Origin of the sequence: Anaeromyxobacter sp. Fw109-5, assembly GCF_000017505.1 — a bacterium.
Classification (GTDB): Bacteria; Myxococcota; Myxococcia; order Myxococcales; family Anaeromyxobacteraceae; genus Anaeromyxobacter.
Window position 1 is genome coordinate 5036998 of sequence record NC_009675.1, and the last position, 54364, is coordinate 5091361.

Annotated in this window: 61 protein-coding genes (2 of these 61 running past the window's edge); 13 read left to right on the forward strand and 48 right to left on the reverse strand. The window is 73.5% G+C overall.

Annotated features, from left to right (window positions below):
• The 5 genes in view from ANAE109_RS22055 to lepB are tightly spaced (at most 14 nt apart) and all read left to right on the forward strand, a layout consistent with a single transcriptional unit that may run on beyond the window.
• Positions 1-38 carry the end of an efflux RND transporter periplasmic adaptor subunit gene (locus tag ANAE109_RS22055; protein WP_012099117.1) on the forward strand. Its footprint begins 1363 nt before the window's first position, so 38 of the gene's 1401 nt are visible here — the last part of the coding sequence; its start codon lies beyond the left edge, outside the window; it ends in the stop codon at positions 36-38.
• A 3-nt stretch (positions 39-41) separates the two neighbouring features.
• Complete coding sequence (locus ANAE109_RS22060) at positions 42-770, forward strand: ABC transporter ATP-binding protein (protein ID WP_012099118.1); 729 nt, start codon at positions 42-44, stop codon at positions 768-770.
• Complete coding sequence (locus ANAE109_RS22065) at positions 767-2029, forward strand: ABC transporter permease (RefSeq protein ID WP_012099119.1); 1263 nt, start codon at positions 767-769, stop codon at positions 2027-2029. Before ANAE109_RS22060 ends, ANAE109_RS22065 begins: the two co-directional genes overlap by 4 nt.
• On the forward strand, positions 2026-3255 hold the full coding sequence (locus ANAE109_RS22070) for an ABC transporter permease (RefSeq protein WP_012099120.1): 1230 nt from the start codon (positions 2026-2028) through the stop codon (positions 3253-3255). Before ANAE109_RS22065 ends, ANAE109_RS22070 begins: the two co-directional genes overlap by 4 nt.
• A gap of 14 nt (positions 3256-3269) precedes the next feature.
• Positions 3270-3959 carry a signal peptidase I gene (lepB, locus tag ANAE109_RS22075; RefSeq protein WP_012099121.1) on the forward strand — a complete coding sequence of 230 codons (690 nt, stop codon included), beginning with the start codon at positions 3270-3272 and terminating at the stop codon, positions 3957-3959.
• Between the two features lie 257 nt (positions 3960-4216).
• On the opposite strand, the gene ANAE109_RS22080 is transcribed toward lepB, so the two are convergent.
• Both ANAE109_RS22080 and ANAE109_RS22085 read right to left on the reverse strand, forming a co-directional pair.
• Complete coding sequence (locus ANAE109_RS22080; protein ID WP_012099122.1) at positions 4217-4651, reverse strand: carboxymuconolactone decarboxylase family protein; 435 nt, start codon at positions 4649-4651, stop codon at positions 4217-4219.
• Positions 4652-4921: 270 nt separating this feature from the next.
• Positions 4922-6481 carry an ATP-dependent DNA ligase gene (locus ANAE109_RS22085; RefSeq protein WP_012099123.1) on the reverse strand — a complete coding sequence of 520 codons (1560 nt, stop codon included), beginning with the start codon at positions 6479-6481 and terminating at the stop codon, positions 4922-4924.
• A gap of 108 nt (positions 6482-6589) precedes the next feature.
• On the opposite strand from ANAE109_RS22085, the gene ANAE109_RS22090 reads away from it, so the two are divergent.
• Positions 6590-7459, forward strand: coding sequence for a Sir2 family NAD-dependent protein deacetylase (locus tag ANAE109_RS22090; RefSeq protein ID WP_012099124.1), 870 nt, complete (start codon positions 6590-6592; stop codon positions 7457-7459).
• Positions 7460-7488: 29 nt separating this feature from the next.
• Here ANAE109_RS22090 and ANAE109_RS22095 read toward each other — a convergent pair whose 3' ends face one another.
• The 18 genes from ANAE109_RS22095 to ANAE109_RS22180 form a co-directional block, all read right to left on the reverse strand.
• Entirely contained in the window at positions 7489-7821 is a 333-nt protein-coding gene (locus ANAE109_RS22095) for a SaoD/DsrE family protein (protein WP_012099125.1), read from the reverse strand.
• Positions 7818-8204 (reverse strand): iron-sulfur cluster assembly scaffold protein, encoded by a 387-nt coding sequence (locus ANAE109_RS22100; protein ID WP_234945210.1) that lies wholly within the window; start codon positions 8202-8204, stop codon positions 7818-7820. The genes ANAE109_RS22095 and ANAE109_RS22100 overlap by 4 nt, the downstream gene beginning before the upstream one ends.
• 47 nt (positions 8205-8251) lie before the next feature.
• A complete protein-coding gene (locus tag ANAE109_RS22105; RefSeq protein ID WP_012099128.1) occupies positions 8252-8713 on the reverse strand; it encodes a hydrogenase maturation protease in 462 nt (153 codons plus the stop codon).
• Between the two features lie 3 nt (positions 8714-8716).
• The gene (locus tag ANAE109_RS22110) at positions 8717-10213 is read right to left on the reverse strand and encodes a Ni/Fe hydrogenase subunit alpha (protein ID WP_012099129.1); all 1497 of its coding nucleotides are present in this window, start codon (positions 10211-10213) and stop codon (positions 8717-8719) included.
• Positions 10210-11676 carry a hydrogenase iron-sulfur subunit gene (locus tag ANAE109_RS22115; RefSeq protein ID WP_012099130.1) on the reverse strand — a complete coding sequence of 489 codons (1467 nt, stop codon included), beginning with the start codon at positions 11674-11676 and terminating at the stop codon, positions 10210-10212. Before ANAE109_RS22115 ends, ANAE109_RS22110 begins: the two co-directional genes overlap by 4 nt.
• A gap of 3 nt (positions 11677-11679) precedes the next feature.
• Positions 11680-13629: an FAD-dependent oxidoreductase gene (locus ANAE109_RS22120; RefSeq protein WP_012099131.1), complete on the reverse strand. Its 1950-nt coding sequence runs from the start codon at positions 13627-13629 to the stop codon at positions 11680-11682.
• A 17-nt stretch (positions 13630-13646) separates the two neighbouring features.
• Entirely contained in the window at positions 13647-13874 is a 228-nt protein-coding gene (locus tag ANAE109_RS24495; RefSeq protein WP_234945211.1) for a sulfurtransferase TusA family protein, read from the reverse strand.
• A 172-nt stretch (positions 13875-14046) separates the two neighbouring features.
• Positions 14047-14505, reverse strand: coding sequence for a PTS sugar transporter subunit IIA (locus ANAE109_RS22130; RefSeq protein WP_012099133.1), 459 nt, complete (start codon positions 14503-14505; stop codon positions 14047-14049).
• A 168-nt stretch (positions 14506-14673) separates the two neighbouring features.
• Positions 14674-15231 carry a ribosome hibernation-promoting factor, HPF/YfiA family gene (gene hpf, locus ANAE109_RS22135; protein WP_012099134.1) on the reverse strand — a complete coding sequence of 186 codons (558 nt, stop codon included), beginning with the start codon at positions 15229-15231 and terminating at the stop codon, positions 14674-14676.
• 204 nt (positions 15232-15435) lie between these two features.
• Positions 15436-16941 (reverse strand): RNA polymerase factor sigma-54, encoded by a 1506-nt coding sequence (gene rpoN, locus ANAE109_RS22140; RefSeq protein WP_012099135.1) that lies wholly within the window; start codon positions 16939-16941, stop codon positions 15436-15438.
• Positions 16938-17693 carry an LPS export ABC transporter ATP-binding protein gene (lptB, locus tag ANAE109_RS22145; protein ID WP_012099136.1) on the reverse strand — a complete coding sequence of 252 codons (756 nt, stop codon included), beginning with the start codon at positions 17691-17693 and terminating at the stop codon, positions 16938-16940. The genes rpoN and lptB overlap by 4 nt, the downstream gene beginning before the upstream one ends.
• The gene (locus tag ANAE109_RS22150) at positions 17690-18250 is read right to left on the reverse strand and encodes an LptA/OstA family protein (protein WP_012099137.1); all 561 of its coding nucleotides are present in this window, start codon (positions 18248-18250) and stop codon (positions 17690-17692) included. The genes lptB and ANAE109_RS22150 overlap by 4 nt, the downstream gene beginning before the upstream one ends.
• Entirely contained in the window at positions 18247-18756 is a 510-nt protein-coding gene (locus ANAE109_RS22155) for a hypothetical protein (RefSeq protein WP_085938853.1), read from the reverse strand. The genes ANAE109_RS22150 and ANAE109_RS22155 overlap by 4 nt, the downstream gene beginning before the upstream one ends.
• A 450-nt stretch (positions 18757-19206) precedes the next feature.
• Positions 19207-19710, reverse strand: coding sequence for an HAD family hydrolase (locus ANAE109_RS22160; RefSeq protein ID WP_012099139.1), 504 nt, complete (start codon positions 19708-19710; stop codon positions 19207-19209).
• A complete protein-coding gene (kdsA, locus tag ANAE109_RS22165; protein ID WP_041448626.1) occupies positions 19707-20537 on the reverse strand; it encodes a 3-deoxy-8-phosphooctulonate synthase in 831 nt (276 codons plus the stop codon). The genes ANAE109_RS22160 and kdsA overlap by 4 nt, the downstream gene beginning before the upstream one ends.
• A 2-nt stretch (positions 20538-20539) precedes the next feature.
• Positions 20540-22207 (reverse strand): CTP synthase, encoded by a 1668-nt coding sequence (locus tag ANAE109_RS22170; protein ID WP_012099141.1) that lies wholly within the window; start codon positions 22205-22207, stop codon positions 20540-20542.
• A gap of 16 nt (positions 22208-22223) precedes the next feature.
• Complete coding sequence (kdsB, locus tag ANAE109_RS22175; protein ID WP_012099142.1) at positions 22224-22958, reverse strand: 3-deoxy-manno-octulosonate cytidylyltransferase; 735 nt, start codon at positions 22956-22958, stop codon at positions 22224-22226.
• A 137-nt stretch (positions 22959-23095) separates the two neighbouring features.
• Positions 23096-23734 carry an outer membrane beta-barrel protein gene (locus ANAE109_RS22180; RefSeq protein WP_012099143.1) on the reverse strand — a complete coding sequence of 213 codons (639 nt, stop codon included), beginning with the start codon at positions 23732-23734 and terminating at the stop codon, positions 23096-23098.
• A 164-nt stretch (positions 23735-23898) separates the two neighbouring features.
• Here ANAE109_RS22180 and ANAE109_RS22185 point away from each other — a divergent pair, with 164 nt between their 5' ends.
• Together ANAE109_RS22185 and ANAE109_RS22190 are read left to right on the forward strand one after the other, a co-directional pair.
• Positions 23899-24864 (forward strand): RluA family pseudouridine synthase, encoded by a 966-nt coding sequence (locus ANAE109_RS22185; RefSeq protein WP_041448627.1) that lies wholly within the window; start codon positions 23899-23901, stop codon positions 24862-24864.
• Complete coding sequence (locus ANAE109_RS22190; protein WP_012099145.1) at positions 24861-25223, forward strand: hypothetical protein; 363 nt, start codon at positions 24861-24863, stop codon at positions 25221-25223. The genes ANAE109_RS22185 and ANAE109_RS22190 overlap by 4 nt, the downstream gene beginning before the upstream one ends.
• A gap of 720 nt (positions 25224-25943) precedes the next feature.
• On the opposite strand, the gene ANAE109_RS22195 is transcribed toward ANAE109_RS22190, so the two are convergent.
• The 6 genes from ANAE109_RS22195 to rplU all read right to left on the reverse strand — a co-directional run bounded on the left by ANAE109_RS22195 (position 25944) and on the right by rplU (position 30370).
• Complete coding sequence (locus ANAE109_RS22195) at positions 25944-27137, reverse strand: PLP-dependent aminotransferase family protein (RefSeq protein WP_012099146.1); 1194 nt, start codon at positions 27135-27137, stop codon at positions 25944-25946.
• A 49-nt stretch (positions 27138-27186) separates the two neighbouring features.
• Positions 27187-27789, reverse strand: a complete 603-nt coding sequence (locus ANAE109_RS22200) for a 1-acyl-sn-glycerol-3-phosphate acyltransferase (RefSeq protein ID WP_012099147.1) — start codon at positions 27787-27789, stop codon at positions 27187-27189.
• Between the two features lie 62 nt (positions 27790-27851).
• A complete protein-coding gene (locus tag ANAE109_RS22205) occupies positions 27852-28571 on the reverse strand; it encodes an RNA methyltransferase (RefSeq protein WP_012099148.1) in 720 nt (239 codons plus the stop codon).
• The gene (gene obgE, locus ANAE109_RS22210; protein WP_012099149.1) at positions 28568-29629 is read right to left on the reverse strand and encodes a GTPase ObgE; all 1062 of its coding nucleotides are present in this window, start codon (positions 29627-29629) and stop codon (positions 28568-28570) included. The genes ANAE109_RS22205 and obgE overlap by 4 nt, the downstream gene beginning before the upstream one ends.
• Before the next feature lie 145 nt (positions 29630-29774).
• Positions 29775-30032: a 50S ribosomal protein L27 gene (gene rpmA, locus ANAE109_RS22215; RefSeq protein WP_012099150.1), complete on the reverse strand. Its 258-nt coding sequence runs from the start codon at positions 30030-30032 to the stop codon at positions 29775-29777.
• A 32-nt stretch (positions 30033-30064) separates the two neighbouring features.
• Positions 30065-30370: a 50S ribosomal protein L21 gene (gene rplU / locus ANAE109_RS22220; protein WP_041448628.1), complete on the reverse strand. Its 306-nt coding sequence runs from the start codon at positions 30368-30370 to the stop codon at positions 30065-30067.
• A gap of 211 nt (positions 30371-30581) precedes the next feature.
• Between rplU and ANAE109_RS22225 the strand changes: the two genes are divergently transcribed.
• The gene (locus ANAE109_RS22225; protein WP_012099152.1) at positions 30582-31064 is read left to right on the forward strand and encodes a hypothetical protein; all 483 of its coding nucleotides are present in this window, start codon (positions 30582-30584) and stop codon (positions 31062-31064) included.
• 51 nt (positions 31065-31115) lie between these two features.
• Positions 31116-31997 (forward strand): MBL fold metallo-hydrolase, encoded by an 882-nt coding sequence (locus ANAE109_RS22230; RefSeq protein ID WP_012099153.1) that lies wholly within the window; start codon positions 31116-31118, stop codon positions 31995-31997.
• A gap of 39 nt (positions 31998-32036) precedes the next feature.
• On the opposite strand, the gene ANAE109_RS22235 is transcribed toward ANAE109_RS22230, so the two are convergent.
• The 11 genes from ANAE109_RS22235 to ANAE109_RS25650 all read right to left on the reverse strand — a co-directional run bounded on the left by ANAE109_RS22235 (position 32037) and on the right by ANAE109_RS25650 (position 41024).
• Positions 32037-32594 (reverse strand): DUF2846 domain-containing protein, encoded by a 558-nt coding sequence (locus tag ANAE109_RS22235; RefSeq protein ID WP_012099154.1) that lies wholly within the window; start codon positions 32592-32594, stop codon positions 32037-32039.
• A 193-nt stretch (positions 32595-32787) separates the two neighbouring features.
• Positions 32788-33252, reverse strand: a complete 465-nt coding sequence (locus ANAE109_RS22240) for a YkvA family protein (protein WP_012099155.1) — start codon at positions 33250-33252, stop codon at positions 32788-32790.
• 55 nt (positions 33253-33307) lie between these two features.
• On the reverse strand, positions 33308-34207 hold the full coding sequence (locus ANAE109_RS22245) for a potassium transporter (protein WP_012099156.1): 900 nt from the start codon (positions 34205-34207) through the stop codon (positions 33308-33310).
• Positions 34208-34260: 53 nt separating this feature from the next.
• Entirely contained in the window at positions 34261-35274 is a 1014-nt protein-coding gene (gene mtnA, locus ANAE109_RS22250; RefSeq protein ID WP_012099157.1) for an S-methyl-5-thioribose-1-phosphate isomerase, read from the reverse strand.
• Positions 35271-35486, reverse strand: a complete 216-nt coding sequence (locus ANAE109_RS22255) for a hypothetical protein (RefSeq protein WP_012099158.1) — start codon at positions 35484-35486, stop codon at positions 35271-35273. The genes mtnA and ANAE109_RS22255 overlap by 4 nt, the downstream gene beginning before the upstream one ends.
• 80 nt (positions 35487-35566) lie before the next feature.
• Positions 35567-37018 (reverse strand): Asp-tRNA(Asn)/Glu-tRNA(Gln) amidotransferase subunit GatB, encoded by a 1452-nt coding sequence (gene gatB / locus ANAE109_RS22260; RefSeq protein ID WP_012099159.1) that lies wholly within the window; start codon positions 37016-37018, stop codon positions 35567-35569.
• 2 nt (positions 37019-37020) lie between these two features.
• Positions 37021-37455 carry a hypothetical protein gene (locus ANAE109_RS22265; protein ID WP_012099160.1) on the reverse strand — a complete coding sequence of 145 codons (435 nt, stop codon included), beginning with the start codon at positions 37453-37455 and terminating at the stop codon, positions 37021-37023.
• Between the two features lie 16 nt (positions 37456-37471).
• Positions 37472-38944 carry an Asp-tRNA(Asn)/Glu-tRNA(Gln) amidotransferase subunit GatA gene (gene gatA / locus ANAE109_RS22270; RefSeq protein ID WP_012099161.1) on the reverse strand — a complete coding sequence of 491 codons (1473 nt, stop codon included), beginning with the start codon at positions 38942-38944 and terminating at the stop codon, positions 37472-37474.
• Positions 38941-39228, reverse strand: coding sequence for an Asp-tRNA(Asn)/Glu-tRNA(Gln) amidotransferase subunit GatC (gene gatC / locus ANAE109_RS22275; protein ID WP_012099162.1), 288 nt, complete (start codon positions 39226-39228; stop codon positions 38941-38943). The genes gatA and gatC overlap by 4 nt, the downstream gene beginning before the upstream one ends.
• 9 nt (positions 39229-39237) lie before the next feature.
• Positions 39238-39579: a zf-TFIIB domain-containing protein gene (locus ANAE109_RS22280; protein WP_012099163.1), complete on the reverse strand. Its 342-nt coding sequence runs from the start codon at positions 39577-39579 to the stop codon at positions 39238-39240.
• A 5-nt stretch (positions 39580-39584) separates the two neighbouring features.
• On the reverse strand, positions 39585-41024 hold the full coding sequence (locus ANAE109_RS25650) for a zinc-ribbon domain-containing protein (RefSeq protein WP_012099164.1): 1440 nt from the start codon (positions 41022-41024) through the stop codon (positions 39585-39587).
• A 192-nt stretch (positions 41025-41216) separates the two neighbouring features.
• Between ANAE109_RS25650 and ANAE109_RS22290 the strand changes: the two genes are divergently transcribed.
• A complete protein-coding gene (locus tag ANAE109_RS22290; RefSeq protein ID WP_041449578.1) occupies positions 41217-43991 on the forward strand; it encodes a DNA translocase FtsK in 2775 nt (924 codons plus the stop codon).
• Between the two features lie 88 nt (positions 43992-44079).
• Here the strand turns inward: ANAE109_RS22290 and plsY are convergent, their stop codons facing one another.
• The 7 genes from plsY to ANAE109_RS22325 form a co-directional block, all read right to left on the reverse strand.
• Positions 44080-44691 (reverse strand): glycerol-3-phosphate 1-O-acyltransferase PlsY, encoded by a 612-nt coding sequence (gene plsY, locus ANAE109_RS22295; RefSeq protein WP_012099166.1) that lies wholly within the window; start codon positions 44689-44691, stop codon positions 44080-44082.
• On the reverse strand, positions 44688-45101 hold the full coding sequence (locus tag ANAE109_RS22300) for a DUF2752 domain-containing protein (protein WP_012099167.1): 414 nt from the start codon (positions 45099-45101) through the stop codon (positions 44688-44690). The genes plsY and ANAE109_RS22300 overlap by 4 nt, the downstream gene beginning before the upstream one ends.
• Positions 45098-46237: a YIP1 family protein gene (locus tag ANAE109_RS22305; RefSeq protein ID WP_012099168.1), complete on the reverse strand. Its 1140-nt coding sequence runs from the start codon at positions 46235-46237 to the stop codon at positions 45098-45100. The genes ANAE109_RS22300 and ANAE109_RS22305 overlap by 4 nt, the downstream gene beginning before the upstream one ends.
• 119 nt (positions 46238-46356) lie before the next feature.
• Positions 46357-46659: an NADH-quinone oxidoreductase subunit NuoK gene (nuoK, locus tag ANAE109_RS22310; RefSeq protein WP_012099169.1), complete on the reverse strand. Its 303-nt coding sequence runs from the start codon at positions 46657-46659 to the stop codon at positions 46357-46359.
• A 3-nt stretch (positions 46660-46662) separates the two neighbouring features.
• Positions 46663-47175: an NADH-quinone oxidoreductase subunit J gene (locus ANAE109_RS22315; protein ID WP_012099170.1), complete on the reverse strand. Its 513-nt coding sequence runs from the start codon at positions 47173-47175 to the stop codon at positions 46663-46665.
• Positions 47176-47178: 3 nt separating this feature from the next.
• Positions 47179-48504 (reverse strand): NADH-quinone oxidoreductase subunit NuoF, encoded by a 1326-nt coding sequence (nuoF, locus tag ANAE109_RS22320; RefSeq protein WP_012099171.1) that lies wholly within the window; start codon positions 48502-48504, stop codon positions 47179-47181.
• Positions 48501-49016, reverse strand: coding sequence for an NAD(P)H-dependent oxidoreductase subunit E (locus ANAE109_RS22325; protein ID WP_041448629.1), 516 nt, complete (start codon positions 49014-49016; stop codon positions 48501-48503). Before ANAE109_RS22325 ends, nuoF begins: the two co-directional genes overlap by 4 nt.
• A gap of 97 nt (positions 49017-49113) precedes the next feature.
• Here ANAE109_RS22325 and ANAE109_RS22330 point away from each other — a divergent pair, with 97 nt between their 5' ends.
• Positions 49114-49860: a TIGR02266 family protein gene (locus tag ANAE109_RS22330; RefSeq protein WP_012099173.1), complete on the forward strand. Its 747-nt coding sequence runs from the start codon at positions 49114-49116 to the stop codon at positions 49858-49860.
• A gap of 53 nt (positions 49861-49913) precedes the next feature.
• On the opposite strand, the gene ANAE109_RS22335 is transcribed toward ANAE109_RS22330, so the two are convergent.
• From ANAE109_RS22335 to purF, 4 genes are all read right to left on the reverse strand, one after another.
• Complete coding sequence (locus ANAE109_RS22335) at positions 49914-50351, reverse strand: GNAT family N-acetyltransferase (RefSeq protein WP_012099174.1); 438 nt, start codon at positions 50349-50351, stop codon at positions 49914-49916.
• 158 nt (positions 50352-50509) lie between these two features.
• On the reverse strand, positions 50510-50797 hold the full coding sequence (locus ANAE109_RS22340; RefSeq protein ID WP_041448630.1) for an HU family DNA-binding protein: 288 nt from the start codon (positions 50795-50797) through the stop codon (positions 50510-50512).
• A 158-nt stretch (positions 50798-50955) separates the two neighbouring features.
• Positions 50956-52089 carry a hypothetical protein gene (locus ANAE109_RS22345; protein WP_012099176.1) on the reverse strand — a complete coding sequence of 378 codons (1134 nt, stop codon included), beginning with the start codon at positions 52087-52089 and terminating at the stop codon, positions 50956-50958.
• Between the two features lie 117 nt (positions 52090-52206).
• Complete coding sequence (gene purF, locus ANAE109_RS22350; protein ID WP_012099177.1) at positions 52207-53661, reverse strand: amidophosphoribosyltransferase; 1455 nt, start codon at positions 53659-53661, stop codon at positions 52207-52209.
• A 192-nt stretch (positions 53662-53853) separates the two neighbouring features.
• On the opposite strand from purF, the gene ANAE109_RS22355 reads away from it, so the two are divergent.
• On the forward strand, positions 53854-54364 hold the start of the coding sequence (locus ANAE109_RS22355) for a neutral/alkaline non-lysosomal ceramidase N-terminal domain-containing protein (RefSeq protein ID WP_012099178.1). Its footprint extends 698 nt past the window's final position; only the first 511 of its 1209 coding nucleotides appear in the window; the start codon lies at positions 53854-53856; the stop codon falls past the right edge of the window.

Consider the following 54364-nt stretch of genomic DNA (forward strand, 5'->3'; position numbering starts at 1 on the left):
CGCCGGGCGGCAAGGGCGCGAAGGGCCGGAAGGGCTAGGCCGTGGACGACGCGCTCATCCTCGTCGAGGACCTGTGCCGCCACTACGAGGTGGGCGGCGAGACCGTCCGCGCCCTCGACGGCGTCTCCTTCGCCATCCGGCGCGGCGAGTGGGTGGCCATCGTCGGCCAGTCGGGCTCGGGCAAGTCGACGCTCATGAACCTGCTCGGCTGCCTGGACACGCCCACCTCCGGCAGCTACCGCCTGAACGGCGCGAACGTGCAGCGCCTGCAGGACGACCAGCTCGCCGACCTGCGCAACGAGGAGATCGGCTTCGTCTTCCAGACGTTCCAGCTCCTCCCGCGCGCGACCGCCCTCGCCAACGTGGAGCTCCCCCTCGTCTACCGCGGCGTCTCCCGCCGCGAGCGGCGCGCGCGCGCCGAGGCGGCGCTCGCCTCGGTGGGGCTCACGAACCGCATGCACCACCGGCCGAACGAGCTCTCCGGCGGTCAGCGCCAGCGCGTCGCCATCGCGCGCGCGCTCGTCGGCGAGCCGTCCATCCTCCTCGCCGACGAGCCCACCGGCAACCTCGACTCCGCCACCGGCGAGGAGATCATCCGGCTCTTCGACGAGCTCAACCGGCGCGGCCACACCATCATCCTCGTCACGCACGAGCCGCGCCTCGCCGCGCGCTGCCCGCGCGCCATCCGGCTCACCGACGGGCGCATCGTGGGCGACGGCCCCGGCGCGGAGGTCGCCGCCATCGGCGCGGCGCGGGTGGTGCACGGATGAGGAGCTTCCGGCGCGGGCTCGTCCGGGCGAGCTCCGAGATCGTGGAGGGCGTGCGCATCGCCCTCGGGAACCTCGTCGGCGCGCGCCTGCGCAGCTTCCTCACCACGCTCGGCATGGTCATCGGCGTGATGACGGTCATCGCCATCGTCGCGATCATCCAGGGCCTGAACGCCTCGTTCGAGTCGCAGATCTCGACCCTCGGCGCGGGCACCGTGTACGTCTCGAAGTTCGGCTGGTTCGTGCAGGGGCGCGACGAGTGGTGGGAGATGCGCAACCGCAAGGACCTCGGCAAGCGCGAGCTCGAGGCCATCCAGCGCGAGGCGGTGCACGCCTCGGCCGTCGCCCCCATGGCCATGACGCGCGGGCCGGTCACCCGCGCCGAGAAGGAGGTCTCGGGCGTCCAGATCATCGGCACGAACGCCCAGTACCTCGACACCGGCGCGGGCTCCATCGCCGCCGGCCGCTTCCTCGGCGAGGTCGACGTGGACCTGTCGCGCAACGCGGTGGTGCTCGGCGCGGAGGTGCTCGACCGCCTCTTCCCGGCGAGCGCGCCGGAGGCCGCCCTCGGCAAGAAGGTGATGGTGAACGGGATCCCCTTCACCGTCATCGGCACGGTCGGGCGTCGCGGGCAGCTGCTCGGCATGAACATGGACGCGAACGTCATCGTCCCGTACACGACGTTCCTGCGGGACCTCGGCGCGAAGCGCTCCCTCAACATCGCGGTCGCCGCCGCCCCCGAGGACCTCCCCGCCCTCGAGGACGAGCTGGTCGGCGTCCTGCGCCGCGTCCGCCAGGTCCCGCCCGACAAGAAGGACGACTTCGCCCTCAACCGGCAGGAGCAGTTCCTCAAGATCTACCGGCAGCTCACCGGCGCGCTCTACGGCGTCGCGATCGGCGTCGGCATGATCACCCTCGTGGTCGGCGGCATCGGGATCATGAACATCATGCTGGTGTCGGTCACCGAGCGGACCCGCGAGATCGGCGTGCGGCGCGCGCTCGGCGCCCGGCGGCGCACCATCCTGCTCCAGTTCCTCATCGAGTCGTCCATCGTGGCGGCGCTCGGCGGGGCGGTGGGCACCGCGCTCGGCCTGGGGGTCGCGCAGGTGGTGGCGCTCGTCACGCCCCTCGCCGCCGCGGCGACGTCGTCGGCCGTGGTGCTCGGCATCGGCTTCTCCGCGGGGGTGGGGCTCCTCTTCGGCTCGTGGCCCGCCTGGCGGGCGGCGCGGCTCGACCCGGTGGAGGCGCTGCGCTACGAATGACCGCCCTCCTCGACACCATCGCGATGGCCCTGGGGACGCTCCGCTCGAACGTCCTGCGCTCCGTCCTCACCCTGCTCGGCATCGTCATCGGCGCGTCCACGGTGGTCGCCATGATGTCGCTCACCGAGGGCTTCCGGCTGAAGCTGACGAGCGACTTCGCCGCGCTCGGCGCGGGCGCGTTCCAGGTGCAGAAGTGGCCGGCCCTGCAGTTCGGTCACAACGACCGCCGCAAGTACGAGCGCCGCCCCGATCTCACCCGCGAGCAGGGCGAGGCGCTGCGCGACCTCCCGCACGTGGCCTACGTCTCCATCGAGGAGTGGGCGCGGCGGCCGGAGACGCTCTCCACCCGCGAGAAGGCGACGAAGAACAACATCAGCGTCTGCGGCGGGCTGCCGGACTACGAGCTCGCGAACGGCGTGGAGATCGCCCGGGGCCGGTTCATCAGCCACACCGACGTCCAGCTCGGCCGCCGCGTCATCGTGGTCGGCGCCGACGTGCAGGACATCCTCTTCCCCGGCCAGGATCCGCTCGGCCAGGAGGTCCGGGTCCGCGGCGTCCCCTTCGAGGTGATCGGGGTGGCCGAGCGCGAGGGCTCGATCCTCGGACAGTCGAAGGACGGCTGGGCGGTCGTCCCGTGGACCGCCTACGAGCGCGCGCTCGGGAAGGTGCGGAACAACAACATCGCCGTCATGGCGACCACCCCCGACGACTCGGCGAAGGCGCTCGAGGAGGTGGTGGCGCGGCTCCGCCGCGTCCGCGGGCTCGCGCCGCACGAGGAGAACGACTTCGAGATCTTCTCGAACGACACCTCCGCCCAGCTCTTCGACAACCTCGCCCAGATGGTCGGCGCGGCGACGTTCGGGGTGTGCGCGCTGGCCCTCCTCGTCGGCGGCATCGGGGTCATGAACATCATGCTCGTCTCGGTGACCGAGCGGACCCGCGAGATCGGCATCCGCATGGCGCTCGGGGCGCGCCGCCGGCGCATCCTCTCCCAGTTCCTGGTCGAGTCCGTCACCCTCTCCGCCCTGGGCGGGCTCGTGGGCGTGCTCCTCGGCGGCGGCCTGGCGGTGGCGGCGCGGGAGATCTGGCAAGTTCCCGCGAGCATCCCGGCCTGGGCGGTGGTAGTCTCCCTCGCCTCCGCGGGCGGGGCGGGCCTCCTGTTCGGCATCTACCCCGCCGCGCGGGCGTCGAAGCTCGACCCCGTCGAGGCGATGCGGACCGAATAGGAGACGCCCGTAGCGTGGACCGGTCGAAGCTCGTGAAAGAGGTGCGGGGCTGGACCCTCACCATCCTCGCCGTCCTCGCCTTCCGGACGTTCCTGTACGAGGCCGTGTACATCCCGTCGGGCTCGATGATCCCGACGCTGCAGATCGGCGACTACGTCATCGTCGAGAAGTGGGCGTACGGCGCGCGCCTGCCGTTCACCGAGACCGCGCAGGCGCTCTGGAGCAGCCCGGAGCGGGGCGACATCGTGGTGCTGCTCGCGCCGCCGGGGAACCCGCGCGACGACGATCTCATCAAGCGCGTCGTGGCGGTGGGCGGCGACACCGTGGAGATCCGCGACGGGCACCTCGTCCTGAACGGCGAGCCGGTGCCGCGCGAGCGCGTCCCCGGCCGCTGCGTGTACACGAACAAGATCGAGGGCGGGCCCTGGCGCGAGGAGCCGTGCGTCGACTTCGTCGAGACGCTCGGCGATCACCGCTACCACACCCACTGCACGCCCTACCTGCCCTGCGACGACGTGGCCGCGCAGAAGGTGCCGGCCGGCACGGTGTGGCTCGCGGGCGATCACCGCGATCACTCCGCGGACAGCCGCGTGTTCGGCCCGGTGCCCGTCGGCCGCATCAAGGGCCGCGCCTGGCTCGCGCTCGTGTCGTGGGGTCCCGGCGGCCCGCGCTGGGACCGGCTCTTTCATTTCGTGAATCACTAGCCCGAGCGGCGCCCACGTTTTCCGATCGGGGTTCGTCGGTCGCGGTCGAGGTCGGCCTCACGAGATCCGTCGGGGTCGGGGGCGCGGTCGACGTCGGGGTCGGGGTCCCTCGACTCCGCTCCGTCGCTGACGCGACGGAGGCACGCTCGGGATGACCGGCCTCAGGAGATCCGGCGGAATCGGGGTCGGCGTCGAGGTCGGGTGAAGCGGCCCCCAGCAGCACCGCTGCTGGGGGGCGGTCCACTCCCATCATCCCCTCAGTGCTGCATCGGCGGCTGCTGCTGCGTGGTGCTCGCCGTCGCGGCGGGCTTGTGCGCGCGGACGTACTCGAGCATCTCGTGCAGCTCGCGGCTGAACGTGTCGTAGTCGGTCTGCTGCGCGTTCAGGAACGTGCTGCCCGCCATGGTCGCCGCGCCCATCATGCTCGCCTCGGCGAGCTCGTCGTCCGTGGCGCCGAACATTCGCGCCGCCTCGGTGTGGAACAGCGCGCAGTAGCGGCAGCGCGTCGCCCCGGCCACCGCCAGGCCGATGAGCTCCTTGTACTTGTTCGGGATGCGCGTCTCCGCGAGCTGGAAGTCGCGCATCATCGTCCAGAACCCGGTCACCGCCGACTCGGGCATCTCCTTCACCCACGTCGGCACGAGCCCGAACAGCTCCTTCACCTCGTCGTGAATCCGCTTCACGTCGGCCATGTCGCCTCCTCGCGGCGCTGGTCGATCGCGGGCCCGCGGCGGCCGGGGTCGCCGCCGGCCGCGCAGGCCCGGGTCGGCGCGGCGTCGGGCGGATCCTTTAGCGCTGCGGCACTTCGCCGCAATACGCGGGACCGAGCACGACTCGCCCGAAGGCGGCGGCCGTGACCGTCCGGGTTCCGGAGTCCACCGTAATCCAGCGCGAGCCGATCGCCCACGCAGCCGAAGGCGCTCGTCGCCGGAGCGGCGGGCAGGGCGTGGACGCGCGGGGGATCACGTCCCGCGCTCCGCCGCCACCTGACGAGCGTGCAGCGCCCGCACCGTCGCGATGGTGTCCGCCTCCTCCGGCCGCTTGTCCTCGCGGTAACGCTTCACCCGCGCGAACCGCAGCGCGAGGCCGCCTGGATAGCGCGAGCTCTCCTGGAGGCCGTCGAAGGCGACCTCCACCACGAGCTCCGGCCGGAGGTGCACGACGTAGCCGTCGGTCGAGCCGAGCGCGAGCGCGCGGAAGCGCTCGGTCTGCCAGGCGAGCATCGCGTCGGTCATGCCCTTGAACGTCTTGCCGAGCATGACGAACCCGCCCCCCTCCGGATCGCGGGCGCCGAGGTGCAGGTTCGACAGGAACCCCTCGCGGCGGCCGCTCCCCCACTCCGCGGCGAGCACCACGAGGTCCAGGGTGTGCGCGCGCTTCACCTTGAGCCAGCTCGCCCCGCGCCGGCCCGCCTCGTAGGGCGCCGTGAGCGACTTCGCGAGGAGCCCCTCGTGGCCGCGCGCGAGCGCGCCCTCGAGGAAGGCCGCCGCGGCGGCGCCGTCGGAGGTGACGAGCCGGGGCACGCGGAGCGCGTCGGGGACCGCGGCGGCGAGCGCGAGGTGGCGCTCGGAGGCGGGCCGCGCGATGAGATCCTCCCCGGCCGTGTGGAGCGCGTCGAAGAACAGCACCGAGAGCGGCACCCCCTCGCGCAGGCCCGCCACGTCGAGCTTGCGGCCGAAGCGGCGCATCGTCACCTGGAACGGCTCGGGAGCGCCGTCCCCGCGCAGCGCGATGGCCTCTCCGTCCAGCACCAGCGAGGACGCGGGCAGGCGCCGGACGGCCTCGACCACCTCCGGGACGGCCGGCGTCACGTCCCGGAGCGCGCGCGAGAACACCCGCACCTCGCCGCCGTCCTTGTGGACCTGAACGCGGGCGCCGTCGAGCTTCCACTCCAGCGCGGCCTCGCCGAGCGCGGCGAGCGCCTCGTCCACGCCGGCCGCCGGCTGCGCGAGCATCGGCTGCACCGGCTCCAGCAGCCGCAGCCGGAAGCGGGAGAGGCCCGCCGCGCCCTCGGCGAGCGCCGCCTCCGCCACCGGGGGGAGCGCGCCGGCCATCATCACGGCGCGGCGAACCTCCCCCGCCGGGACGGCCGCCGCGCGCGCCACCGCCTCGACGAGCACGCCCTCGAGGGCGCCCTGGCGGAGCTCCCCGAGCACGAGCCGCGCGAGGAAGTCGCGCTCGTCCGCCGAGGCGCGGGCGAGCAGCGCCGCGAGCAGCGCCGCCCGCTCGCGTCCGGAGCCCGCGCCACGCGCCGCGGCGAGGCGGTCGAGCGAGGCGTCCACCTCGCGCACCGCGAGCGCGGGCGCGTCCGCCGGGGCGGTCGCCTCCAGCGCCGCCCGCACCGCGGCGGGCCCGAGGCCGATCCTGCCCTGGCGCAGCTCGCCGGCGAGCCAGCTCGCCCCGGCGAGCCGCTCCTCGGGCGCGAGCCCCCGCAAGGCGTCGGCGAGCCGCGCGATCTTCTCCAGCCGCCCGGCGGTGCGCGCGACGACGTCGGAGGTCTGGACGAGCTCGGCGAGCTGCACCCCGGTTCCCTAACCGGCGGCCGCCCGCACCACCCGGCCCGGGCCGAGGCAGGGGCCCCTCCCGAGCATGGCAGGCGGCCTCCCCGCGCGCGCCGCTACAATCCGGACATGCGCGACACGCACGCCGCGGCCGCCGCCGCGCTCCGCTCCGCCGGCGCCCTCGTCGTCACCGCTGGCGCGGGGATGGGCGTGGACTCCGGGCTCCCCGACTTCCGCGGCGACCAGGGCTTCTGGAAGGCGTATCCGCCCTACGAGCGGCTGGGCCTCTCCTTCGTGGACGCCGCGAACCCGGTCCACTTCGAGCGGGATGCGGCGTTCGGCTGGGGCTTCTACGGGCACCGCGCGCGCCTCTACCGCGAGACGACGCCGCACGCAGGCTTCGCGCTCCTGCTGCGCTGGTCCCAGCGGCTCGGCCTCCCCTGCTTCGTCGTCACCTCGAACGTGGACGGTCAGTTCCAGAAGGCCGGGTTCGCGGAGGAGCAGGTCCTGGAGGTCCACGGCTCCATCCACCACCTCCAGTGCACCGAGCCGTGCTGCGGCACGATCTGGAGGAACGGCGAGGACGTCCCGGTGGACGAGGCGAGCATGCGCGCGCGGCGGATCCCGCGCTGCATCCGCTGCCACGGCGTGGCCCGGCCGAACATCCTCATGTTCGGCGACGGCGCGTGGCTGTCCTCGCGCACCGAGGCGCAGGCGCTGCGCTTCGAGGAGTGGCTCGCCGAGCGCGGCGAGGAGCGGCTCGTGATCCTGGAGCTGGGCGCCGGCACCGCCGTCCCGACGATCCGCTGGCACTCCGAGCGGCTCGGGGCCCGTCCCGGCGCGACGCTCGTGCGCGTGAACCCCCGCGAGCCCGACGTCCGCCCGCCGCACCTGTCCATCCCGAGCGGCGCGCTGGAGGCGCTGGAGGGGATCGACGCGTCCCTCGACTCCGCGCCCCCGCTCACGCGGGGGCGCGACGCGCGGGATGAACGGCCGTGAGTGCCCGCCGTCGGGGTCGGCGGTCCCTGCTACAGCGTGATGACCTGATCCACCTTCGCCCCCGCGAGCGCGGCGTAGAGATCCGGGAAGCAGCCGATGGGGATCCCTTCGATGAGCCTGTCGGCGATGGCGCGCTGGTAGCAGCACTGGTCGCAGCCCATGAGCAGCATGCCGCTCCTGCGCGCGATGGCCGCGAGCCGCTCGCCGGTGGGGTTTCCGCGGACGAGCAGGTAGTTGTTGTCCACGAAGAAGAACATCCCCACCACGTCCGCGCCGTGCCGGCCCTCCTCGAGCTGCGGGACGATCATCTTCTCGAGGACGAAGGAGGCGTTCGGGGTGGAGAACACGTAGGCGACGTTCATCCGGGCTCCTCCGGTTCGAGCGTGGCGGCGCGGAGCGCCGCGGCGACGAGGTCCGCGCGGACGAGGTGACCGGGGTGGACGCCCGCGAGCGAGGCCCGCAGGCGCTGCGCGTCGAGCGCCGCGGGCGGCAGCCCCGCCTCGAGCGCGGCGCAGGCCACCTCTGCGTAGGCGATGAGCGAGGCGCAGCTCGTCGCGCGAAAGCGGGCGCGGACGATCCGGTCCCCCTCGGTCCAGAGCCCCAGCGCCACCAGGCGATCGCCGGCCGCCGCGCGGCCGACGCGGGTCGCGCCGTCGAGCGGGCCGGCGTGCGCGGGGTCGGAGAGGCAGTCGGCGACGGTCGGCATCGGCACGGTGTGATGCCCGAGCGAAGGCGGTCTCGCCACCCGATCTTCGACGCCCGCGCGGGCCGGTCTCGCGGCGCCGCGGACCGTCACGGTGCGGCGAGCGCCGCCGCCGCCCGCCGCACGGCGGCGACGGCAGCGGGGATCGCCGCGGCGACCGCGGGCGTGAGCCCCTCGCCCACCTCGTCGAGCTCCAGCGCCTCGACGGCCACCACCTCGATGCGCGACGGGACGGGCGCGCCGGCGGCCGCGGCGCGGGCGAGCGCCGAGGGCAGGCCGATGGCGTGGGGCGACGGCCCCTCGGGCGCGTGGAGCGCGTCGAGCGGGAAGGCGAGGACCGTCCCGGGCGCATGCGCGGCGGTCCGCACCGCGTCCACCACCACGACCCGGTCGAAGCCCTCCATGTCGTCGAGCAGGTAGAGGCCCGCGGCGGCGCTGCGCCGGACGACGATCCCGGCCACGGGGTTCCGGTCGAGGGCGTCCGCGACGTGGAGCGCCACCGCGTCGTCGCGGCGCAGCGCGTTCCCGAGGCAGAGGACGAGGACCTCCAAGGCTCACCCCCGCTGCCGATCGTCCTCTTCGGGGACGCGGCGGCGGATCACCTCGCGCACCGCGCCGTCCGCCCCGCGCACGGTGACGACGAGCGGCAGCTCTCCCGGGAGCGCGTGCGACGCGCAGGCGTTGCAGGGGTCGTAGGCGCGGAACGCCATCTCGAGCTGGTTCAGGAGGGCGGGATCGACCTTCCCGTTCCGGATGAGCCCGCGCGCCGCCTTGCGCACCGAGATCTGCACCGGGGCGGCGTTGTGCTGCGAGGCCACCACCAGGTTCGCGGCGGTGAGGAGCCCGCTCGCGTCCGCGGCGAAGTGGTGGATGAGCGTCCCGCGCGGCGCCTCCACCACCCCCACGCCCTCGCTCGGCCCCGCGAGCGGCGCGGGCACCGTCCGCACCTCGCGCGCCTCGAGGTCGGGATCGGCCGCGAGCGCCTCGATCGCCTCCGCCGCCTGCAGCGCCTCCACGAGGCGCGCCCAGTGGAACGCCAGGGTCTGGTGCGCTGGCCAGCCGAGCGCGTCGAACAGCCGCTGCCGCTCCGCCTCGGCGAGCGGGGTCGCCATCTCCCGCGCCACGTTCAGCCGCGCGAGCGGGCCCACGCGATAGAGCCCGCTGTCGTCGCCCTCGGTGAACCCGGTCCAGCCCTTCGCCTTGAGGAACGTGAGCTTCGCGTAGGTCCAGGGCTCGACCCGCTCGGCGAGGTGGAGGAGCCAGTCCCTCGGCGCGAAGCGCGCGAGCTCGCCGCCCCGCGGATCCACGATCCGCAGCACCCCGTCGAGGAAGGTGAGCCGCCCCGCCTCGTCCACCATGCCCATCGAGTGGCAGCGGACCCGGTACATCTCGCTCGAGAGCGCCTCGCCGTACTCGCCGCTCCCGAGCACCGCGGCGCGGAACGACTCGAGCGTGTCGGCCGCGAACCGGACGAGCCCGGGCGCGAGCTCTCGCGCGCGGCGGACGGTGTCGGGGTCGAGCGGCCGGGAGACGCCGCCCGGCAGCGCGAACACCGGGTGGATGGTCCGCCCGGCGATCGCGGCCATGAGCTCGCGCGCCTCCTTGCGCGCGCCGAGGATGCGCCGGCCGAGGTCCGCGCCGACCTTCGCGAGGACGCCGACGATGCTCCGCATGGGCGCGGGCGCCGACGAGCCGGCGTAGAAGTCCGGCCCGCCCATGTACCAGTAGTGGAGGAGGTGGTCCTCGAAGATGAAGAGGTTGTAGTAGAGCGCCTGGATCTTCCGCGCCGCGGCGGGGGGGACGACGCCGTACATCGCGTCGAGCGCCCGCGCCGCGGCGAGGTGGTGGGCCGCGGGGCACACGCCGCAGACGTGGGCGGTGAGCTGCGGCATCTCCTCCGCCGGCCGCCCCACGCAGAACCGCTCGAACCCGCGCAGCTCGGGCACCTGCAGGAACGCGCTCTCGGCGTTCCCGTCCGCGTCGAGGAAGACCTCGATCTTGCCGTGGCCCTCGAGGCGCGTGATCGGGTCGATGGTGATCCGGCGCGTCATCCCTCGCCCTCCTCGCCGGCGGGCCGCACGCGCGCGGGCACGAGCCCGGCCGCGTACGAGTAGCGCCAGAAGGTCCCGGCGGGATCGGGCAGCGCCTCGGCGAGGGCCCGCAGCTCCGCCTCGCCCCCCGCGAGCAGCGACGCGAAGGCGGACAGCATCGCCGCCCCGGGGTCTCGCACGCCGTCGAGCGGCCCGAAGCAGCCGCGGCACGGCATGCCGGCCTCGACGCAGCCGGGCTGGCAGCCCTGGCGCGTCGCCGGCCCCAGGCAGACGAGCCCCTGCGCGAGGAAGCAGCGCTCCGGATCGACGGGCGAGGTGGCGAGGCGCCGGAGCGCGGTCACCTCGAGCCGCTCCGGGCGCGATCCCTTGCGCGGACAGCTCTCGCAGAGGGCGGCGTCGGGGGCGAGCACCGCGCCGCGCGGCGGCGGCGCGTCGCCCAGCAGCGCGTCGAGCGCCGCCTGGACGAGGGCCGGCGAGGGCGGGCAGCCCGGCACGGTGTAGTCGACCGGCACGACGTCGGCGAGCGGGAGCGCGCGCGGGAGGAGCACCGGCAACGACGGCGCGCGCCCGTCGCCGCCGCCGCCCGGGAGCGGCGCGCCGGGGTTCGAGACGGACGCGGGGAGCCGGTAGGCGGCGTCGAGGATCTCCTCCGGGGTGGCCAGGTTGCCGAGGCCGACCACGCCGCCCATGTGGGCGCAGGCGCCGAACGACACGAGCACGCGCGCCTTGCGGCGCAGCAGGCGCGACCAGTCCTCCTGCTCGTCGAGCCGCACCGCGCCGTTCACGAACGCGACGTCGATCCCACCGTCGGGCAGCGCCTCGACGTCCGCGCGCTTGTGATCGAGCGCCACGGGCCAGAGGACCACCTCGACGCGGTCGAGCAGGGCCGGGAGCCCCTCGCCGAGGTCCACCACGGCCTCCTCGCAGCCGCCGCAGGAGGCGTTCCAGTAGAAGGCGACGCGAGGCTTGCCGGGCGCGCGGGGCGGCAGCGGCGCCGGCACGTCGAACGCGGCGGGCGCAGGCCGCACCTCCTCCGCGGCCGCGGCGAGGGCGCGTTCGGGGTAGCGGAGAGGCCCGAGCGCTCGCAGCGCCCCGGTCATCTCGCGCACGGTCGCGGCGAAGCGCTCGCCCTCGGCGGCGCTCGCCCAGGCGACGCGGAAGCGCGCCGGCTCGATGCCCGCCTGCTCCAGCGCGCGCACGAGCACCGCGTGGCGCGCCGCCGCGCGGAGGTTGCCGTCGAGGTAGTGGCAGTCGCCGGGGTGGCAGCCCGCGACGAGCACGCCGTCGGCTCCCTCCCGGAACGCCTGCAGCACGAAGGCCGGCTCGACCCGACCGGTGCACATGACGCGCACGGTGAGGAGGCTCTGCGGGTACTCGAGGCGCGCCTGGCCGGCGCGGTCGGCGGCGGAGTAGGCGCACCAGCTGCACAGGAACGCGACGATGCGGGGCTCGCGGGGCGGCACGCGCTACTCCCCGCCCGCGGGCGCCGCGCGGAGCAGCGCGCTGATCTCCGCCGCGATCTGCGCGCCGGTGAATTGGGGCGCGCTCGCCGCCCCCGCCGGGCAGGCCGCCACGCAGGTGCCGCAGCCGCGGCAGAGCACCGCCGCCACCACCGCCGGGCCGGTCGGCGCTTCGAGCGAGATGGCGCCGAAGGGGCAGGTCGAGGCGCAGACGGCGCAGCCGCTGCACCGGGCCGCGTCGATGTCCGCGGCGAACGGCTCGAGGGGGATCCGGTCGCCCGGGGCGAGCGAGGAGAGCACGAGCCCGGCCGCCGCCGCGCCGTCGCGGATCGCCTCCCGTATGGAGCGCGGCCCCGCGGCGGCCCCCGCCACGTAGATCCCCGCGAGCCGGGTGGCGGTGGGCTCGAAGGGGCTCGCGCCGCGCTCCGCGACGAAGCCGCGCTCGTCCACCTCGAGGCGCAGCAGCTTCGCCAGCGCGGCCGCGCCGTCCGAGGCGAGCGCGGGCGCGTGGATCGCGACGAGGTCGGCCGTGCGCGTGCCGCCACCGGAGAGCCGCGCCCGCACGCCCTCGGCGCAGGCCTCCAGCGAGCCGGGGTCGAGCGCGCCGGCGAGGAGCTCCACGCCCGCCGCCGCGAGCGCGACCCCGCGGCGGCCTGCGCCGGGGAGCCGCTCCAGCCCACCCGCGATGGCGAGCCTCGCCCCCGGCAGCTTCGCGCGGAGCCGGGCGGCGAGCTTCAGGATCTCCTCCACCGCGAGCGCCCCGTCCTCCTCGGCCGCGGTGGTCGCGAGCAGCACGGATCGCGGGAGGCGGCCGTGCGCGCCGCGCACCTCGCCGCCGGTGGGGCCGTCCGGGTGCAGCATCCGCTCGAGCGCGTACGTCGAGACCACGCCGTCCGGTCCGTCCACCGCGCCGGGGCGCATGCCGGTGGCGATCACGATCGCGCCGGCGCTCACCTCACGCGTCCGCGCCGGCTCGTCGAGGCGCACCGCGCCGAACGGGCAGGCGCGGGCGCACGCGTCGCAGGCCTCGCCCGCGGCCCGCAGGCAGGCGGCGGCGTCGATGGCCGAGGCGTGCGGGAGCGCGCCCGGGTAGGGGACGCCGATCGCCTTGCGCGCGGGGCCGCCGTCGGGGTCGGGGCGCGAGGCGGGGCAGGCCGCGCTGCACGCCCCGCAGCCGAGGCACGCCGCCGGGTCGACGCCGCGCGAGCGGACCGCGAGCTCGACCTCGAAGCGGCCGTGGGCACCGCGCACGCGGCGCAGCTCCGCGCCGGTCAGCACCTCGATCCGCTCGGAGTGGAGCACCTCGTCGAGCACCGGCTCCATGAAGCAGCTCGCGCACTCGCCCGCGGGGAAGATCTCGTCGAGCCGGTTGGCGAGCCCCCCGATGGCGAAGGAGCGCTCGACGAGGACCACCCGCCGATCGCGGCGTGCGAGGGCGCGCGCCGCCGCGACGCCGGCCGCCCCGCCGCCCACCACGATCACGTCCGGCGACGCCGCCACGTCGCACGGGGGGATCGGCCAGTGGAGCCGGACGCGCGCGAGCCCCGCCGCGACGAGCCTGCGCGCCCGCTCGGTGGCGGCGCCGGGAGCTCCTCCCACCCACTCCACCTGCTCGCGCAGGTTCACGAGCTGCAAGTGCTCGGGCGAGCGGCCGGCCGCGGCGAGCACCGCGCGGAAGGTCGCCTCGTGCTCGCGGGGCGAGCAGGCGCCGACCACCACCCGCTCGATCCCACGGTCGTGGATCCGCGCGGCGAGCCAGGCCCTGCCCTCCGGCGAGCAGAGCACGTCGTGCACCGCCACGTCCCGGGCGCCTGGCCAGGCGGCCGGTTCACCGAGCGATCCGAGCCGCACCAGCGCGCCGAGGTTCGGGCCGCAGCGGCAGAGATAGATGCCGGTGGGGCGCTGCTCCGCCTCGGAGGTGGCCGCCGACGGGCCCGGCTGCCGCGCCTTGCTCACTCGGTCGCTGCGATCGCTCAGTACTGGATCTGGATGACGACCTTCTGGCCGTCCGGCCGCACGGAGAGGAGCGTCTTCTTGCGCCGCTCGCAGAACGTCCGGATGTCCTTCTCGAACGTCGGGCAGTCGCCCACGATTTCCACCACCGTGCCGGCCGTCGTCTCCGCGGTCTCGACGGCCAGCTTCAGCACGGGCTGAGGGCAGCGCATCCCGGAGCAGTCGATCCGGAAGAAGTTCTGGGCCACTGGATGCGTTCTCCTTGCGGGGCGGCGGCGGGGCCCGGACGTCCGGCGCGTGCGCGCTGGATGGGCCGGCGCGACATTACCCACGGGCATTCGACGTGGTCAAACGATGGCGAACCGTGGGTACGTGAGGGGTGCGCGCCGCCGCACACCGCGCGCTCGCCCGCCTGCCCGCTCAGTACTTCGCGTCCTCGGTCTCGATGAGACCGAAGATCTCCTCGGCGGACGAGGCGCGCATGAGCGCGTCGCGGAAGGTGGCGTTCTTGAAGATCCGGCTGATGCGGGCGAGCGCCTTGAGGTGCGCGCCGGCCGAGTTCTCGGGCGCGAACAGGGTGAAGAAGAGGTGCGTCGGGCGGCCGTCGATCGCGCGGAAGTCGATGCCCTGCGTCGAGCGCCCGAAGGCGGCGATGAGGCCGGGCAACCCCGGCACCTTCCCGTGCGGGATGGCGACGCCCTCGCCGATCCCCGTCGAGCCGAGCTTCTCGCGCTCGAGCAGCGTCTCGAGGAGGCGCTGCCCGTCGACCTTGTAAGCGGCCGAGAGCGGCCGGCAGAGCTCGGCGAGAGCCGCCTGCCCGGTCTGGCCGGAGAGGCTCGCGATCACGGCGTCGGGCCGCAGGAACTCGACGATCTTCATGGGGAACCGGCGTCAGCTAACACAGGTGGCAACGCGTGGGCAAGACGGCAAGCGGAGCCTCTCCTCACGCCACCTCGCGCCGCCTGCCGCCGTCGCGCCACCGGCGCGAGGAGCGGTCCCGAGGCGGCTCCGCGCCCGGCCGGGCGCGGAGCCATCGGACGCGACGAGCTAGCTCGGGCGCGCCTCGATGAGGCCGAAGCCCCCGTCGTCGCGCCGGTAGACCACGTTCACCGCGCGGTCCTCGGCGTTCTGGAACACGTAGAACTTCGCGTCGAGCAGCTCGAGCTGGAGGATCGCCTCGTCCACGCTCATCGCCCGCGCCTGGAACTTCTTGCTCTTCACCACCCGGTGGCTCGGACGCTCGGGGTGCTCGAGGATGTCGAGCACGTCGTGCCGGACGTCCACCGGGGCCCAGGGCGCCGGCGTGCCGTTCGACTTGTAGTGGTTCGTGAGCTTCTCCTTGTGCTTCTTCAGCTGCCGCTCGATCTTGTCGGCCGCCTGGTCGATGGACGCGTACATGTCCGCCGAGCGGGCGGTGCCCCGCAGCAGGAATCGTCCGGCCTTCACGGTGATCTCGGCGTGGTGGTCGAGGTTCTCGACGTGCAGGACCGCGTGCGCCTCACTCGGCCGGTCGATGTAGCGCTGGACGTGCTCGACACGGCCTTTGACGTGAGACTTCAGCGCTTCGGTGGGCTCGAGGTGCCGGAAGGTGATGTTCACCTGCATTGACCGCCTCCTGTGGAGGACCGCAGAAAATGCTTCGGCCGCGGGCCGGCGGGACCTGAGTCCACCGGAGCCGCGGCCGTCGCCGATGTTGCCCACGCTGGCAACATGCTCATGCCAATCATAACAGAGCCCCGCCGGAAGGCATGCCCCCCCGGCCCGCGGCGCGCGCTCTTCGGGGGCGTCGCCGGCCCGGCGCGGCGATCCCTAGAAATACTTCTTGCGCTTCGAGGAGGGGAGGATCCCCAGCACCTCGCGGTACTTCGCGACGGTGCGGCGCGCGATCTCGATCCCCTGGCCCTTGAGGATCTCGACGATCCGCTGGTCGGAGTGCGGGTGCTTCGGGTCCTCGGCGGCGACGATCTGCTTGATGTGGTTCTTGACCGCCTCGCTGGCGATCTCGTCCCCGCCCGTCCGGTTGATGGCCGAGTTGAAGAAGAACTTGAGCTCGTAGATGCCCTGCGGCGTGTGCACGTACTTGTTCGTCGTGACGCGCGACACCGTGGACTCGTGCATGCCGATGTCCTCCGCCACGTCGCGGAGGATGAGGGGCTTCAGGTAGGCGATGCCCTTGTCGAGGAACTCGCGCTGGAACTTCACGATCGACTCGGTGACCTTGTAGATCGTGCGCTGCCGCTGGTGGATGGAGCGGATGAGCCACACCGCGCTGCGGAGCTTGTCCTGGATGTACTCCTTCGCCTCGCCGGCCTGCCCGTTCTTGAGGGCCGCGCGGTACATCCCGCTGATGCGCAGCTTCGAGAGCCCGTCGTCGTTGAGGACCGTGACGTACTTGTCCCCCATCTTGTGGACGTAGACGTCGGGGGTGATGTACTGCGCCTCCTCGCCCGAGTAGGCGCGGCCGGGCTTCGGCTCCAGGCGGCTGATCACCTTCACCGCCTTCACGACCTCCTCGACGGTGATCTTGAGATCCTTGGCGATGGCCCCGTAGTTCTTCGACTCGAGGTGCCGCAGGTGCCGCTCGATGATCGCCACGATCTCGGGCGTGTCCGCGTTCAGGTGGCGCACCTGGTTCAGCAGGCACTCGCGCAGGTCGCGCGACGCGATCCCCACCGGATCGAGCGCCTGGACCTTCTTCAGCACGCCTTCGGCGAACTCGATGCCCACGGCCGCCTCGAAGGACACCCGGACGAGGGGATCGCGCGTGGCCGACTCCTCGCTCTCGCCCTCGACCGGCGGCATCTTGAAGTAGCCGTCCTCGTCGAGGTTCCCGATGATGAGCATCGCGACGCGCTCCTCGTCCTCGGTGAGGTGCGAGAGGCGGAGCTGCCAGACGAGGTGATCGACGAGATCCGTCTTCTTGGTGAGCGTCGCCTCGTACCCCGGCAGCTCCTCGTCGGTGAGGCCGCGGTTCGAGGGGGCGGTGTGTCCCTGGAGCTGGTAGTGGTCGAGGTACTGGTCCCAGTCGATCTCGTTCGCGCCCTCCTCGCCCTTCACCTCCTCGGCCTTCTCCGCCTCCTTGTGCTGCGGCTCCGCCTCGAGCTGCGCCTGCTCCGTCGGGCTCGCGCCCTCGGCGCGCGACTCCTCCTCGCCCTCGGCCGGATCCTCGAGGAGGGGGTTCTCGGTGAGCTCGGTGCGGATGAGGTCCACGAGCTCCATGCGCGAGAGCTGCAAGAGCTTGATGGCCTGCTGCAGCTGGGGGGTCATCACCAGCTGCTGGGTCATCTTGAGGTGCTGCTTCAGCTCGAGGCTCATCGCCGCTCCATGGCCGGAGCGTCGTCCAGCCTGAACTTCTCACCGAGATAGACCGCCCGCGCCTTCGGGCTCGCGGCGATCTCGGCGGGCGTGCCCGCCTCCAGGATCGCGCCCGCGGACAGGATGTACGCGCGCCCGCAGATCCCGAGCGCCTCGCGCACGGCGTGGTCCGTGATGAGCACGCCGATGCCGCGATCGCGCAGGGACCCGATGAGCCGCTGCAGCTCGCCCACCGCGATCGGATCGACCCCCGCGAACGGCTCGTCGAAGAGGATGTACTTCGGGCTCGAGAGGAGGCTCCGCGCCACCTCGGCGCGCCGCCGCTCGCCGCCCGAGAGCTGCTCGCCGAGGCTCTCCGCCACCTTCTCGAGCCGGAACTCGGCGAGGAGCGCGTCGGCGCGCCGCTCCCGCTCGGCGCGTCCGACCCCGAGCGCCTCGAGGACGCCGGTGAAGTTCTGGCGCACCGTCAGCCGCCGGAAGATGGACGCCTCCTGCGGCAGGTAGCCGACGCCGAGCCGCGCCCGCCGGTGCATGGGCTCGCGGGTGAGGTCGAGGTCGCCGAGCGACACCCGGCCGCCGTCCGGCGTCACGAGCCCCACCACCATGTTGAACGAGGTGGTCTTGCCCGCGCCGTTGGGCCCGAGGAGCCCGACCACCTCGCCGGGGGCGACGTGGAAGGACACGCCGTCCACCACGCGGCGGCCGCGGTAGCTCTTCACGAGCCCCTCGGCGCGGAGGAGCTCCGCCGTCACGGTGTGCCTCCCTTGCGCCGCTCCTCGAGCTGGCGGCGGCGGGCGTCGACCTCGCCGCCCGGCAGGACCAGCCGCGCCCCCTCGAGCCGCGCCTTGTCGATCTCGAGGTCGTAGACGAGGCGCGTGCCGCTCGCCTCGCTCGGCCCGTCCCTCAGCACCGGGTTCCCCTCGCACACGAGCCGCGCCGCGGCCGCCTCGTAGGTCGCCTTCTCGCAGGTCACGAGCCGCTCGCCGCGCTCGAAGCGGACGTCGCCCGAGCAGACCGCGCGGGCGATCTCGCCGCGCGCGTCGTTCGTCGCGACGAGCCGCCTGCAGGTGAGCCGCGCGTCGCCGCGCGTGAGGACGACGGGCGTCCGCTTCCCGGTGAAGATCACCTCGCGCTTCTGGAAGACGTACTCGAGCTCGTCCGCGTCGATGTGGACCTTCGCCTCGCCCGCGACCGTCGCGACGGGGCTGCGCGAGGCCGCGCTCGATGGGCGCCTGGGCTTCGCGGCGGTGGCCGGCGCCGCCGGAGCCGCGGCGAGCGCGGCGAGGGCGAGGAGGGCGGCGAGCGTCATGGCGCCCCGCGCCCGGCTTCCAGGTGGGCGCCTCCCTCGATCACGATCTTGCCGAGCTGGGGGTCGAGGGTGAAGCGAGGCCCGTCGAGCCGGTACCCTTCCCCCTCCACCACGACGGGCTCGTCGCCGCGCACCAGACCCGCGCCGTCGGGCGAGGGCTCGTACCGGGCGCTGGCCGTCCGCGCGACGTCGCCGCGGCTGCTCACCACCACCCCGCCGGTGGCCGAGAAGACGCGGGTGGTGAGCATCCCCTCCCCTCGCTCGGCGGAGATGCGGACCGGGGCACCCTCCCCGGGCAGGACGGCGACGAGCTCGCGGGCCGTGACGCGCGTCGAGTCCCTGCGCAGGGTGGCCGTGGTGGCCTCCCCGGACGCGCGGAGCTCCTCGCCGCGGAACACGTGGAATCGTACCCCTTCGAGCTTCAGCTCCGGCGCCACCTGTGCAGCCTCCGTCGATCGCTTCGAGCCGCATCCCGGCAGGGCCAGGAGGCAGGCGGCGAGCGCCATCGCTCGCCCTATCCATGTGGAAAACCGCGGAAACGGTAGCATTCTTTCCCAACCCGATCGACGGGCACACACCTTGCTATGCGGGGCGGTGGCTAGGCGCCGGACAATTCAACGGTTTTGGGCATCGTGCTTGCTTGCTGCGCCGCGGCAGCCTCACCGACCGGGACGCGTCTTCAGGGCTCGTGCACCCACATCCACCCCTGGAGGCTACCCGGATGGACGCCTCCCGGGCGTGCGAGCAGGCCTCCGACAGCCAGAGCGCTCCGCGAGCGGGGCCGGAGCGAAGGGACCGATCGCGCGCGGCGGGCAGCGGCCGTGAGAGGAGCCGGAGGGCTGCGCGCACCAGCGCACACCGCACGCTCGCTCGATCCGCTGGCGCAGCGGGACCGTCATGGCGTCCGGAACCTAGCACGGGATTCGGGGCTACCGGCAGCCCCGCGGACGGCCCGGCTAGACGGGAATGTTCCTCGCCGCGAGCAGCAGATCGCACAGCTCGCGCACCGCCCCGCGGCCGCCCGGCGCGGACGTGACGAGGTGCGCGGCCGCCCTCGCCTCCGGGCGCGCGTCGGCGGGCGCGGCGGCGAGCCCGACGCGCCGCAGGAGCGCCACGTCGTTCACGTCGTCCCCCATGTACGCGACCGCCTCGTCCGGCAGCCCCAGGTGCGCGAGCCGGGCGTAGCCCTCGAGCTTGTCGCGCTCCCCGAAGATGAGGTGCTTGAAGCGGAGCTCCTGGAGCCGCACCTGGGTGGCCTTGCCGGGGCGGCCGGAGATGACGCCGAAGTCCACGTGATCGCGCAGCAGCACGATGCCGTGCCCGTCGCGCACGTCGAAGGCCTTCAGCGCCTCGCCCTCGGGCCCGTACCAGATCCGCCCGTCGGTGAGGACGCCGTCCACGTCGAGGAGGACGAGCCGCACGCGCGCGGCGCGCGCGAGGAGGTCGTCCGGGGTGCTCACGGCTGCCCCAGCGCCCGCCGGACGGCGAGCACGTCGGCGAGGAGCCGGTCCGCCATGTCGAAGTCGAGCGAGTTCGGCCCGTCCGACCTCGCCACCGCCGGGTCCTCGTGGATCTCGCAGAAGAGCGCGTCGATGCCGACCGCCGCCGCCGCGCGCGCGAGCGGCGCCACGTACTGCCGCTCGCCGCCGGTGGTGTCGCCCCCGCCGCCGGGCAGCTGCACCGAGTGCGTGGCGTCGAGGCACACCGGCACGCCCAGCTCGCGCATGATGACGAGGCCGCGCATGTCCACGACCAGGTTGCCGTAGCCGAAGGTCGCGCCGCGCTCGACCAGGAGCACGTTCTCCTGCCCCGCCTCGCGGCACTTCGCCACCGCGTGGCGCATCTCCTTCGGCGCGAGGAACTGGCCCTTCTTCACCGACACGCTCTTGCCGTGGCGCGCGCAGGCGAGGACGAGGTCCGTCTGGCGGCACAGGAAGGCCGGGATCTGGAGCACGTCCACGACGCGCCCGGCCGGCTCCGCCTGCCAGGGCTCGTGCACGTCGGTGGTGCAGGGGAGCCCGGTCTCGCGCTTCACCGCCTCGAAGGCGGCGAGCCCCTTCTCGAGCCCGACGCCGCGGTAGCTCTTGCCCGAGGAGCGGTTCGCCTTGTCGAAGCTCGCCTTGAACACGGCGGGCAGGCCGTGCCGCTCCGCGAGCGCCTTCACCTTGCGTGCATGAGCGAGCGCGTGCGCCTCCGACTCCATCACGCACGGCCCGGCGATGAGGAGCAGCCGCCGGCCGTCCCCGACCTCGTGCCCGCCGATGCGGGCCAGCACCCGATCGGCCATCGCTAGACGTTCTTCCCGACGGGCAGCTTGGTCACCGCCGCGCGGCGATCCGCCTGCTGGTCGCGCTGCTCGCGCGCGGCGTGCACGAAGCCGGCGAAGAGCGGGTGGGGGGCGAAGGGCTTCGACTTGAACTCCGGGTGGAACTGGCAGCCCACGAAGTGCGGGTGGTTGTTCAGCTCGATCATCTCGACGAGGTTCAGCTCCGGGTTCGTGCCGGAGAACACCATCCCGGCCCCCTCGTACTGGGCGCGGTAGGCGTTGTTGAACTCGTAGCGGTGGCGGTGGCGCTCCTGGACGAGGTCCACGCCGTACAGCTCGCGCGCCTTGGTGCCGTCCTTGAGCGCGCACGGGTACGTCCCGAGCCGCATGGTCCCGCCCTTGTCGGCGACCGCCTTCTGGGCCTCCATGAGCGTGACGACCGGGTGCGGCGTCTGCTCGTCGAACTCGAGCGAGTTCGCGCGCTCCAGGCCCAGCACCGAGCGGCCGAACTCGATGACCGCCATCTGCAGGCCGAGGCAGATCCCGAAGAACGGGATCTTGTGCTCGCGCGCGTGGCGGACGGCGAGGATCTTGCCCTCGGTGCCGCGCACGCCGAAGCCGCCCGGAACGAGGATGGCGTCCACCTGGTTGAGCTCGCTGAGGTCGCCCTCCTCGAGCTTCGTCGAGTCGATGAACACCTGCTTCACCCGCACGTCGGCGCCGATGCCGCCGTGCACGAGCGCCTCGTTGAGGCTCTTGTAGCTCTCGTGCAGCTCGACGTACTTGCCCACCACCCCGACGCGCACCTCGCCGTGCTTGGGCGCCTTCACCTTCTGGACGATCTGCTCCCACTTGTCGAGGCGCGGGGCGCGGCTCCAGATGTTGAAGAGCTCGGCCAGCTTGTCGTCGAGCCCCTCCTTGTGGAGCGAGAGCGGCACCTCGTAGATCGACTTCACGTCGAGCGCGGTGAAGACCGCGGACGGATCGACGTTGCAGAAGAGCGCGATCTTGTCCTTCATCTCGCGCGCGATCTCGCGGTCCGAGCGGCAGAGCAGGAGGTCGGGCTGGATGCCGATCTCGCGCAGCTCCTTCACCGAGTGCTGGGTGGGTTTGGTCTTGAGCTCGCCGGCGGCGGCGATGAACGGCACGAGCGTGAGGTGCGCGTAGACCGCGTTCTCCTCGCCCACGTCGTACTTCATCTGCCGGATCGCCTCGAGGAACGGCAGCGACTCGATGTCGCCGACCGTACCGCCGACCTCCACGATGAGGATGTCGACGCCGCCGGCGGCCTCCCGGATCACCGCCTTGATCTCGTCGGTGATGTGGGGGATGACCTGCACGGTCTTCCCGAGGTACTCGCCGCGCCGCTCGCGCTGGATGACGTTCGAGTAGATGCGCCCGGTGGTGTAGTTGTTCTTCCGGGTCATCTTGGCGCTGGTGAAGCGCTCGTAGTGCCCGAGGTCGAGGTCCGTCTCCGCGCCGTCGTCGGTGACGTAGACCTCGCCGTGCTGGAACGGGCTCATCGTCCCGGGATCGACGTTGATGTACGGGTCGAGCTTGAGGTGGGTGACCTCGAGCCCCCGGTTCTCGAGGAGCGCCCCGATGGACGCGGCCGCGAGGCCCTTCCCGAGCGAGCTCACCACGCCGCCCGTGACGAACAGGTACTTGGTCTTCTTGCCCCGCTTCACCATCCGTGTCCCCTTCCCATCACTCACGCGGACCGGCGGCGAGCAGCGCCCGCGCCCGGTCGAGGTCCTCCGGCGTGTCGATCCCGAACCCCCGGTACGCGGTGTCGGCCACGCGGATCCTATGTCCATGCTCGAGCGCACGCAGCTGCTCGAGCGACTCCTCCGCCTCGAGCCGCCCGGGCGGCAGCGCGGCGAACTCCTGGAGGAACGCGGCGGTGAACGCGTAGATGCCCACGTGCGCGCGGGCGAGCGCGCTCACGCCGCCCGCCCGGCGGTGCGGGATCGGCGCGCGCGAGAAGTACAGCGCGTCACCGTGCCGGTCCGTCACCACCTTCACCACCTGCGTCCGCTCGAGCTCCTCCGGCTCCAGCGGGCGGGCGAGCGTCGCCATCTCCACGCCGCCTTCCATCGCGCGGACGAGCGTCTCGATCGCCTCCGGCTCGATGAGCGGCTCGTCGCCCTGCAGGTTGACCACCACGTCCGGCGAGGGCATGAGCTTGCGGGCCGCCTCCGCCACCCGGTCCGTCCCGGTGCTCGCCGGGCCGGTCAGGATCGCCGCCGCGCCGGCCGCCTCCGCCGCGGCCGCGATGCGCGCGTCGTCGGTCGCCACCGCCACGGCGTCGACGCCACGCGCCCGCCGGGCCCGATCGACCACATGGGCGATCAGGGGCTGGCCTGCCAGATCGGCGAGGGGCTTCCCGGGGAAGCGCTGGGCTCCGAACCGGGCCGGGATGATGACTGCGACGCGTCTCAAACCGGGGCGCCAACGTACGGGAAGGACGGCACCCCGTCAACGCCCGCCCGCAAGCGATCGATCTCGCGCCGGAAATGCACGAGCGCCCCGGCGCTCGCTCGAGCGGCGGGGCGCGACGGCGCTCGTGGCGGGCGGCGCTAGTACCAGTCGAAGCCGGCGTAGAGCATCCAGAACTGCGAGCCCTCCGGGTCGAGGTCGCTCGAGCCGTAGAACTGCTTCGACGCGTCGAGGTTGACCGTCAGGTTGAACTGCTTGCCGAGCCAGAACGCGTAGCCGAGGCCGCCCAGGATGTTCGTGCCGCCGTAGGTGTCGGTGACGTCGTCGAGCCCGTCGTCGTACGCGAGCGACAGCGCCGAGAGCCCGAGCCCGCCGCGCACGAAGAAGCCCCGCTCCATCGGGAAGAACGTCGCGACCGCGTCGTAGTTGGTGATCTGGGTGGCCGTCGTCACGCCGCCGCCGCTCGCCTGCGCACGAGCGGCGGTGATGTCGAAGCCGAGGAGGAGGCGGGGGGTGACGGTCCAGCCGACCTTGAAGTTGAGCCCGATGCGCGTCGGGTCGCGATCGAAGTTCATCTCGTTGAAGGACAGGCTCTCGCCCTGACCGGACACGCTCCCGTCGCCGAAGCCGACGCCGAAGCCGATGTACCAGCCGTCGCGCTGCTGCGAGCGCGGGTAGTAGGGAGCCGCGCCGCTCGACGACGGCTGGGGCGGAGCGGGGACGTCCTGGGCGGCGACCGCGAGCGGGAGCGCGACGAGCAGCGCGAGCAGCTTCCTCATGGATCTCTCCTTGGTTGGGAAGGGGGCGTCCGAGCGAGCGTAGCCTTTCCCGCCGTTCCAAGTCACGTTCGGGGCGTGTGCGGGAGAGTGAGCCTCCGGAGACGGGCCGGCGCGCGAGCTGGCGGCTGGGCGCGCGAAGCGGACACCTTTGCTATGGTCCGCCCGTGCCCGAGGTCGTCCGCGTCCGCTTCACCGTCGAGCCGAACTACGCAGGCTGGCGGCTCGATCGCTACCTGCAGGAGAAGATCCGGCGGCTCTCGCGCGAGCGGGTGCAGCGGCTCATCGAGACCCGCCTGGAGGCCGAGGACGGACGGCGGCTCAAGCCGTCGACGCGGGTCGTGGCAGGGCTCGCCTTCGCGCTCCTCAAGGACGCCGAGCCCGAGCCCGATACGCCGCAGGTCTTCGACGTCGTCCACGACGACGGCGCGCTCCTCGTGGTGGACAAGCCCGCCGGCCTGCCGGTCCATCCGACCGCGCGCTACTCCGCGAACACGTTCACCTCGCTCGCGCGGGCGCGCTTCCCGGACCGCAAGGTGGACCCGGCCCACCGGCTCGACCGCGAGACCTCCGGGCTCCTCGCCTGCGGGAGCGCGCCGGAGTGGACCTCGCGCATGAAGCGCGACTTCGCCCAGGGCCGCGTGAAGAAGACCTACCTCGCCATCGCCGAGGGCGCGCCGCGGGAGGACACCTTCACGGTGGACGCGCCGCTGGCGCTCACCGGCGCCTCGGCCGTGCGCGTCCGCATGCACGTCGACGCGGGCGGGCTCGCCTCGGCGACCGACTTCGAGGTGCTCGCCCGGCGCGTGCTCGCGGGCGGCGTCCCCGTCGCGCTCCTCGCGTGCCGGCCGCGCACCGGGCGCCAGCACCAGATCCGCGCGCACCTCGCGCACGCGGGGCTCCCCATGGTCGGCGACAAGATCTACGGGCCCGACGAGAACATCTTCGACCGCTTCACCCGCCACGCCCTCACCGACGAGGATCACGCGCGCCTGCGGCTGCCGCGCCACGCCCTGCACGCGTGGCGGCTCGAGCTGCCGCACCCGCGCACGCGCGAGCCGGTCGGTCTGGAGTCGCCGCTGCCGCCCGATCTGGCGACGTTCTGGGGCGGCTGTCGCGAGGAGGCCGCGTGAACGCGTACGACTTCCCCGGGCTCGTCGGCGGCGTCGCCGGCGCATGGCTGTTCTTCCTCGGGACGCTGCTCGCCGTGGGCGCCGGCCTACGGCTGGCCTGGCTCGCGAGGCGGCCCGGCAAGGGGCGCCTCGCGCGCGGGCTCGTGGCGGCGGGCGCCACGCTCTCCGCCGCGGGCATCGCGCTCTTCTGGGCCGCGGAGCGGAGCGCCCTCAAGCGCGAGATCGATCTCCTCGCCCCGTGGATCGCGGTCCTCGCCGTGGCGCTCGGCGCGTTCGCCGCCGTCTGGATCTCGCGGCGGCCGGCGGCGACCGCGCGCCCGACGAACGCAGGAGCAGCCGCTGACCGCCCGGAGGTGTGAGGTCGGGGGCGAGGCCGGGGTGTTTGTCATTCGTCACATCGGCTCGCGCTGGACTCCGGACGAGGTGCCGACCGCGCGACCGTGGTGGGCACGCACGAGGGAGCAGTACGAGCAAGGGAAAGCGGGCTACGAGGGGCCGGAGGGGCGGCGTCGCCGCGCGTCCGCCGCGTCGCCGGAAGGCGCTGCGGTCGGCATGGCCCCCGTTCCGCCGACCGCGGTCACGTTGCCCACAAGCCCTGCTGAATGGCAGCTGGGGCGGTGTTCTTGGAGTGCCGTTCGCCCTGAGCCTGTCGAAGGGCGAGCGGCGTCCCGCTCGTGGTTCGACAAGCTCGCCACGAGCGGTCGTTAGGCGGGCGGCTTCGAGATCCTCAGCCAGCGATAGCTCTTGCGAGCGACGCGAGTCCCAGTTGCGGGGTGAACGTTGCCCTCTTGAGCGCGCCGGTCCTCGGGGGGCGTGGCGATGATGGAGAGGTCGCGCACCGAGGTTCGAGGCGAAACGCGCTCACACGTCTTCGGCGCGTCGAGAAAGACAGCAGATACCGTAAGTGAATGTCGCGAGACATTGCGCGACCTTCCTCGGACCTGCTCTGCCCGCTCGTCCAGTCCTCGCGCCGACGGCGATGAAGACCCGCCGGTGCGATGCGCGACGCGGGTCGAGGTCGAGGGGTCGGGGTCGGTCGGCGGGAGCGCCGGACCGCCCGGAGCGGGCCCGGCGCCGTCCTACCCGCGCCACCGCTCGAACGCGCGTGCGAGCCGCGCGACGCCCTCGGCGATCCGCGCAGGGGCGCTGTGCGTGAAGTTGAGCCGGAGCGTGTCCTTCCCCTCGCCCTCCCGGTGGAACTCGCCGCCCGGCACGAAGGCGAGCCCCTCCGCGAGCGCGTGGGTGAGGAGCTCGGCCGCGTCGCCTCCCGCGGCGATGCGCGCCCAGAGGAACATGCCGCCGCCGGGGCGATTCCACGACAGCCGATCTCCCATCGTCGCCGCGAGCCCACCCTCGAGCGCGTCGCGGCGAGCGCGATACTCGCGCCGGAGACCCTCGACGTGGCGCGCGAACCCGTCCTGGCCGAGCAGCTCGAAGAGCAGGTGCTGCCCGAGCGTGTTGGTCTGGAGGTCCGTCGCCTGCTTCGCGAGGACGCCGCGGCGGACGATGGCGGGCGGCCCCAGCAGGAAGCCGACGCGCAGGCCCGGGACCGCCGTCTTGGAGAAGCTGCCGAGGTACACGGCGCGCGCGGGGTCGTGTCCGAGCACGACGGGCGGGGGCGGCGCCGCGTCGAACCAGATGTCGCGGTACGGATCGTCCTCGAGCACGATCACGTCGGAGCTCCGGAGGACCTCGCGCACCTCGCGCCGGCGCGCCTCCGGGTAGCAGAGGCCGCTCGGGTTCTGGAACGTGGGGGTGAGGTAGAGGAGCTTCGGGCGCCGTCGGAGCGCGTCCGCGAGCGCGTCGGGCCGGAGCCCGTCCGCGTCGCAGGGCAGGAACGTGACGCGCGCCCCGAAGAAGCGGAACACCTGGACCGCGCCGAGATAGGCGGGCGTCTCGACGAGGACCTCGTCGCCGGGATCGAGGAACAGCTTCGCGAGGAGATCGAGCCCCTGCTGCGAGCCCTGCGTCACGAGGATCCCGTCGTCTCCGAACGCGCTCGCAGGGAACGGCACCCGCCCGAGGATGCGCGCGCGCAGTCCCTCGTGCCCCTCCGTCTCCGCGTACTGGAGCGCCGCCGGCCCGCGGGGCGAGACGAGCAGCTCCCGCGCGAGCGAGGCGAGGGCCTCGGTCGGGAAGAGCTCGGGTGCGGGCAGGCCCCCGGCGAACGAGATGACGTCGGGCCGCGCGACGACGCGCAGGATCTCCCGGATGGCGGAGCTCCTCAGCGAGGCCACGCGCGCGGCGAAGGCGTAGTCGGGGGCGTTCGTCATGGCGGGAGTCTACGCGAGTCGGCCCGCGGTCGCGGCAGGTCGCGGGCGCCTACCGCCGCTCGCGAAACCGGATCGCGCTCGCCTGCGCCGGCCGCTTCCCGGCCTTCCCCGCGTAGAAGGCGCGGATCCGCTGGAGGTCGGCCGCCTCGTCGCCGGTCATCGTCACGTAGGTGTCGAGGCCCACCCGGCGGGCTCTCCAGTCGATGTAGCCCAGCCCCACCGGCGCCCCGGCCTCCAGGGCGAGCCGGTAGAAGCCGGACTTGAGGTGGTCCCGGTACGCCCGCGTGCCCTCGGGCGCGATCGCGAGCCACATCCGCGGGCGGCGACGGAGCTCCTCGGCGAGCGCGCCGACGAACCCCCGCGGCGCGCGCCGGTCCACGGGGATCCCTCCCATGCGGCGGAAGAGCGGCCCGAACGGCCCCCGGAACAGCGTGTCCTTCCCGACGAAGCGCAGCGGCAGCCCCGAGGCCAGCTTCGCGAGGTAGCCGACCACGAAGTCCCAGTTCGAGGTGTGGGGGTAGACGATGATGATGCACCGCGGCCCGGGGGGCGGGACGATCTCGGCGCGCCAGCCGGCGAGCGCGAGGAGGCCGCGCGCGAGGAGTCGCAGGGGGCTCGCCGTCCGGGAGCGGGGCGGATCGGGGGGGCTCATCGCGGCCGCATTGTAGGACGGCCGCGTACGCCCGGCGCGACGACGGCGGAGCGCGAGCGCGCTCAGCGGCGCCGCGCCGCGCGCCGCTCGTCGACCCGCTCGGCCTTGGCGATCCTGGCCCGCTGCTTCACCGCGAGCACGTAGAACCGCTCGCGCAGCGCCGCGGCCTCGAGCTCGGAGAGGTCGCCGTGCCGGCCGCGCTCCGCCGCGCGCCGCTCGACCGCCTTCGCGATCGAGATCGCCGCGGCGACCGACACGTTGAGCGACTGCACGAAGCCGTGCATCGGGATGACGTACACCGCGTCCGAGAGCGCGACCGCCTCGTCCGAGACGCCGCGGTGCTCGTTGCCGAACACGAGCGCCACCTTGCCCGCGAACGACAGCGCGTCCAGCGTCCTCGCGCCCTCTCCCAGGTGGGTGGCGTAGATCGCGAACCCCTCGGCCTTGAGGTGCGCGAGGCACTCGCCCGTCGAGCTCCAGCGCCGGACGTCCACCCACTTGTCCGCGTTCTGGCTGATCTTCTTGTTGCGATCGTAGGGCTTCATGGGCCCCTCGATCACGTGGAGCTCCTGGATCCCGAACGCCTCGCAGGTGCGCAGCACCGCGTTCACGTTCTGCGGATCGCAGAACGCCTCCATCACGACGGTGAGCGTGCGGGTGCGGTTCGCGACGACGGCGTCGATGCGGGCGCGGCGCTCGGGGACGAGGAACCCGGCGTCGCCGAGCCGAGGCCGCTCGTCGCCGCCCGCGGGCTCCGCCGCCGCCTCGCCGCGCCGGGTCACTTCTCCGCCCTCGGCTTTCCGAGCCGCCGGCCGCGGCCGCCGCGGCGGGGCGCCTCGGCGTAGAGGGCACGCCCGACCGCGTCCATCAGCTCGGGCATCCCCTCGCCGGTGACCGCGGAGACGAGGTGCACCTCGACCGGCTGCTTGCGGCGCGCGAACGCCTTCCTGAGCTTCTCCCCGGCGGCGCGCGCCTCGGGGACGTCGATCTTCGTGACGGCCAGGATCTGCGGCTTCTCCGCCAGCGTCGGCGAGTACAGCGCGAGCTCGCGGTTGATGGCCTCGTAGTCGGCCTTCGGTGAGCGCCCCTCCTCCGGGTTCGCGCCCTCGACGAGGTGGACGAGCACGCGGCAGCGCTCGACGTGGCGGAGGAACTGGTGGCCCAGGCCAGCGCCCTCGTGCGCCCCCTCGATGAGCCCCGGGATGTCGGCGACCACGAAGCTCCGCTCGCGCCAGGAGACGACGCCGAGGTTCGGCACGAGCGTCGTGAACGGATAGTCCGCGATCTTGGGTCGCGCGCGGGAGATGCGGCTGATGAGGGTCGACTTGCCGGCGTTCGGGTAGCCCACGATGCCGACGTCGGCGAGGAGCTTGAGCTCGAGGACGAGGTCGCGCTCCTCGCCCAGCGTGCCGTCCTCCGCGTAGCGTGGCGCCTGGTTCGTGGAGGTCGCGAAGTTCATGTTGCCGAGGCCGCCGCGGCCGCCCTTCGCCACCACGAGCCGCTCGTCCGCCGCGCCGAGGTCGGCGATCAGCTCGCCCGTCGCCGCGTCCTTCACCACCGTCCCGGGCGGCACCCGCAGGACGAGCGGCTCCCCGTCCCGGCCGTTCATGTCCGAGCCCTGCCCGTGCTCGCCGCTCTTCGCGCGGTGCTCGCGCACGTAGCGGTAGTCGAGCAGCGTCGAGAGCTGCGGGTCGACCACCAGCACGACGTCGGCGCCGTTGCCGCCGTCGCCGCCGGCCGGGCCCCCGCGCGGGATGAACTTCTCCCGCCGCCACGCCACGGCGCCGTTGCCGCCGTCGCCGGCCTTCACGTGGATGCGGACCTCGTCGACGAACTTCATGGTCGCCTTGCTAGAAATGCGAACGCCGCGGACCTGATGGCCCGCGGCGTCGACATAGGGTCACCGCTGGTCCCGACCGCTGCGATGGGCCCGAGCGGCCGCTCACCCTGAGCCTGTCGAAGGGTGAGCCCGTCGAGGCGGGAGCTCAAGCCTCCGGGAGGATGGAGACGATACGCCGATCGCCCCGGGCGCGGCTGTACTTCACCGTGCCGTCCACGAGCGCGAAGAGCGTGAAGTCCTTGCCCATGCCGACGTTCGCGCCGGGGTGGACGAGGGTGCCGACCTGGCGGACGAGGATGTTGCCCGCCACGACCTTCTCGGACCCGTAGACCTTGATGCCGCGGTGCTGGCCGGGAGAGTCACGGCCGTTGCGCGAGGAGCCTTGTCCCTTTTTGTGAGCCATTTTCTACTCCGCTGAAGCCAGAGGGGCGCGAGCTACGCGCGCACCGCGGTGATGAGGACCTCGGTGTACGGCTGCCGGTGGCCCCGCTTCTTCGTCCAGCCTTCCTTCTTCTTGCGGAAGTGGACGACCTTCTTGTGCTTGTCCTGGGCGACGATCTCGCCCTCGACCGCCGCGCCCGAGACGACCGGCGCACCGATCTTCGCCTCGCCGTCGCCGCCGACGAGCAGCACCTCGAAGCTGATCTTGCCGCCGACGTCGCCTGCGAGCTTCTCGACCTTGAGCCGATCGCCCTGCGCGACGCGGTACTGCTTCCCGCCGGTCCGAATCACCGCGTACATCGCCTTCTCCTCGAAATCTGGGAGGATTTCCCCGGCGCGCGGCCGCGAAACGGCGCGCCTCCGGGCCTCCGGAAGGGCGGTCATATACGATCGACTCGGCGGGGCTGTCAAGGAATCCCGAGGCTTGGCTCGGGTCGCTCCCCTGGTGCGCCTGCCTGCCTAACCGCCTCACATTGCGCGGACCACCCGATCACCGGATCCTGCGCCCACTATGCGCAAGCTCACGCTCGCTCTCGCCGGAGCGCTCCTGCTGCCGGCGCTGGCCGAGGCGCAGATCCGCGCCTCCGCCGGCATCAGCATCGATCTCCCCGTCGTCCTCCCGCAGCTCGTCGTGATCCAGCCCGGGGTCCAGGTCGTCCCGGAGTGCGATCACGAGGTGTTCTTCGTCGACGGCTACTACTGGGCCCGCGAGGATCACGTCTGGTACCGCTCGCGCTCGCACCGCAGCGGCTGGGTGGTCGCCCCGGCTCGGGTCGTCCCCGCCAGGCTCGTGAAGATTCCCCCCGGCCACTACAAGCGCTGGAAGCCCGCGAAGGGGAAGCACTACGCCGGCCCCGGACGGCCCCAGCCTGCGCCCGCGTACTACCGAGGCCGCGATCACGACCGTCGCGATCACGACCGCCGCGATCGTCACGACCACGATCACGACGATCACGGCCACGGCGGCCACGGCAAGCACAAGGGCAAGCACTAGCCCGCCGCCGCGACGCTGTCCCCTGCGGGCCACGCCGGCTATCTCACCGGCGTGGCCCTTCGTGCGCGCGCCGCCCCGGAGAACGCTCCGGGCGATCTCTTCGTCGACGATCGCTGCATCGCCTGCGACACCTGCCGCCGCCTCGCGCCGGCGACCTACGGCGGCGGCGAGGACGACCGCGCCTTCGTGGCGCGCCAGCCCGCGGATCCCGGGGCGCGGGACCGGGCGCTCATCGCGCTCGTGTCCTGCCCGGTCGCCGCGATCGGCTCGGACTCCGGCGCGGGCGTGCGCGAAGCATCGCGTGCCCCGCCCGTCGCGCTCGCGCCGGACGTCCCCGACGTCCTCGACTGCGGCTACGCGGCGGAGTCCTCCTTCGGCGCGGCCTCCTGGCTCGTGCTGCGCCCGGGAGGCAACGTCCTCGTCGACTCGCCCCGCTTCGCGGCGCCGCTCGTCGAGCGGGTCCGCGCGCTGGGCGGCGCCCGCTTCATGTTCCTCACCCACCGCGACGACGTGGCCGATCACGCCCGCTGGGCGGAGGCGCTCGGCTGCGTCCGCGTGCTCCACGCGCGCGACGTGACCGCGCGCACGCGCGAGGTGGAGCTCCGGCTCGACGGCGACGCGCCGGTGCCGCTCGCGGACGGCCTCGTCGCCATCCCGGTGCCGGGCCACACCGCGGGCTCGACGGCGTTGCTCTTCCGCGAGACGTACCTCTTCACCGGCGATCACCTGTGGGGCGACGCCGAGGGCAGGCTCGGGGCGTCTCGCGCGGTGTGCTGGTGGGACTGGGAGGCCCAGACGCGCTCGATGGGGCGGCTCGCGGCCCACCGGTTCGAGTGGGTGCTGCCGGGGCACGGCCGGCCCTGGCGCGCGCCCCACGCCGCGGCCGCGCAGGCGGCGGTCCGCGCGCTGGCCGCGGAGATGCGAGCGCCCTGACGGCGCGACGTCGAGGCGCGGCCGCCCTCGCCGTGATCGCTACATGACCCCCGGCGCCGCCGGGGCCGGCGCGACGCACGCGCCGGCGGAGCAGATCCGATCACCCTTGCAGTCGGTGTCCTTGGTGCAGCCCGGCGCGGGAGCGCCGTGACTGGACGCGTTGGTCGTCGCCAGCGAGCACTGGGTGACCGCAGCGCGACCTTCCGCCTCGTCGACGAGGTGCAGGGCGCTCCGCGGCGCCGCGAAGCCCATCTTCACCTCCTGCCACACGAAGTAGTTCTTCCCCGGCTCGGCGGCGAAGACGATCTCCGCCGTGTTCTCCGCCTTGGAGATCACGCGGTGCTCGCCGGGAGGGATCGGCAGGTGGAGAAAGGTCTTCGCCGCGGTGTCCCCCAGCCAGGTGCCGTCGAGCAGGACGCCCATCGACACCGCGTACCCGAACTGCTCGTGGCGGTACACGTAGAGGTTCGCCGTCTGCTGCGCGGGAGCGAACTGCTTGGCCGCGAGGTCCTGGGCGGGCGGCGCCATCGGCACGTGGGCCGCGCAGCCGGTCGCCATCATCAGGGCCAGGCCGAGTACGAGCGTCTTCCTCTGCATCGCTGCTCCCCCTCGGAGCGTTCGGGTCGAAGAGACCCACGCATGGTAGCACCGGGAGCGAAGGGACACGGAGGGACCAAGCAACGATTTTCGACTGCTCGGGTCCGCGCTCGCGACGAACGAGCGCGTCGATTGTCGAATCGCGCGGCGAACGAGCACGGAGCCGCGGACGCAGGCACCGCGCCGTACGACATCAAAGACCGAAGTGAGCCGGCGAGAGCCCCTTCCACGAGCAGTACTCGCGGAGCTCGCGCTTCACGAGGCCCCAGGTCATCGCGAGCAGCACGGCGTCGTCGGCCAAGCCGATGGGGAACAGCACGTCCGGAACGAGGTCCAGCGGCGAGAGCACGTACGCGACCGCCGCCGCCAGCGCGGCGAGCGACTTCCACGGCACCTTGCGGTAGGAGCCGTTCGCGTAGTCTCGCAGCACCATCCACAGGAGCCGCAGCTTCGCGCGGAACGCGCCGGGTGTGCGGCGCGCGTACCAGGGCGGCCGCCGCAGGAACCGGCGCGCCGCCGAGACGCGCTCGGGGAGGCTCTCCGGCGTGATGTCCCTCGCCTCGCGGGCGAGCTCGTTCGCCGCGGCCTCGCGACAGGAGAGGCAGTCCGCGCTCGAGCCGAGCGGGCGCGCGCAGGCGGGGCAGGTGCGGGTCGCCATCGCTCGAATCTAACGCATCGCGGCGACGCTCGCCGGCCCCCGATCCGGCCGCCCCTCAACGCGCGGCGCGCCGCGGGGTGCGCTCGCCGGGGGGCTCGATCGCAGTCACCTCGTGGAAGCGGCGGTAGTCGACGGCGTGGTCTCCCCGGGGCAGGACCTTCACGATGTCGCGGAAGCGCGCCTCCCAGCGCAGGTCCTCGGGCAGGTAGGTGCGGCGCGCGTGGATGACGCGGCTCAGGCCCTCGTCGAAGCCCGAGAGCGTCACGACCAGCTCCGCGTCCGCCGCCGCGAGCGACGCCTCGGTCTCGCCGGAGAGCGGGCTCTCCCGGGTGATGGGATGGACCGCCGTCCAGGCGTGCGAGAACAGCGCCGAGCCGCCGCGGGCGAGCGGCAGGTCGTGGGCGCGCCGCACCACCTCGCCGTCCTCGCCGGGCTCGTCGCGCACGAGCATCACCGAGACCTTGGCGTCGAGGATGTGGCTCGTCCGCTCGTTCGCCATGCGGAACAGGAGGGCCCGCCCGCCCGCGTGCGGGCCGACGACGGCCACCCGGCTGAAGATGACGCGCGCCGGGATGCGCGAGTACTTGGCGAGGAGGATGCCGGCGCCGATGACCGCGAGGAGCCAGCGGACGAAGGTCTCGACGGCGGACACGGCGCCGGCGGCGAGCCACCGTCCGGAGAGGGGCGCGGCGGGCGCGGGCGGCGCGTCCGCGGCGGCGAGCAGGGCGGGCAGCAGCGCCGTCCCCGGCGGCCACTCCGCCGCGAGCGCGAGGTGGGCGAGCCCGAAGAGCGCCTGCGTGCCGAAGAAGACGAGCGCGTAGATCGTGACGAGGCGGGACCAGCTCCCCGTGGCGAGCCGGTGATAGAGGTCCGCGAGCGGGCGGCGCCGGAGCCCGATGATCTTCACGCCCCGGCGGGCGTGCCCGAAGACCCGCGTCGAGCCGATGTCGGCCATGCGGGCGCGGATGTTAGACGCAACGTGACGGGCGCCGGAAGGCGCCGGTTTGCCTACCTGGCGGCGAGCGCCGCCAGCCCCGGGGCGAACGGGCGGCGCACCACCCCACGCTCCGTGATGATGGCCGTCACGAGCGGCTCGGGCGTGACGTCGAAGGCCGGATAGCGCGCCGGCACGCCGGCGGGGGCGATGCGCTGGCCGGCGAGCGTCACCACCTCCTCGTCGCCGCGCTCCTCGATCGGGATCGCCGAGCCGTCCGGCGTCGCCAGATCGACCGTGCTCCACGGGGCCGCCACGTAGAACGGGAGGTGGTGGTAGGCCGCGAGCACCGCGAGCGCGTAGGTGCCGATCTTGTTGGCCACGTCGCCGTTCGCCGCGATGCGGTCCGCGCCGACCACCACGCACGCGATCTCGCCCTGCGCCATGAGCCAGCCGGCCATGTTGTCGGTGAGGAGCGTCACCGGGATGCCGTCGCGCTTCAGCTCCCACGCGGTGAGCCGGGCGCCCTGCAGGAAGGGCCGGGTCTCGTCGGCGAAGACGGTGACGGGGTTCCCCCCCTCCACCGCGGCGCGGACGACGCCGAGGGCGGTCCCGTAGCCGGCGGTGGCGAGCGCGCCGGCGTTGCAGTGGGTGAGGACGCTCGCGCGCGGGGGGAGGAGCGCCGCGCCCAGCGCGCCGATCCGCCGGCAGGCGGCCTCGTCCTCGTCGCGGATGGCGTGCGCCTCCTCGAGCAGCGCCGCCGGGCCCAGCCCGAGCCGACGCGACATGCGCCGCACCGCCCAGGCGAGGTTCACCGCCGTGGGGCGGGCGTGCACGAGCCGCTCGGACGCCTCGCGCAGCCGCGCCGGCTCCGCGCCGCGCCGTGACTCGAGGGCCAGCCCGTAGGCGGCGGCCACCCCGATCGCGGGCGCGCCGCGGACGGTGAGGTCCTTGATGGCCTGCACGACCTCGTCGCAGGAGGCGAGGTCGAGCCAGACCTCCTCCGACGGCAGGCGGCGCTGATCGAGGACGCGGACGACGTCACGCCCCTCGTCGTAGATCACGGGACGGAGCGGCTGCGGGTTCATCGCGACTGCCTCCCCAGCCCCGCGAAGAGCCGCAGGGCGAAGTAAACCGCCGCCATCGCGGCGGCCGCGGCGGCGGAGAAGCGGCGCTCGATCGCGAGGACGCCCGCGACGATGGCGCAGCCCACGAGCGCGATGGCCAGGAACAGCCGTGTCGGCCCGCCGGCCGCGCCGGCGCCGGAGGGCCCTGCGCCCCAGCCTGCCCACCTCGCCATTCCCTCGCTCCCGCGCCCGCGCCAGGGCTTGCTCGCCCGCGCCGGTGCGCGCGGAGCGGTCCACCACCGAGGAGCGGACTCTACCCGCCCAGCTTCCTCTTGAGGAGGGCGTTCACCACGGCGGGGTTACCCTTGCCGCGCGTCTCCTTCATCACCTGCCCGACGAAGAAGCCGAGGAGCTTCTTGTTCCCGCCGCGGTAGCGCTCCACCTCACCCGCGCTCGCGGCGAGGACGCGGTCCACGGCGGCCTCGAGTGCGCCCTCGTCCGACACCTGCGCGAGCCCCTTCTCCCGCACCACCTCGGCCGGCTCGGCGCCGGAGCGGAAGACCTCCTCCACCACCTGCTTCGCGCCGGGCCCGCCGATGGTCTGCGCGTCCTGGAGGCGCAGGATCGCCGCGAGCTGCGCCGGCGCGATCCGCCACGCCGCGGGCTCCAGCGAGAGCTCGTTCGCCAGCCGGGCGACGTCGCCGTTGAGGAGGTTCGCGATCCGCTTGGCCGCGTCCGGCGAGGCGCCGTACGCCGCGAGCGTCGCGTCGAAGAAGTCGCCGATGCCCTTGTCGGAGACGAGGAGCTCCGCGTCCTGGGCCGAGAGGCCGAGGTCGCGCTGGTAGCGCGCCGAGCGCGCCCGCGGGAGCTCCGGGAGCTCGCGCCGGATGCGCTCGACGAGCGCCTCGTCCACCAGCACGGGCGGCAGGTCCGGCTCCGGGAAGTAGCGGTAGTCGTGCGCCTCCTCCTTGGACCGCATCGAGCGCGTCTCCCCGCGATCGGGGTCGAAGAGCCGCGTCTCCTGGTCGACCTTGCCGCCGGACTCGATGAGCTCCACCTGCCGGCGCACCTCGTAGTCGATGGCCTGCCGCAGGAAGCGGAAGGAGTTCATGTTCTTGAGCTCGCAGCGCGTGCCGAGCCGGGTGGCGCCGCGGGGCATGACCGACACGTTCGCGTCGCAGCGGAACGACCCCTCCTGCAGGTTCCCGTCGTTCACGCCGAGCGCCATGAGGATGGCGCGCAGCGACTTGAGGTAGGCGATGGCCTCGTCGATCGAGCGGAGGTCCGGCTCCGAGACGATCTCGAGGAGCGGCACGCCGGCCCGGTTCAGGTCCACGCCGGAGCCCGCCGCGGTCACGTCGTGCACGTTCTTGCCCGCGTCCTCCTCCATGTGGATGCGGGTGAGGCGGATGCGCCGCGCCTCGCCGCCCACGGCGATGTCCACGCCGCCGCCGGAGCAGATGGGCAGCTCGTACTGCGAGATCTGGTAGCCCTTCGGCAGGTCCGGGTAGAAGTAGTTCTTCCGCGCGAACACGCTGCGGCGCTGGATCTCGCAGCCGAGGGCGAGCCCCGTGCGGATCGCCATCTCCACCACCGCGGCGTTCAGCGCGGGGAGCGCGCCGGGGAGCCCCAGGCAGACCGGGCAGACGTGGGTGTTGGGTGCGCCGCCGAACTCGGTGGGGCAGGCGCAGAAGATCTTGCTGCGGGTGAGGAGCTGGGCGTGGACCTCGAGCCCGAGGACCACCTGGAAGTCCGAGACCGGCATCGCTAGTGGGCCCCCTGGCGCGGGCCGAGCGCGCCGCCGGAGCCGGCCGGCGCGAGGCGGTTCCAGCGCCGATCGCTCGGGTAGAGGAAGGCGAGGGCGACGACGTCGAGCGCGAGCACCACGACGAGGCGCGCGTCGCGCGTGACGAGGTAGGCGACGAGCGGGAACAGCGCGGCCGCCTCGCAGAGCGACCAGCCCACGAGGAAGCGCGTGAGCGTCGCCGCCTCGCGTCCGCTGCCGCGCGCCGAGTAGAGGCGCGGCGGCAGGACCCGCGAGAGCGCCACGTTGAAGGCGGAGGCGGCGGCGGCCAGCCACAGGAAGAGCGTGCGGTGCTCGGTGGCCGGCGCGCCGCGATCGAGCGTCAGGGCGACGCCCAGGAAGGCGAGCGGCACGACGAGGAGCGCGGCCCAGAGCAGCGTGGCGATGCGGCGGGTCATGGCGCGTGCCTCACGTTCATACCGTCGGCGCCGGCAGGGGCCCCGCCTCGCGCTCGAGCGCGCGCGCGGCGCGGAGCAGCGTCGCCTCGTCGAAGGGGCGGCCGACGAGCTGGAGCCCCACCGGCATGCCGCTCTCGCGCTCGAGCCCGCACGGCACCGACAGCCCCGGCAGCGCGGCGAGGTTCGCGGTGATGGTGAAGACGTCGGCGAGGTACATCTGGAGCGGATCGGCGGTCTTCTCGCCCAGCCGGAACGCCACCGTCGGCGCCACCGGCCCCGCGACCACGTCGCAGGAGCGGAACGCCTCGTCGAAGTCGCGGCGGACGAGGGTGCGGACCTTCTGCGCGCGCAGGTAGTAGGCGTCGTAGTAGCCCGCGCTGAGCGCGTAGGTCCCGAGCATGATGCGCCGCTTCGGCTCCGCCCCGAAGCCGCGCTCGCGCGTGTCGGCGTACATGTCCTTCAGGCCGCGCGCCTCGTCCGCGCGCAGCCCGAAGCGCACGCCGTCGTAGCGGGCCAGGTTCGAGGAGGCCTCGGCGGGCGCGATGAGGTAGTAGGCGGCGATGCCGTAGCGGGTGTGCGGCAGCGACACCTCGACGAGGGTGGCGCCGAGCCGCTCGTACGTCGCGAGCGCCTCCCGCACCGCGCGCTCGACCCCGGGCGCGAGCCCCCCGGCGAGCCACTCGCGCGGCACGCCGACGCGCAGCCCGCGCGCGCCGCCCTCGAGGCCGCCGAGGTAGTCGTCCACCGGCCGCGACGAGGAGGTCATGTCGCGGGGGTCGTGGCCGGCGATCACCTGGAGGAGCTGCGCCACGTCGCGGACGGTGCGGCCGAGCGGCCCCACCTGATCCAGCGAGGAGGCGAAGGCGATGACGCCGTAGCGCGAGACGCGCCCGTAGGTGGGCTTCAGCCCCACGACGCCGCAGAACGCGGCCGGCAGCCGGACGGAGCCGCCCGTGTCGGTGCCGAGGGTCCCGTGCACCTGGCGCGCGGCCACCGCCGCCGCGCTGCCCCCGGAGCTGCCGCCGGGCGTGCGGGCGAGATCGTACGGGTTGTGACAGGGCCCGAACGCGCTGTTCTCGTTGGACGAGCCCATGGCGAACTCGTCCATGTTGAGCTTGCCGACGAGCACCGCGCCGGCGCGCTCGAGCCGCTCCACCACCGTCGCGTCGTAGGGCGGGACGAAGCCCTCCAGGACGCGCGAGGCGGCGGTCGTCTCGACGCCCTTCGTGAGGAAGATGTCCTTCAGCGCGATGGGGACGCCGTCGAGGGGCGAGCGCCGCTCCCCCTTCGCCGCGCGCGCGTCCGCCTCCGCGGCGGCCGCCCGCGCCCGCTGCGGCGTCGTCCGGAGGAAGGCGCCCACGCGGCCGTCGGTCGCCTCGATGCGCGCGAGCGCGGCCTCGACGAGCTCGCGCGACGAGCCGCGCCCCGCCGCGAGCAGCTCGCCGGCCTCGGCGAGCGAGAGGGAGGTGAGCTCCGCGGGCGCGCTCACTCGATGATCCTCGGCACCACGAAGAACGTCCCCTCGCGCGCGGGCGCGTTCGCGAGCGCCTCCTCCGGCGGGAGGCCCGGGCGGACCTCGTCCGGACGGGAGGGCACCCCCTCGGCGAGCGCGTGCGTCATCGGCTCGACCCCCGAGACGTCCAGCTCCGCGAGCTGGGCGACGTGATCGAGGATCGCCGAGAGCTGACCCGCGAAGGTGCGCTCCTCCTCGGGCGAAAGACGGAGGCGCGCCAGCGCGGCGATGCGCCGGACCTCGTCGAGCGTGAGCGACATGCGGCGCGCCTAGACGGGCTTCTTCGTCTCGGGCTTGAACCAGTTGAGGATCGAGCTCATGACGCCCTTCGACTCGGGCTTCTCGATGTGCTCGAGCTCGCCCTGGTCGAGGAAGATGCCGTTGCAGGAGAAGCACACGTCGACGTCCACGCCGCGCAGCCGCACCTCGTGCATCTGCATCCCGCACTTGGGGCAGCGCATCCAGTGCAGCTCCTTCAGCCGCTGCTGCTCGGCGGCCTCGGTCTGCTTCTTCACCTGCAGCGCGAGCTTGCGCTTCTTCTCGGCGTCCTCGCGGACGAAGTACTCGTCTTCGGTGGTCGTCGCCTTCCCAGGTGTTCCGCGATCGGGCATGTCGTTCATCTCCTCAGCTCGGCGATGGCGTTGCGCGCGACGGCGGCCTCCTCACCGTCGGGGTGCTCCGCCAGGTATCTCTCGTAGCGGCGGATCGCGTCCGCGTCCCGTCCCTGCGCCCGGTACGCCTCGGCGAGGCCCAGGAGCGCGTCCGCGTGAGCGGGGACGAGCTCCAGCGCGGCCTCGAAGCTGGCCGCGGCCGGGGCGTAGCGGGAGAGATCGAGATAGCACAGCCCCCGCCCCGCCAGGGCGTCGGCGTTCTGAGGATCGTCCGAGGCGACCCGGCCGAACAGCTCCAGCGCGCCCCGGTAGTCGCCCCGCGCGCGGAGCCGGCCGGCCTCGGCGAGCAGGGCCTTCGGCCCGCGCGGGCGGCTCGGCTGCTGGGCGGCCTGGGCTTCGGTGGCAGGCGCGGCGGGCTCGGCGGACGCGGAGACGACGGCCGTGCCGGCGGGTGAGGAGCCTGGCTGCGGGAGAGCCGCCACCACGGCCGGACCTTCCTCGACCGGGCTCGTTCCTCGGTTCCGGTCCGCGGCTTCGGAGGCGGAGCTCCCCTCGGTCGGGGTCGCGGTCGCGGTCGCGGTCGAGGTCGGGGTCGGGGTCGCGGTCGGGGTCGTCCCTCGACTCCGCTCCGCCGCCTCGGCGACGGAGCTACGCTCGGGATGAGCGGCCTGTGGGTCCACGCCCGCGGTCGGGGTCGCGTTCGCGGTCGGCCTCCCCCGCGCGATCGCGGTCGAGACGACGCTCACCCCGGCGCGCACCTTCTCTTTCGCGCCGGGCACGAAGCCGTACGCGCCCGCCGCCGCGGCCACGAGGAGGAGGGCGGCCACGGCGCCCCAGAGCGCGGCGCGCCCCCGCCGTCGGACCGGCGAACGCGCGCGGGGCGCAGGGGCGGGAGCGGGCCTCGCCGCCGGCGGCCGCGCCAGCGTGGCGGGGGGCGGGAGCGGCAGCGCGGGAGGCGGAAACCCCGAGGGCGGCGGGGGCGGGACGCGCGGGGGGCGGGGGGTCTCGACGGGCGTCGCGCGGGCGCGCTCCGCCTGCTCCACCACCGCGAAGAAGCTGCCGAGCTCCTCGATCTCGCCGAGCCGCTTCCAGGTGTCGCCGCCCGCCGAGATCTCGGCCTCGCGGGCGATCTTCCCCTCCACGATCCACTTCTGCACGGTGGTGAGCTCGCGGCAGGTGAGGACGCCGCCGCCGGGGCTGCGCACGCGCCACTCCCGCGGCTCGCTGCGCGGCGGGGCGCCGCCGCTCGGGCGCGCGGCGGCGCTCGCCGGCAGGGGCGCGCGGTCGAGCTCGCCCGGCTTCACCGGCACGGTGACGACGAGCTCCTTCTTCTTCACCTTGAAGAGGTGCCCGCAGTTGGTGCACTGCACGGCCAGGCCCGACGGCGTGACCTGCTCGTCGTCGAAGACGTACTGGGCCTTGCAGCGCTCGCAGCGGACGTCCATGGCGCTCCGAAAAGTCGCGAGTTCTCGCGGATCTTACGCGAGGTCACCGCACCCGCCGAAAAATTGACCCTCGGGGCCCCCCCGATATCCTCCGAGGGACGAGGCCTCGTCCAGCGGAGGCGGGCCCGGGTGCGCCTGCGCGGCAGCACCGGCGCGGGCGTTTCACGGAGCGAGGGGCAGGTGGTCGCGCGCATGGGCAAGGCCAGGTCGAACCGTCGTCTTCCCGAGAAGGAGCGCTCGAAGAAGGGCGACAAGGAGTCGCGCGCCGCGGGCAAGGCGGCGCCGCGCACCGGGATGGCCCGGGACATCGGCGCCGTGGTGCTCCTCGCGCTCGCCGCGACGAGCGGCCTCGCCTTCGCGACCTACTCCTCGCTGGACGGCGCGCTCATCGCGCGCGGCATGGCGCCCTCGAACCTCGTCGGCCCCGTGGGCCACCGGCTCGCCGGCGGCGTGTACGGCGTGCTCGGGTTCTCCGCGCTGGTCCTCCCCGTCGCCCTCGGCGCCGCCGCCTGGCGGCTCTTCCGCGGCGCGCCGCCGCGGCTCACCATCGTGGGCGCGCTCGCCTACGCGGTGCTGACGCTGTGCGTCGCGACGCTCGGCCACCTCGCCCTGGGCGGCCACCAGCTCGCCTCGTTCCCGGCGGGCGGCGCGGTGGGGCGGGCGCTCAGCGCGAGCGCGGAGGGGCTCCTCTCGACGTGGGGCAGCGCGATCGTGGTCACGGCCACCGCGCTCGTGGCGCTCATCGTCGCCGCGGACGTGAAGCCCCAGACCATCGTCGGCCTGCTGGCGGACGCCGCGCGCGGGCTGTTCGGGTTCGCCACCGATCGGGTGGCCGCCGCGGTCGAGGAGCACCGCATCGCGGTGGCCGAGCTGCGCGCCGAGGAGGCCGCGGACCGCCAGCGCCGCGCCGGCTCCGAGGCGCTCGCCGAGGACGACACCATCGAGGCGAGCGACGACGACTCGCGCGCGGAGGCCCGCGCCGTCGCCGGCGCCCTCGCGCTCGAGCACGCCCGCCGCACCGGCTTCGAGGATCCGGCCTGGGTGAGCGGCCTCGGTCCGCCCGCTCCCGCCGACGAGGAGCCGGAGCCGCCCGCCGAGCCGGCCCGGAAGAAGCGCAAGGCGCGCGACGAGAAGGAGCCCGCCGAGGCGAAGTCCGAGGCGAGGCCCGCCGCGGTGGAGCTGCCGCCTTCCGAGGCCGCCGCCCCGGAGCCGCTGCCGGAGCCGCCGGCGAGGCCCGAGATCGTCGTGTCCCAGGCGATGCTCGAGCGCAGCAAGAAGAAGGAGAAGAAGAAGGAGGCCCCGGCGTTCGCCTTCACGAAGGCCGGCGACGTCTTCAAGCTCCCCTCCACCGACATCCTCGACGCCCACGAGGAGAAGGCGAAGGCGGTCGACGAGCAGGCGCTCACGCGGACCGCCGACGTCATCGTCGCGACCCTCCGCCAGCACGGCATCGAGGGCGCGATCAAGCACATCCGGCCGGGCCCGGTGGTGACGCTCTACGAGTTCTCCCCGGTGGCCGGCGTGAAGCTCGCGCGCATCGAGAACCTCGACAAGGAGCTCACCATGGCGCTCAGCGCCATGCGGATCCGCATCATCGCGCCGATCCCGGGCAAGGGGGTCGTGGGCATCGAGGTGCCGAACCGCGATCGCGCCACCGTCTACCTGCGCGACATCCTCGAGTCCGACGCGTTCGCCACGGCGGGTGGCTTCATGCCGCTCGGCCTCGGCAAGAACATCGAGGGCATCCCGTACTGCGTCGACCTCCAGAAGATGCCCCACCTCCTCATCGCGGGCACCACCGGCTCCGGCAAGTCGGTGGGGCTCAACACCATGATCTGCTCGCTCCTCTACCGGCAGACGCCGGCCGAGGTGCGGATGATCATGGTCGATCCGAAGATGACGGAGCTGACGCTCTACGAGGACATCCCGCACCTGCTGCTGCCCGTCGTCACCGATCCGCAGAAGGCCGCGCGCGCCCTGCAGTGGGCGGTGGACGAGATGGAGCGCCGCACGCAGGTCCTCGCCGACACTGGCTCGAAGGACCTGAAGAGCTACAACGGCAAGGTCGAGAAGCTCCGCGCCGAGCAGCGCACCTTCGAGGAGAAGGACGCGCCGCCGCCCCGCAAGCTGGTGGTGGTGGACGAGGTGGCGGGCGAGACCGAGGAGGAGGCCGCGCTGCGGGCCGCTGCAGCTCCGGTCGCGCAGGAGCCCGTGCAGGCGAGCCCCGAGTTCGAGGACCCCACCGTCCCGCCGCCCGCCGACCCGGTGGCGGCGCGCGACGAGCGGAAGCTCCCGCAGAAGCTGCCGTACATCGTGGTGGTCATCGACGAGCTCGCCGACCTCATGATGACCGCGCCGCGCGAGGTGGAGATCTCCCTCGCCCGGCTCGCCCAGAAGGCGCGCGCCACCGGCATCCACCTCATGGTCGCGACGCAGCGGCCCTCGACCGACGTCATCACCGGGATGATCAAGAACAACTTCCCGGCCCGCATCAGCTTCCGCCTCGCCTCGCGCCACGACTCGCAGACCATCATCAACGGCCCCGGCGCGGAGACCCTCCTCGGCGACGGCGACATGCTGGTCCTCACCGCCACCCAGCCCGTCACCCGCGTGCAGGGCGCGTTCGTGTCGGAGGAGGAGCTCCAGCGCGTGGTGGAGTTCCTCAAGGAGCAGGGGAAGCCGGTCTACGACGACTCGATCCTGAAGGCGCGCGAGGGCGGCGGCGACGGCCGCTACGACTCCGACGAGGACGACCCGGTCTACGACCAGGCCCTCGACCTCGTCTCGCGGATGGAGGAGGTGTCGGTCTCGAAGCTCCAGCGCGAGATGCGGCTCGGCTACAACAAGGCCGCGAAGATCATCGAGCGCATGGAGCGCGAGGGCGTCGTCGGTCCGGCGAACGGCGTGAAGCCGCGCCAGGTGCTCATCCGCCCCGTGGGCGAGGTGTCGCCGGTGCCGAACGTGTAGCGCGGGAGCTGGGCTTCGGCCTTCACGCTCACTGGTCCGGCGGAGGCGTCCGCGAGGCCGGCGCCTCTCCGGGGGCCCGAGAGCCGCCTCACACCCGCATCCGCTTCTCCTCGCCGCGCACCAGCCGCCGGATGTTCTCGCGGTGGCGCACCACGATGAGCGCGGCGAGCGCGAGGCCGGCCCAGCTCACCGGGCTCGTCCAGCCGTGGGCCACGAACGTCCCGAGCACGCACACCGCGGTGCCGGAGAGGGAGCCCACCGAGGAGATGCGCGTCGCGCCGTAGGCGACGCCGTAGGTGACGGCGCCGGCGAGGGCGGCCCAGGGCGAGAGCACGAGGAAGATGCCGAGGCCCGTGGCGACCCCTTTGCCTCCCCTGAACCCGAGCCACACCGGGTAGAGGTGCCCGACGAAGGCGGCGAGCGCGACGAGCACGGTGAAGAGCTCGGCCCGCGGCGTGCCGGCGAGGAGCCAGCGGGCGACGAGGATCGGGACGATCGCCTTCGCGGCGTCGAGGAGCAGCACGGCGATCCCGAGCTTCTTGCCGCCGGCCCGCGCGACGTTGGTCGCCCCGATGTTCCCCGAGCCGACCTGGCGCACGTCCACCCCGAGCACGAACCGCCCGAGCACGACGCCGAAGGGGATCGAGCCCGCGAGGTAGCCCGCGGCGACGAGGACGAGACCGAGCACCGTGTCGCTCACGAGCGGAGCTCCCGCAGGACGAGGAACGCCCAGTTGCCGAGGAGTGCCACCAGCCCGAGCGCGACCGCGCAGCGCGCCGCCCGCTCGGAGGGAACGGGCAAGGGCGCGCCGAGCGCGGCGCGCGCGAGGTCGAGCGCGGCGAAGAGCCAGGCCGCGGCGGCGAGCGCCGCGCCGAGCGGGCTCGCGGCGACCGCGGAGGCGACCTCGCCGTGGGCGAGGTGGACGAACGCGTGGGTCATGCCGCACGTGGCGCAGGGGATGCCGGCCAGCCCGCGCATCGGACAGACGAACGGGAGCGAGAGCAGCGGGAGGAACCGCGCCGCGAGGAACGACAGCGCGCCCATGATCGCGAACACCTCGGCGTGCCCGAAGCGCGAGGTCCGCCGCCACCGTACCGCGCTCGTGATCACAGGCTCACCGAGTGCGTGCCGCCCTGCAGCACCCCGCCGAACCCGAGCCCGGCCGCGGCGCAGCAGGAGCAGATCACGATCAGCAGGAGCGGGGACAGCACCGCGAAGGTGGACTTCCCGGGGCCGCAGCGCTGCGTCTCCCCGAGCCCGACGATCATGGCCACCGCCGCCCACCCGAGCGCGAGCAGCCCGCCGCAGCCGGGCACCACGAGCAGCAGGTTCAGGCCGAACGCGTACGCCACCGCGGTCAGCGTGGCGTTGAACCCGCGCGGCGCCCCGCGGACGAGGAGCAGGATGCCGTGGACGATGGCCGACCACAGGTAGACGCCGATGATCGCGGCGAGCGGCGCGAGCACGATCTGCGCGACCGTCGAGGAGCCGGACAGGCTCTCCACGTACATGCGCACGTAGCGCGCCTGCTCCTCGGGCATGCCCTCCGCGACGGCCTCGAGCATCTCCGCGACGCGGCTCCCGGTCGCGAGGCTGTAGAACCCCTGGAAGATGTTACCAATGGTGTAGGCGATCACCGCGAAGAGCACGGCGGCGCCGGGCTGGTCCACGCGCACGCGCCGGAAGAAGGCGCCGGGGTGCAGGGCCACGAGCTTCCAGGTCTCGAAGAACGAGGAGACGAGGCCGCGCTGGCGCCGCTCGGCGAACGGGGCGGGCTGCTCGGGACCCTGCGGGCCCCGCGGACCGCCGGGGCCCCCGGGACCACCCCAGCCGCCTCCGGGGGGAGGTCCCCACCCTCCTCCCGGCGGGCCACCCCAGCCGCCCCCAGGTCCGTAGCCGCCGGGGGGCGGCCCGGGCGGAGGCGGCAGCTCCGGGCCACGCGGGGCGGCGTGCTCCGGAGGCGCAGGCGGCGCGCCCCAGGACGGCTGCTTCGAGCCGCGCATCCACGCGGGCTCGGGCGCCGGGGCCTCGGCCCGGGGCAGCTCGCCGGGCGGCGGCGGGGGAGCGGCCTCCGGCGCCGCCTCGGCGGGAGCCGCGGGCTCAGGCGGGGGAGGCGGCGCGCCCGCGGGCGGCAGCGGCGCGTTGGGATCGGTGAGGAGCAGCTCCGCGCCGCAGTGCGGGCACCTCTGGCGCCCGAAGGTGTCGGTCTGGAAGGTGCCCTGGCAGCGCGCGCAGCGAGCGATCATGCCGCGAGCTTACCCCGGCGCGTGCCGCCGTGCCCTGAGCTTGTCGACGGCCCGCTCGCCCTCGGCGCCCGGCGAAGGGCGCTCACCCCGAGCCGGTCCGTCGAGGTCGCGCCGCCGCGTCACTCGTGCAGCGCGCGGACCTCGTCGATGTTCACCGTGCCGCGCGTGCGGTAGATGGCGATGACCACCGCGAGCCCGACCGCCGCCTCGGCCGCCGCGACCGCGATGACGAAGAAGGCGATCGCGTGGCCGCCCACGTCACCCGTCTGCCGGGCGAACGCGAGGAACGTGAGGTTCGCCGCGTTGAGCATCAGCTCGACGCTCATCATGACGATGAGGGCGTTGCGCTTGAGGAGGACGCCGGAGAGCCCGATGGTGAAGAGCATCGCGGCGAGCCACAGATACCAGGTGACGGGGACCATGGCTCAGATCTTCTCCTTCGCGACGACCACCGCGCCCACGATGGCGACGAGGAGCAGGAGGCTCGTCACCTCGAAGGGCAGGAGGTACTCGGTGTAGAGCACCTGCCCGACCGCCTTCACGGTGCCGAAGCGGTCCGGCTGCGCGAGCGCGCCCATGGCGCTGTCGGGCACGCGGGCGATGGCGGCGACGAGCACCGCGAAGAGCGACACCGCGCCGATGGCGCCCACGTACTGCATCACCCTGCGGCGCTCGCGCTCGCGGTGCTCCTCGCCCGTCGAGAGCAGCATGATGACGAACAGGAACAGCACCATCACCGCGCCCGCGTACACCAGGATCTGCATGAGCGCGATGAGGTGGGCCGCGAGGAGGACGTAGATCCCGGCCATGAAGAAGAACGCGGCGACGAGGTTCATCGCGGCGTAGACCGGGTTCCGCGCGACGACCACGCCCATGGCGGTGAGCAGGAGGGGGATCGCGAAGATCCAGAAGATGACGAGCTCTGCCGTGGTCTCCATCGCCTAGTACCTCACCCCGCCGACCAGGGCCGGGCGGGAGGACTGGTCGAGGCCCCAGCCGTGGTCGCCGAACGGACAGCGCCGCTCCTCGACGTGGCGGAGGAACTCGTCCCGGAACTTCTTCACGAAGGACTGCACCGGCATGGAGGCCGCGTCGCCGAGCGCGCAGATGGTCTGCCCGCCGATGTTCCCGGCGATCTGCTCGAGCTTCGCGACGTCCGCCGCGGTGCCGTGGCCGTGCTCGATCTTCTCGACGATCCCCTCCATCCACGAGGTGCCCTCGCGGCAGGGGGTGCACTGCCCGCAGCTCTCCTCTGCGTAGAACTTGGAGATGCGGGCGAGCGCGCGGACCATGCAGGTCGAGTCGTCGAAGACGATCACGCCGCCGGAGCCGGACATCGAGCCGGCCGCCTTCACCGCGTCGAACTCGAGCGAGATGTCGATCTCGTCGCCGCGCAGCACCGGCGAGGAGGAGCCGCCCGGGATGACGGCCTTCACCTTCCGGCCGCCGGGGATCCCGCCGCAGTCCTCCATGATGAGCTTCTTCAGGTTGTAGTCGACCGGCTTCTCGAACACGCCCGGCCGGTTCACGTGGCCGGAGACGCCGAACAGGCGCGTGCCGCCCGACTTGCCCACGCCCAGCCCGGCGAAGGCGTCGCCGCCGTTCGCGACGATCCAGGGGACGTTCGCGATGGTCTCGACGTTGTTGATGATGGTGGGCTTGCCCCACAGGCCGACCACCGCCGGGAACGGCGGCTTCAGGCGGGGGTAGCCCTTCTTGCCCTCGAGCGACTCGAGCAGCGCCGACTCCTCGCCGCAGATGTACGCGCCCGCGCCGCGGTGCACGAAGACGTCGAGGTCGAAGTCCTTCTTGCCGAGCAGCCGCTGCCCGAGGATCCCGGCCGCGCGCGCCTCCTCGATGGCCGCCTCGAGGATGCGCGCCTGCCGCGCGAACTCGCCGCGGATGTAGACGTAGGCGAGGTGGATGTCGAGGGCGTAGCAGGTGATGGCGATCCCCTCGATCAGCATGTGGGGATCGTGCTCGATGATGTAGCGGTCCTTGAACGTGCCCGGCTCGGACTCGTCCGCGTTCACCGTGAGGTAACGGGGCCGGATGTCCTTGGGGAGGAAGGTCCACTTGAGCCCGGTGGCGAAGCCGGCGCCGCCGCGGCCGCGCAGGTTCGACCTCTTCACCTCGTCGACGATGGCGGCCGGCTCCATGCCGAGCGCCTTGTCGAGCGCGGCGTAGCCGCCGTCGGCCCGGTACGTCCGGAGCGCGGCGGAGTCGGGCTTCCCCCAGCGTCGGGTCAGGATGAGCGTCTCGCTCACTCGAGCCTCCCCAGGATCTCCTCGACCTTCTTCGGGTCGAGGCGCTCGTACATCTCCTCGTCCACCAGCATCGCCGGAGCGGTGCCGCAGGCTCCGAGGCACTCCACCTCGCGCAGCGTGACGCGCCCGTCCTGCGACGTCCCGCCGTTCGTCACCCCGTACTTGTGCTTGAGGTACTCGAACAGCCGGTCGCCGCCGGTGAGGCAGCACGAGACGTTGGTGCAGACCTCGACGAGATGCCGGCCGATCGGCCTGGTGTTGAACATCACGTAGAACGTGGCCACCTCCTCCGCGCGGGCGGGAGAGGTCCCGAGCCGGTCGGCGGCGAGCCGCTGCACGGCGGGGGTGAGGTAGCCGAAGATTTCCTGGCCGATTCGGAGGGCCGGCAGCATCGCCGCGGCCTTGCGATCGGGCGGGTAGCGACGAAGGACTTCCGCGAGGTCACGGTCGAAGTGCTCGACCTTTTCACGCGGCAGTTCTTCGGCCGTCCCGACGAGCGGTGGATTCGTCATAGAAGTCCGAGAAGGCAGGGGCGAAAGCGCGCCGAGGCTAAGTGAGCACATGTAAGATTGTCAAGGAGATCCGCCGCTGTATACTCGACCACTCCGGATGGAAATCGGTCGAGAAAAACGTCGCGATCCGCGCGTCCCGCTCGTCCTGCGCGTCGACTATCCCGGCATGCAGCAAGCGGTCCGCGACGTGACGGAGAACGTCTCGGCGGGCGGCCTGTTCATCCGCACGGATCGCGATCTGCGCGAGGGCGACCGCGTCCCCTTGCAGGTCAGCTTCCCCGGGCTGCTCGAGCCGGTGGAGGTCGAGGTGGAGGTGGTGCGGCGCCGACCCGCCGGCCAGGACCAGGCGCGCGGCGTGGCGGTCAAGGTCCCGGTCGACCGGGTGGACGACCGGCACAAGCTCGCCCGCATCGCCGAGACCGCGCGCACCGGCCTCGGCCGGGCCAAGCGCACCTACCGCGTGCTCGTGGTCGAGGACAACGCGCGGGTGGTGGAGATGTACCAGTACGCCCTGCGCAAGCTGCGCTCCGAGGGCGAGAACGGCGTGGACGTGGCCGTGGAGTACGCGCCGAACGGCCACGAGGCGCTCGCCCGGCTCGTCGAGCCGCCGCCCATCGACCTCGTGATGGCCGACCTCTACATGCCGGTGATGGACGGGTTCGCGCTGGTCGAGCGCATGCGGGCGGATCCGGCGCTCGCCGGGACCCCCATCGTGATCATCAGCGCCGGCGGGCCGGACGCCCGCGATCGCGCGGCCGAGCTGGGCATCGACGTGTACCTCCAGAAGCCGGTGCAGTTCGCGGACATCATCGCGACGGTCAGCACGCTGCTTCGGATCCGCTGACGGTCGGCCGGCGGCACCGCCCTCCCTTCGACAGGCTCGGGGGGAGCGGTGCGCTACCTCGCGAGCGGCTTGCGCATCACCACGTGGGCGATGCCGGCCTCCTCGAACGGCTCGCCGGCGCGCCGGTAGCCCGCGCGCGCGTAGAACGCCTCCACGTAGCACTGGGCGTGCAGCTCGATCTCCGCGAGCCCGTCGGCGATCGCCCGCGCCTCGAGCGCGGCGAGGATCTGCTCTCCGATGCCGCGCCGGCGAGCGGCGCGCTCGACGGCCATCCGTCCGACGCGGCCGACGCCGCCCGGCTGGCGGACGAGCCTGCCGGTGGCGACGCAGCGCCCGTCCTCGAGGGCGACCGCGTGGAACGCGCCGTCGTCGTGCTCGTCGCGCTCGAGCTCGACCGGCACGTGCTGCTCCTCGACGAACACCGCGTGGCGCAGCGCGAACGCCTGCGCGCGCAGGGCGGGGGTGTCGGCGGGGACGACGATGACGCTCATCGTTCGCTCCATCACCCCGCGCGCGTCGGGCGCCGCTCGGGCCGCGACGTTCACTGCGGGGCTCCGCCTCTCCATGCTCCGCCGGAGCGGCCGTCGCCCAGAAATGCGACGCCCGCCAGGCCGTGAGGCCGGGCGGGCGTCGGGACCTTCTCGAAAGGCTACTTCTTGCCCTTCTTGTTGAAGATGTCCTTCAGGCCCTTGGCGGGCGTGATCTTGATCGCGGTGCGCGCCGGGATCTTGATCTGCTCGCCCGTCGCCGGGTTGCGGCCGATGCGGGCCTTGCGGTCCACGAGCTTCACCGCGCCGAGGCCGCCGAGCGGGATCTTCCCCTCGCCCTTCAGCTTCTTCGTCACGACATCCTCGACCGCCTGGAACACCTGACGGACCTGGGCCTTCGACAGCTGCGCGCCCTCGGCCACCGCCTGGAAGAACTGAGCCTGCGTCATGTGGAAAGCCCTCCTGTCGACCGCCCGCCCAGGGCGGCGAATGGCTTGCGTGATATCGCTTCCCGATCGAGGCGTCAACTTCACGTCATCACGATCACCCTGAAAAATGGGCCGATCGTGACGATCGCTCCCGGGGGGCGGCCGAGGCGTCCGCACCGTCAGCGGAAGGCGGCCACCACCTCCCACAGGATGAGGAGGATGATGGCGACCTCGAGGAGCTCGCTCCGGCTCGTGTCCGCGGCGTCGCCGATGAGGTCGTTCACCTCGGCGAGGAGCCGCTGCTTGCGCAGCACCGTCTCCTGCCAGGCCGGGAGCCGGAAGCGCCGGACGGCGCTCTGGTACAGCCGGGCGAGGTAGAAGTCCCCGACGATTTTCACCGCATTTTCGAGCCTTTCGGTCATCTCGGAGAGCTCGAGCAGGAGCGCGGCGGTGCGCCGCTGGAGGGCCCGGTAGCGGCGGGTGAAGATGTTCACGACCGGGCTGCCCCCCCGCTCGATCTCGTCGTAGATGCGGTGCAGCTCGCGGTCCAGCAGCGCGTCGTAGTAGCGCAGCTCGAGCAGGTGAGCGGTCGCGAACTCCAGCAGGTCGGGGATGTCCTCCACCCCCGAAGGCTCGACCACGAGGGCGCTGTTCCAGTGCACCACCGCGAGGTCGTCCTCCAGGTAGGTGTAGTGGTGGGAGAGGACCTCCTGGCGCTCGGCGGTCGAGAGGCGGACCGCGCTCGTCTCCCCCAGGAGCAGCTCCGGGATGGGGGCGCCGGCGAGGAGGTCCTGCGCCCGCAGCGCGCCCTCCGCGAAGCGCCGCACGAAGAAGATCTGGTAGCTCTCCAGGCCGTCCCAGCGGTGCGGCCGCTCGAGCGCGCCGCCCAGCGCGCGGCAGAGCTCCTCCGCCTCCCGCCGCGCCGCCCCGTCGATCTCCGGGGTGGACTCGCCGAACAGCTCCTCGCCGAGCCGGACGAGGTCCTCGAGCGCGGTGCCCGGGGAGATGGGCAGCTTGTAGAGGATCGACACGACCCCGTAGTCGAAGACGTGCGCGCTCGCCTCCGCGGCGCGCGCCCCCGAGCCGAGCGGCACCTCGCGCCCGCCGAGGGTGATCGCCAGGGGCGGGCGCGGCAGCTCCAGCGCGGTCGCTGCCGGCGCGCCGGTGAGGCGGGCGCGCGACTTGGGCGCCGCCATCGCCACCTCGACGGCGCGCTCGGCGGCGGGCAGATCGATCGCGTCGGCCACGTCGAACAGCCGGTAGACGTGGACCCTCCCGTCCGCGACGACGTAGCGCTGAGGGTTCGCCGCCATGCGCGTCCGAGCTTAAGCACGCTCTCCGACGCCACGGCGGCCCCACCTGCGCGGCCGCCCCGATTGAGCGGTGGGCAAACGGTCGGCGCGCGAAGCGAGCCGCCCGGTGCCGTCCGCTCAGGAGCCGACGACCCGCAGCGGCGGCGCCGGGGTGCGCTTCGGGAACGCGACGAGGTACTCGCCGGAGAAGCAGGCGTCGCAGAAGGTGGAGCGGTCCTCGCCGATGGCGGCGTAGAGGCCGGGCTGCGACAGGTAGCCGAGCGAGTCCGCGGTGACGTAGGTCGCGATCTCTTCCACCGAGTGCGTGCTCGCGATGAGCTCCTGCCGCGTGGGCGTGTCGATGCCGTAGTAGCAGGGCCAGGCGGTGGGCGGCGAGCTGATGCGGAGGTGGACCTCCTTCGCGCCCGCCGCGCGGATCATCTTCACGATCTTGCGGCTCGTCGTGCCGCGCACCACCGAGTCGTCCACCACCACCACGCGCTTGCCGGCGAGCACGCCGCGCAGCGCGTTCAGCTTCAGCTTCACGCCGAAGTGGCGGATCGACTGCTGCGGCTCGATGAAGGTCCGGCCGACGTAGTGGGAGCGGACGAGCCCCATGGCGAAGGGGATCCCCGAGCGCTCGGCGTAGCCGATGGCGGCGGGGACGCCGGAGTCCGGGACCGGGATGACGAGGTCGGCGGGGACGGGGTGCTCCTCGGCGAGCTTCCTGCCGAAGGCGTGGCGCACCTCGTAGACCGACTTGCCGAAGAGCACGGTGTCCGGGCGGGCGAAGTAGATGTGCTCGAACACGCAGCGGCCGAGGCGCGACGGCGGCTGGGCCGGGAAGAGCCGCTCGCTGCGGAGCCCGTCGCCGTCCAGGACGACCAGCTCGCCCGGCTCGACCTCCCGGACGTACTCCGCCTCGATGAGGTCGAGGGCGGTGGTCTCGCTCGCGACCACCCAGCTCCCCTTCAGCTTGCCGAGCACGAGCGGGCGGAAGCCCATCGGATCGCGCGCGGCGACGAGCGCCTTCGGGGTGAGGAACAGGATCGAGTACGCGCCCGACACGCGCCAGAGCGCCTCGCGCACGGCGCCGACGAGCTGCTCGACCGAGCCGGCCGGGCCGGGGGCGCGCGCGCGGGCGAGCAGGTGGACGATCACCTCGGTGTCGGTCGAGGCCTGGAAGATGGAGCCGTCGCGCTCGAGGTCGGCGCGCAGCGCCTCGGCGTTCACGAGGTTGCCGTTGTGCGCGACCGCCACCGCGCCGCCCGCGTACTGCACCGCGAGCGGCTGCGCGTTCTTCACGTGCGAGCCGCCCGCCGTCGAGTAGCGGACGTGACCGATGGCCGCGCCGCCCTTGAGCCGCTGGATGACCTCGGCGGTGAAGATGTCCGCGACGAGCCCCATGTCCCGGTGGACGTGCAGGGTCTCGCCGTCGGTGGCGACGATGCCGGCCGACTCCTGGCCGCGGTGCTGGAGGGCGTGCAGCCCCAGGTAGGCGTAGTTGGCCGCCTCTTCGGACTGGCCGAGCGCCCAGATCCCGAAGACCCCGCACTCGTCCTTCATCTTGTCGTAGACGGCGTCGTACCCCATGAGGCGCGGGAGTATAACGGTGCACGTCTGAAAAAGCTGCCCGCCAGCCGGCTGCTGCGCCGCGTCGCCGTCGCCCTCGCCATCCCCGCGATCGCGCTCGCGATCGCTTCGCTCCCGTGGCGTGCTGAAAGGCCCGAAGCGCCGCCGGGGATCGCCGCTGCGGCGTGTCGGGCGGGCCCTCTCTCTGCGGGCGTGGGAGCGGCCGAGTTCACCCTTCCGGCGGAGGCGCCCATCGCCGGCTTCCCTCGGCTGCGCTGGGCGAGCGAGGGCGTGCGCGAGCCGGTCGGCGCGCGCGCGCTCGTCCTCGCCGCGCCCGGGTGCCGGGTGGCGCTCGTCTCGGCGGAGCTGCTCGTCGTGCCGGCGGAGCTCGAGGAGGCGGTCCGCGGCCGCGTCGAGGACCTCGGGCTCGATGGCCTCGTCGTCGCCGCGACGCACACGCACGCGGGACCGGGCGGCTACTGGCGGAACCTGCTCGGCGAGCGCATCGGCGCGGCGCCCTTCGAGCCTCGCATGCGTGAGGCGATCGTGGCGGGCCTCGCCGACGCCGTGCGGCGCGCGGCCGGGGCGGTCGGGCCGGCGGAGCTCTGGATCGCGCGGGGCACGGTGGAGCCCCTCGTGCGGAACCGCGGCGGCGGGGCGGAGGAAGGGCGGCTCCTCGCGGTGCGGCTCGCGCGGCCGGGAGGCGCGCCGCTCGCGGAGCTGG

Bases quoted from the DNA above. Each gene is read 5' to 3' on its own strand.
- ANAE109_RS22065 (WP_012099119.1), top strand. From the start codon at position 767: ATGAGGAGCTTCCGGCGCGGGCTCGTCCGGGCGAGCTCCGAGATCGTG.
- ANAE109_RS22070 (WP_012099120.1), top strand. From the start codon at position 2,026: ATGACCGCCCTCCTCGACACCATCGCGATGGCCCTGGGGACGCTCCGC.
- ANAE109_RS22080 (WP_012099122.1), bottom strand. From the start codon at position 4,651: ATGGCCGACGTGAAGCGGATTCACGACGAGGTGAAGGAGCTGTTCGGG.
- ANAE109_RS22090 (WP_012099124.1), top strand. From the start codon at position 6,590: ATGCGCGACACGCACGCCGCGGCCGCCGCCGCGCTCCGCTCCGCCGGC.
- ANAE109_RS22095 (WP_012099125.1), bottom strand. From the start codon at position 7,821: ATGAACGTCGCCTACGTGTTCTCCACCCCGAACGCCTCCTTCGTCCTC.
- ANAE109_RS22110 (WP_012099129.1), bottom strand. From the start codon at position 10,213: ATGACGCGCCGGATCACCATCGACCCGATCACGCGCCTCGAGGGCCAC.
- ANAE109_RS22130 (WP_012099133.1), bottom strand. From the start codon at position 14,505: ATGAAGATCGTCGAGTTCCTGCGGCCCGACGCCGTGATCGCGAGCCTC.
- hpf (WP_012099134.1), bottom strand. From the start codon at position 15,231: ATGCAGGTGAACATCACCTTCCGGCACCTCGAGCCCACCGAAGCGCTG.
- rpoN (WP_012099135.1), bottom strand. From the start codon at position 16,941: ATGAGCCTCGAGCTGAAGCAGCACCTCAAGATGACCCAGCAGCTGGTG.
- ANAE109_RS22150 (WP_012099137.1), bottom strand. From the start codon at position 18,250: ATGACGCTCGCCGCCCTCCTCGCCCTCGCCGCGCTCGCCGCGGCTCCG.
- ANAE109_RS22155 (WP_085938853.1), bottom strand. From the start codon at position 18,756: ATGGCGCTCGCCGCCTGCCTCCTGGCCCTGCCGGGATGCGGCTCGAAG.
- kdsA (WP_041448626.1), bottom strand. From the start codon at position 20,537: ATGGCCGATCGGGTGCTGGCCCGCATCGGCGGGCACGAGGTCGGGGAC.
- ANAE109_RS22170 (WP_012099141.1), bottom strand. From the start codon at position 22,207: ATGGTGAAGCGGGGCAAGAAGACCAAGTACCTGTTCGTCACGGGCGGC.
- ANAE109_RS22180 (WP_012099143.1), bottom strand. From the start codon at position 23,734: ATGAGGAAGCTGCTCGCGCTGCTCGTCGCGCTCCCGCTCGCGGTCGCC.
- ANAE109_RS22195 (WP_012099146.1), bottom strand. From the start codon at position 27,137: ATGACGAACGCCCCCGACTACGCCTTCGCCGCGCGCGTGGCCTCGCTG.
- ANAE109_RS22200 (WP_012099147.1), bottom strand. From the start codon at position 27,789: ATGAGCCCCCCCGATCCGCCCCGCTCCCGGACGGCGAGCCCCCTGCGA.
- obgE (WP_012099149.1), bottom strand. From the start codon at position 29,629: ATGAAGTTCGTCGACGAGGTCCGCATCCACGTGAAGGCCGGCGACGGC.
- rpmA (WP_012099150.1), bottom strand. From the start codon at position 30,032: ATGGCTCACAAAAAGGGACAAGGCTCCTCGCGCAACGGCCGTGACTCT.
- rplU (WP_041448628.1), bottom strand. From the start codon at position 30,370: ATGTACGCGGTGATTCGGACCGGCGGGAAGCAGTACCGCGTCGCGCAG.
- ANAE109_RS22225 (WP_012099152.1), top strand. From the start codon at position 30,582: ATGCGCAAGCTCACGCTCGCTCTCGCCGGAGCGCTCCTGCTGCCGGCG.
- ANAE109_RS22235 (WP_012099154.1), bottom strand. From the start codon at position 32,594: ATGCAGAGGAAGACGCTCGTACTCGGCCTGGCCCTGATGATGGCGACC.
- ANAE109_RS22240 (WP_012099155.1), bottom strand. From the start codon at position 33,252: ATGGCGACCCGCACCTGCCCCGCCTGCGCGCGCCCGCTCGGCTCGAGC.
- ANAE109_RS22245 (WP_012099156.1), bottom strand. From the start codon at position 34,207: ATGGCCGACATCGGCTCGACGCGGGTCTTCGGGCACGCCCGCCGGGGC.
- mtnA (WP_012099157.1), bottom strand. From the start codon at position 35,274: ATGAACCCGCAGCCGCTCCGTCCCGTGATCTACGACGAGGGGCGTGAC.
- ANAE109_RS22255 (WP_012099158.1), bottom strand. From the start codon at position 35,486: ATGGCGAGGTGGGCAGGCTGGGGCGCAGGGCCCTCCGGCGCCGGCGCG.
- gatB (WP_012099159.1), bottom strand. From the start codon at position 37,018: ATGCCGGTCTCGGACTTCCAGGTGGTCCTCGGGCTCGAGGTCCACGCC.
- ANAE109_RS22265 (WP_012099160.1), bottom strand. From the start codon at position 37,455: ATGACCCGCCGCATCGCCACGCTGCTCTGGGCCGCGCTCCTCGTCGTG.
- gatC (WP_012099162.1), bottom strand. From the start codon at position 39,228: ATGTCGCTCACGCTCGACGAGGTCCGGCGCATCGCCGCGCTGGCGCGC.
- ANAE109_RS22280 (WP_012099163.1), bottom strand. From the start codon at position 39,579: ATGCCCGATCGCGGAACACCTGGGAAGGCGACGACCACCGAAGACGAG.
- ANAE109_RS25650 (WP_012099164.1), bottom strand. From the start codon at position 41,024: ATGGACGTCCGCTGCGAGCGCTGCAAGGCCCAGTACGTCTTCGACGAC.
- ANAE109_RS22290 (WP_041449578.1), top strand. From the start codon at position 41,217: ATGGGCAAGGCCAGGTCGAACCGTCGTCTTCCCGAGAAGGAGCGCTCG.
- ANAE109_RS22305 (WP_012099168.1), bottom strand. From the start codon at position 46,237: ATGATCGCTCGCTGCGCGCGCTGCCAGGGCACCTTCCAGACCGACACC.
- nuoK (WP_012099169.1), bottom strand. From the start codon at position 46,659: ATGGTCCCCGTCACCTGGTATCTGTGGCTCGCCGCGATGCTCTTCACC.
- ANAE109_RS22315 (WP_012099170.1), bottom strand. From the start codon at position 47,175: ATGGAGACCACGGCAGAGCTCGTCATCTTCTGGATCTTCGCGATCCCC.
- ANAE109_RS22325 (WP_041448629.1), bottom strand. From the start codon at position 49,016: ATGACGAATCCACCGCTCGTCGGGACGGCCGAAGAACTGCCGCGTGAA.
- ANAE109_RS22330 (WP_012099173.1), top strand. From the start codon at position 49,114: ATGGAAATCGGTCGAGAAAAACGTCGCGATCCGCGCGTCCCGCTCGTC.
- ANAE109_RS22335 (WP_012099174.1), bottom strand. From the start codon at position 50,351: ATGAGCGTCATCGTCGTCCCCGCCGACACCCCCGCCCTGCGCGCGCAG.
- ANAE109_RS22340 (WP_041448630.1), bottom strand. From the start codon at position 50,797: ATGACGCAGGCTCAGTTCTTCCAGGCGGTGGCCGAGGGCGCGCAGCTG.
- ANAE109_RS22345 (WP_012099176.1), bottom strand. From the start codon at position 52,089: ATGGCGGCGAACCCTCAGCGCTACGTCGTCGCGGACGGGAGGGTCCAC.
- purF (WP_012099177.1), bottom strand. From the start codon at position 53,661: ATGGGGTACGACGCCGTCTACGACAAGATGAAGGACGAGTGCGGGGTC.